This window comes from Mycobacterium sp. E735 (genome assembly GCF_001666955.1).
Taxonomy (GTDB): Bacteria; Actinomycetota; Actinomycetes; order Mycobacteriales; family Mycobacteriaceae; genus Mycobacterium.
The window spans coordinates 1-48,656 of record NZ_LZIX01000270.1 but is presented as its reverse complement, the minus strand read 5'-3'; the positions used below and the strand labels follow the sequence as shown (position 1 = coordinate 48,656).

Below are 48,656 nucleotides of genomic sequence, written 5' to 3'. Positions count from 1 at the left end.
ACGCCCGCCACACCGGAACCGCGACGGCGGCGGGCGCGACCGGGGCGGCCGCCCGCGAGGTCAGCTCGGCGCCGTCGTCGTCCACCTCGCGGGTGCTGGTCGTCCCCGAAAGCATCAACCCCGGCTGGGTCGCGCGCACCAGCAGCGGGACCCGGCTGACCCCGGTCGCCGTCAACGGCTGGCAGCAGGGCTGGGTGGTGCCCCCGGGGGACCCCGGCACCATCACGCTGACCTTCCCGTCCAACGCGCCCTACCGCGCGGGGCTCGCGGTGGGTCTGGCCTTGCTGCCGCTGTTGGCCCTGCTCGCGCTGTGGCGCACCCGCAGCAGGCGCGGCGACGATGCGCCCGCCCGGCCGTGGAACCCGGGGGCGTGGGCGGCGGTCGCGGTGGTGGCCGCCGCGGCGGTGATCGCCGGGGCGGCGGGCGTCGTCGTGGTGGGTGCGGCGTTGGGGCTGCGATACGCGCTGCGCCGCCGCTTCGACGGCGCCGCGATGGCGCTGAGCGCGGGCGGTCTGATCCTGGCCGGGGCCGTGCTTTCGCGCCATCCCTGGCGATCGGTGGACGGCTACGCCGGCCATTCCGCGAATGTGCAGCTGCTGGCGCTGATTTCGCTCGCGGCGCTCGCCGCGTCCGCGGTGGCGCTGCCCGATCGGGCCCGTGGGCCAGGTGACGAATAGCCGTCGAGGGTATTGGCTGGCCGTTTGCCGGCTGATTGACTGGATACGCGGGTCTGTGTGACCTACACCGTCCGAGGAGTTACGGCCATGGGCTGGTTTTCCGCACCCGAATATTGGCTGGGCAGAGAGGTGCTCGAGCGGGGCGCCGCGGTGGTCTACCTGCTTGCGTTCGTCGCGGCCGCGGCGCAGTTCCGGGCGCTCATCGGCGAGCACGGAATGCAGCCCATCCCGCGGTTTTTGGCCGGGCAGTCGTTCTGGCGGACCCCCAGCCTGTTTCACCTGCGGTACTCCGATCGCCTGTTCTCGGCGGTGTCCTGGTTCGGGGCGGCGCTGTCGGCGGCGGTCGTCGCCGGCGCGGCCGATGCCGTGCCGCTGTGGGCCGCGATGTTGATGTGGCTGACGCTATGGGTGCTCTACCTGTCGATCGTCAACGTCGGGCAGACCTGGTACGCGTTCGGCTGGGAGTCGCTGCTGCTGGAGACCGGCTTTTTGATGATCTTTCTCGGCAATTCCCAAGTGGCGCCGCCGGTGTTGACGCTGTGGATGGTCCGGTTGCTGCTGTTCCGGGTCGAGTTCGGCGCCGGGTTGATCAAGATGCGCGGCGACCCGTGCTGGCGCGACCTGACGTGTCTGTACTACCACCACGAGACGCAGCCGCTGCCCGGGCCGTTGAGCTGGTTCTTCCACCACCTGCCGAAGCCGCTGCATCGAATTGAGGTGGCGGGCAACCACTTCTCGCAGCTGATCGTGCCGTTCGGGCTGTTCGCGCCGCAACCGGTGGCCGGCGTCGCGGCGGCGATCATCGTCGTCACCCAACTGTGGCTGGTCGCGTCGGGCAACTTCGCCTGGCTCAACTGGGTGACGATCCTGTTGGCGTGCAGCGCCATCGACGACTCGTGGTTCAGGGCGCGCCTTCATCCGGCGTTCTCGGCGACGCCGGTGTGGTTCGCCGCGCTGGTGATCGCGTTCACCGCGGCGGTGTTGTTCATGAGCTACTGGCCGGTGCGCAATATGTTGTCCAAACGGCAGCGAATGAACATGTCGTTCAACTCTTTTCATTTGGTCAATACCTACGGCGCGTTCGGCAGCATCGGTCGCGTTCGCCGCGAGGTGGTGATCGAAGGCACCGACGAAGCTCACCCCACCGAGCAGACCGTCTGGAAGGAATACGAATTCAAGGGCAAGCCCGGCGCGGTGCGCCGGCTCCCCCGCCAGTGGGCGCCGTATCACCTGCGGCTGGACTGGCTGATGTGGTTCGCCGCCATCTCGCCCGCCTACGCGCAGCCGTGGCTGACGCCGTTGCTGCAGCGACTGCTGCGCAACGACCGGCCCACACTGCGCTTGTTGCGGCGCAACCCATTTCCGGATGCGCCGCCGCGTTACGTGCGCGCGCTGCTGTACGAATATCGCTTCACGACGCCCGCCGAGCTGCGCCGTGAGCGAGCCTGGTGGCATCGAACGCTGATCGGCGGGTACGTCCGGCCGATGGCGCTGGCGGCGGCGGATTCCGTAACAGGACGGGGCTAACGGGCCGCGGGCTCGTCGAGCAGTTGCAGACGCGCGTCGAGCAGACGCGGGTAGTACCAGTAGTAGCCGGCGAGATATGCGAACGCCACCGCCAGCAACAGGCTTCGCAACGTGAAATGCTTTGCGTCACCGATGAAGCCGAAAACCTGCACCGAAACGAGAATCCAGCAAGCGGTGATCATCAGTTTGGCGGAACCCGCGATCGAGTCGCGGGCCCGCTCGATCAGTTGCCTCGCCGCGTCACGCGTTGCCGGATCCTCGGGAAGGGCGCCCGAACGCATCGCCTCGGACACGTGGCGACATTCGGCGAATGACAGCGTTCCGAGTGTGGGCCGCAGCCCCGCCATGCGGCGCACCGAGCCGAGCGCGGTGGCCAAGCCGATCACCAGTGCGACAATCGCGACGGTGATCCACCACGGTGCGCTGGTCCAGTGCGACCGGGACGGCCCGCTGGGGTAGTCGCCGATCATCACGAGCGGTGCCAGGCCCAGCATCACCGCCAGGGCGTACAACGGCCACTGCAGCCACCAGGGTCTCAGCGACAGCCACAACGACACAGACGAAACCTTAGCGAAGCGCGGCCCAGGCTATGCCGCGTCGGGATGACCAGGTGGACTCAAACCACCAAACCAGCCACCCCACGGACAGAAAGACCTGCACACTCGCGCAAAGATCTGCGTATTTGGGGCGATGCCCTCAACTCAGGTCCTCGACCAGAATGTCGTTGACCGTCTTGAGATCCTCAATCGCCTGGTGCGCATACGAGTCCGCCAGATTTAGATCGACCGGGGTGGAGTTCGGCCCCAACGACATGCACATGTGCATCGCAGTGTGAAAGTCGTTGATCTGCTTTTGCAAGGCGGTGGTCAGGGCGGGGTCCGGCGTGGGCAGGTGGGCCTGCAGGCCGATGGCTTGTTCGTCGTGGACCGCCGAGCAGGCCGCCCGTAGAGCGTTGATGTCGTTGGCTTCGATCGCGTCGACTGCCGCCTGCATGAACTTCGTCGTGTGCGCCAGGTGCTCTTCGGCCTGCGAATACCACTCCGGAACGCCGGGGTAGACGGCGCCCGCCGTCCCCGCAGGCGCCACCGCGAACAGGGCCACCGCGAACAGGGTCTCCGCAGCAGCGGCGCCACCCAACCGCTTGTGGAGGTGCCGGGTCGGCCTCATGTCTTAAGGCTCCGCGCCCGGCGACCCGATCGATAGGGCCTTCGGGCCCGTCCTGTGATGTGAGGACTTAAGCCCCTCGCCACATCGGCGGCGCGCGGCGAAGGATCCGACCATGAGACCAGCGATCGCGGGGTTGGCAACCCTGCTGGCGCTCTCCGGCTCGCTGTGGACAGCGGACCTCATGCTCGGTCCGGGTACCGCCCACGCCGTGTGCTCCACGAACAACGGCGGTAATCAGCCGCCCGAGTGCGCGCCGCCCGAGGGACCGCCGGCTTGCTACACCTCACACATCTGCAGCCAGATGTGGTGCCCGAACCTGGGCGAGATGCGCCGGATGCCGGACTGGGACCGCAACGTCTGCCACACCTATTACTTCGCGCCCGACTCCGGCCTGCCCGCGCTCATTGTGCAAGGGCAGCCGCCGGGATTGCGGCTGCCGCCGAACACGGGCGTCTGTCCGCCGTTGGCCTGGATGTGCCCGTGAATCACAGCGTCTCGTCCAGCTCGCCCAGCCGATCGGTCAGCCGCAAATTCTCCGAGTAATCGACCGGGCAGGCGATCACCGAGACGCCGTCATCCGCTAAGGCGGCCCGCAGCGTCGGCAGCAGTTCCTCGGCATGAGAGATCCGATAACCCTTGGCGCCAAAACTTTCCGCGTACTTCACCACGTCGGGGTTGCCGAACTTCACGTAGTAGTGGGCCCCGAGTTCGAGGTCCATCTTCCACTCGATCAGGCCGTAACCGCCGTCCTCCCAGATCAGCACCACCAGCGGTATCCGCTCGCGGACGGCGGTCTCGATCTCCTGCGAGTTCATCAGGAACGCGCCGTCACCGACGACGGCCAACACCTTCGACTCTGGTCGGGCCAGCTTGACGCCGAGTGCACCCGGCAGCGCAAACCCCATGGTGGACAAGCCGTTTGACACCAGACAGGTATTGCACTCGTACGTCGGGTAGAGCCGCGCCATCCACATCTTGGTGGCGCCGGTGTCCACCAGGACCACGTCGCTGCGGCCCAGCGCCGCCCGCGTGTCGGCCACCACCCGAGCCGGGGCCAGCGGATAGCGTGAATCCTCTTGCCCCCGAGCGAATTCCTCGGCGAGCAGGCCGTGCCCCGGAACCTCCGGATCGGCCTCGTAGGCGTGGCCGTCCAGCCCGTCCGTCAGCGCATCCAGGGAAGCGCTGATGTCGCCGATGATCCCGACGTCCACCGAATAGTGGGCGTCGACCTCGGCCGGGAACCGGTGGATGTGGATGATCTTCTTGTCGGCCTGCGGGTTGATCCGGACGGGGTCGAACTCTTGCAGCTCGTAGCCCACGGCGATCACCACGTCAGCGTTGTCGAAGCCGAAGTTCACGTAGTCATGCCGCATGAACCCGAGGGTTCCGATGCTGTTGGGGTGGTCATCGGGCATGACACCCTTGCCGTGGAAGGTGTTGGCGACGGGGATGCCGAATTCCTCGGAGAACCGCACCAGGGCCGCGGTGGCGTTGCCGCGCGCGGCGCCGTGCCCGGCCAGCACCACCGGCCGCTTGGCCTGGCGCAGGATGTCGACCGCGCGCTCCACCTGGCCGGGTGCGGGCGCGTCGGCGCGAACGACGTTGCGCGGCAACGGCGTCAAGTCATAGTCGGTTTCGTCGGCGTCGATGTGCTCGGGGACGGCCACGTACACCGCCGACGGGCGTTCGGTCTCGGCGACCTTGAACGCCTTGCGGAACATCTCGGGGATGGCGCGCGCGGTCGGGACTCCGGCGGCCCACCGGGTGATGGGCGCGAACATCGACACCAGGTCGACGTACTGGTGCGACTCCTTGAACTCCCGGTCGTGGCCCACTTGCGCGGAGATCGCGACCAGCGGGGTGCTGTTGGTGGTGGCGTCGGCCACCCCGAGTTGCATGTTGATCGCGCCGGGGCCCAGAGTGCTCGAGACCACCGCCGCCCGCCCGGTGACGCGCCCGTACATCTCGGCCATGAAGGCCGCGCCCTGCTCGTGCCGGGTGAGCACGTAGCGGATGCTGGACGCGGCCAGCGCCTGCACGAAGCGGATGTTCTCCTCCCCCGGCAGTCCGAACACCACGGAAACACCCTCGTTTTCCAGGCACTTGACCATCAGTTCGGCGGCTTTACTCATCCGGCACCTCCCTTGGGGGAACGATAGTGGCAGGCTGGGTGTTGGACCTCTTACCAACCCCGAAGCGAAGGATTGCAGCGTGCCCATCGCCACGATCAACCCGGCCACCGGCGAGACGGTGAAGACCTTCACCCCGGCAACCGACGAGGAAGTCGACGCGGCCATCGCCCGCGCGTACGCCCGGTTCCAGGACTACCGCCATAACACCACCTTTGCCCAGCGCGCGCAGTGGGCAAACGCGACCGCCGACCTCTTGGAGAAGGAGGCCGACGACGTCGCCGCGATGATGACCCTGGAGATGGGCAAGACGCTCAAGTCGGCCAAGGCCGAGGCGCTCAAGTGCGCCAAGGGCTTTCGTTACTACGCGGAGAACGCCGAACAGCTTCTGGCCGACGAGCCGGCCGACGCGCAGGCGGTCGGCGCCAAGCGGGCCTACACCCGCTACCAACCGCTCGGGGTGGTGCTGGCCATCATGCCGTGGAACTTCCCGCTGTGGCAGGCCGTCCGGTTCGCCGCGCCGGCCCTGATGGCCGGCAACGTCGGCATCCTCAAGCACGCCTCGAACGTGCCGCAGTCCGCGCTCTACCTGGCCGACGTCATCGCCCGCGGCGGCTTCCCCGACGGCTGCTTCCAGACGCTGCTGGTCTCGTCCAGTGCCGTCGAGCGCATCCTGCGCGACCCGCGGGTCGCGGCCGCCACCCTGACCGGCAGCGAGCCGGCCGGGCAGTCGGTCGCGGCCATCGCCGGTGACGAGATCAAACCCACCGTGCTCGAGCTCGGCGGCAGCGACCCGTTCATCGTCATGCCGTCGGCGAACCTGGACGAGGCCGCCAAGACCGCGGTCACCGCGCGCGTCCAGAACAACGGCCAGTCCTGCATCGCGGCGAAGCGGTTCATCGTTCACACCGACATCTACGACGCGTTCGTCGACAAGTTCACCGAGCGGATGCAGGCGCTCAAGGTGGGCGACCCGACCGACCCGGACACCGACGTGGGCCCGCTGGCCACCGAGTCCGGCCGCGACGACATCGTCAAGCAGGTGGACGAAGCGGCCGCGGCGGGCGCCACGATCCGGCTCGGGGGCAAGCCCATCGACGGGCCGGGCTGGTTCTACCCGCCGACGGTGGTCACCGACATCACCAAGGACATGGCGCTCTACACCGAAGAGGTGTTCGGACCGGTGGCCTCGATGTACCGGGCCAAGGACATCGACGAAGCGATCGAGATCGCCAACGCCACGACGTTCGGGTTGGGCTCCAATGCCTGGACCAACGACGAGGCCGAGCAGCAGCGCTTCATCGACGACATCGAGGCCGGCCAGGTCTTCATCAACGGCATGACGGTGTCCTACCCCGAGCTGGGGTTCGGCGGCGTCAAGCGTTCCGGGTACGGCCGCGAGCTCGCCGGCCTCGGCATCCGCGCGTTCGTCAACGCCAAGACGGTGTGGGTCGGTTAGTGGCGATCGCAAGCGCGGCGTAGCCGGGCGCTGGGGGCACCTCCCGCTTGCGGGGGACGGGTCGCCACCATCGGCGACGTCGACGCCGGTGACGCCGCCGGCGGCAGCAAGGTCGAATAGCCGCCTCAGGCGGACGCGGCGGCCAGGGCCTTCTCGTCCTCGTCGGCGAAGGTGTCCTCGAGCTGCAGCGGCGAGTAGTCCAGGTCGATCTCTTCCAGCGGCCGCCCGCGGGCGCTGGAGATGGTGCCGAAGCGGCGCATGCCCTTGTCGGCCGCGTACTGCATGAACTCGTCCACCGACAGGCCGAACGGCATCGGGTCGTACAGGGAGAAGCCCTCCTCGATGAGGCGCAACCCCAATGGCATCAGCTCGTTCATGCGCGTCTCGAAGACGCCCCAGTTGGCGTCGTCGGCGGCGACGTGGCGGCGGCAGGTGAAGGTCCCCCACGCCATGTGGCGCCGTTCGTCGTCGCCGATCCGGCGGACCAACTCCTGCATGCCGGGCAGGATGCCGCGCTCCACGCAGATCTTGTGCCAGCCGAAGTAGCCCGTGAGCGCCAGCATCCCTTCGACCATGTGGTTGTAGGTCACCGAGGCCCGCACCTGCGCCGCCGGTGAGGGGTCGACCGACAAGGCGTTGAGGCAGTCGGGCAGCTCCTCGTAGAAGATCGTCCGATAGGTGGGGATGTCGTCGAGGTACTGATGCAAGTCGTCGGTGACGCCGACGGCGTCGAGCCACATGCGGAACACCTGGACGTGCTTGGCTTCCTCGAAAGCGAACTGCGTCAAGTACATTTCGTCGCCGAGGCGGCCCTCGACCCGCATCGCCGACATGAACGGCTGGATGTCCTCGGTCACCGCTTCCTCACCGGCGATGAACTCGGCGCACAGCCGGATGGCGTAGTGGCGTTCGTCGTCGGTCAGCCGCTCCCAGTCGGCGCGGTCGCGGGAGAAGTCGATGTCGGCCGGGTTCCAGAACTTCGCGTTGCCGCCGGCGAACAGCCGCAACGGCAGACTGTCCCAGTTGAGGCCCCCCTTGACCATCGAGCCCGAATGCGTGCGTGTCATGTCATCTCCTCGGATTGTTGTGGGGCTGAGCGGACGGGCGGGCGCGGCGCCGCAGCGAAGGCGGCCGCCAGCACCCCGACAAGCCGGCGCACGGCCAGCGCGGGCTGTTCGGGGGTGGGTTCGTCGAGCCCGAGAATCGGGTCCAGGCCGCGCATGTAGGGCGCCAGCGCCAGGTGCGGAAATATCAACAGCAGCAACGACAACAGCGCGTCGGTGTCCGAGTCGGCACGCAGATCCCCGCGCGCCTTCGCGTCGCGAACGAGCGGCCGCATCACCTCCAGGTAGTGCCGGTGGATGACGTTCTGCACGCTGACCCGGGCCTCGGTGTCGACTTCCAGGGTCGCCGCGGCGTGCAGCGCCCGTTCGTGCGGGTGGTCGGCGAAGTAGGCCACCCACGCGTCGAGCCAGTCGGTCAGGAAGTCGAAGAACGGCCGGCTCGGGTCCAGCTCGCGGATGCGGTCTTCCATGTACGCCCGCACCCGCTGGCTGGCGATGTCGGCGATGAACGCGAACAGGTCGCGCTTGTCCGCGAAGTACTGGAAGAGGCTGCCTTTCGCGACGCCGGCCCGCCGGGCGATGACGTTGAGGCTGCCTCGGGAAAACCCGTGCGCTCCGAATTCCTGTTCCGCGGCGTCGATGATGGCGGCGCGGCGGGCGGGGTCCACCCGTGCCCAAGTCACCGTTGGCAATGCGGCCTCCTAGCGTCGATGACCACTGGTCATATTACGGTGAGCTGCGTCACAGTCAAGGGTAGGCCGGTTGTCATCCTGCCGAACGTCACGCTGGCGTGACGCCGCCTCCCGAGCGTCACGCCAGCGTGACGCTCGCGCCTAGGGCCGCATCTGGTAGGCGCCGTTGATCGGCTGGATGTGTTCCTTCCAGACCTGGTCGTAGCGCGTGTGGTCGAACACCGGGCGCCGGATCATCCGCATCGCGAAGCGGGCCTGCGCGTCGGTCGTGGCGGACTTGTCGGCCAGCTCGACGGCATAGCCGTTGAAGTCGCGCACCAGCACGGCGAAGATCTCGTCGATCAGCGCCTCGTCCACTCCGGACAACGGGGCCTCCTCCAAGATCAGCTGGGCGTAGGGCACCGTGGCGAACAGCTGCCCAACCCCGAACGCAAAATCGATGTCCCTCTGCTGAGCGGCGTCGGGGGTGGCGCTGGCCAGCATCTCGGCCAGCACGTCGATCTGCTCGCGCAGCAGCGCGACATTAGGTAGATGCGCGTAGCTTTCGAACGGCGCCCGCCAATCGTGGAAACGCACCTTGCCCAAGCCCCCGGTCGGCCCCTGGTTGAACAGGAACGAGTCGTCGACCGCGTCGTCGCGGCGGCCGATCAACGGCAAATCGCCGTTCGGCGCGAACAGGTAATTGGGCATGAACTTGGCCAGCAACCCGATGTTGATGTGCACCGTGCCTTCGAGCCTTGGCAGCAAACCGATTTCGCGGGTCATGGCCTCGAAGATGGTGTCCTTCTCGACGCCCTTGGCGGCGATCACGTCCCATAGGGCGGTGATCACCCGCTCGCCTTCGCTGGTGATCTTGGCTTTGGTCAGCGGGCTGTAGAGCAGGTACCGGCGGTCGTCGGCCGACGCACTGCGCATGTAGTCGCAGGCGCGGGTGGCGACCAGCTTCATCGCGATCAGCCGAACGTAGGCGTCGGTGAGCAGCCGCCGCACATGGCTGAAGTCGGTGACGACGGTGCCGTACAAGACGCGGTTGGAGGCGTGGGTGACCGCCTCGTACATGGCGTGCGTGCACATGCCGACCGCGCCCCAGCCCAGGTTGTACTTGCAGACATTGACGGTGTTCAGGGCCGCGTGGAACGCCCCTTGGCCTCGGTGCAGGATGTCGGCCTCGGTGACCGGGTAGTCGCGCAGCGCGTAGTTGGCGACGTAGTTCTGCGAGTTCACCACGTTCTTGATCAGGTCGTACCGATCGTGCTGGGAGTCGGCGGTGAAGAACACGTACTCGTCGGAGCCCGCGATCTTGCCGAAGGTCGAGACCATCCGCGCCACGTTCGCGTTGCCGATGTAGTACTTCTCGCCGCTCGCGGTCCAGCCGTGTTCTGACGGCGTCAGGATCATGTCGGTCTGGTAGACATCGGCGCCGTGGGTCTGCTCCGACAAGCCGAACGCGAACACCTCGCCGGCCTCGAGTTGCGCGGCGGCCTTGCGCTTGGCGTCGGTGTTGTCGCTCATCCAGATCGGGCCCAGACCCAGCGCCGTCACCTGGAAGGGGTACCAGTAGTTGAGTCCGTAGAAGCCCACGATCTCGGCGAACTCGCTGATCCGGTAGGTGTCCCATCGGCAGTCGTCGGCGCCGTACTCGGACGGCGTCAGCAGTGAGGCGAAGATGCGCTCGCGGCCGATGTGGTCCAAAAACTCGGAATACCACACGCGTTCGTGGTCGTCATGCTTCAGCCGCGCCTTGCCCCGCGACTCGAAGAAGTCGACCGTGGCGGCCATGATCTCTCCGGAACGACGATCCGGGTACTGGCGTTGCAGGTTGTTGGGATTGAGCAACATGGCAGGACTCCCTGGGTTCGGCCAAAGACGAGGGTGACGGTACTGCACCGCGGGGGCCGTCGGGGCGGACCGGAACAAATCGGCACTGTTGTCCGACCACCGAGTCGACCTAGCATCAGTGGAGTGTCAGCACTCAATACCGCCCGCGGCGCCATCGATACCTCCGATCTCGGCGTGACGCTCATGCACGAGCACGTGTTCATCATGACCACCGAGATCGCGCTGAATTACCCCGATGCGTGGGGCGACGAAGAAAAGCGCGTGGCCGACGCCATCGATCGGCTCAACGAGCTGAAGTCCCGCGGGGTCGACACGATCGTCGACCTGACCGTGATCGGCCTGGGCCGCTACATTCCACGCATCGCGCGCGTCGCGGCGGCCACCGAGCTGAATATCGTTGTGGCGACGGGTCTTTACACCTACAACGACATCCCGTTCCGGTTCCACTACGAGGGCCCCGGCGGCTTGCTGGGCGGCCCGGAAGTCATGACCGACATGTTCGTCCGCGACATCGAGCACGGCATCGCCGACACCGGCGTCAAGGCCGGGATCCTCAAGTGCGCCACCGACGAGCCGGGCATCACCCCAGGCGTCGAGCGGGTGCTGCGCGCCGTCGCCCAGGCGCACAAGCGCACCGGGGTGCCGATCTCCACGCACACCCACGCCGGGTTGCGCCGCGGTCTCGAACAGCAACGCATCTTCGAGGAGGAGGGTGTCGACCTGAGCCGAGTGATCATCGGGCACTCCGGTGACAGCACCGACATCGGGTACCTCGAAGAGCTCATCGCCCCGGGTTCCTATCTCGGCATGGACCGGTTCGGACTCGACGTGATCTCGCCGTTCGAAGAACGGGTCAAGATCGTGGCGCAGATGTGCGAGCGCGGGCATGCCGACAAGATGGTGCTCTCCCATGACGCCAACTGCTACTTCGACGCGCTACCCGAAGAGTTGGTGCCGCAGATGGCACCGAACTGGCACTACCTGCACATCCACAACGACGTCATCCCCGCGCTCAAAGAGCGCGGAGTCACCGACGAGCAACTGAAGACCATGCTGGTCGACAACCCCCGCCGCATCTTCGAGCGGCAGGGCGCATATGAGTGAGCCGGTCCCGCCGATCGGCACCCAGATCGCGGCCCTGGCCGAACTCGCGCCCGACGAGCCCGCCGTCACCTGCGGCGGTCTGACGCTCACCCGCGCCGAACTTGACGCCTCGACGAACCGGTTGGCCCGCGCCTACGCCGACCGCGGCGTTGGCGTCGGCGACTACGTGACCATGGTGTTGCCCAACTCCGTGGAGTGGATCCAGGCGGCGGTGGCGTGCTGGAAGCTGGGCGCCGTACCGCAGCCGCTGTCGGCGCGGTTGCCCGACACGGAGCTGCAGGGGCTGCTGGACCTGCGGCAGCCGGCATTGCTGGTAGGGCGCGAGCATCCCGAAATACCGAGCGTGCCAACCGGTTTCACGCCAGGCCCGGAATTCTCCGACGCACCGTTGCCGGAAGCGGTGTCGCCGGTGTGGAAGGCGATGGGCTCCGGCGGCAGCACCGGCCGGCCCAAGCTCATCGAGTCCGCCGGCGACACCCGGATACCCGCGGCCATCGGCTACCCGCTGGGCGCGCAGCCCGGCGACACGACGCTGGTGCCGATCCCGCTGTCCCACAACACCGGGTTCACCACCGCGACCATCGCGCTGCTGATGCGCCATCACCTGGTGGTGATGAGCCGGTTCGACCCGCACGAATTCCTGCGGCTGATCACCGACCACCGCGTCACGTTCCTGACCACGGTGCCCACGATCATGCAGCGGACGCTGCCGGTCTATCACGCCGATCCCAAGTCCTACGATCTGTCGTCGCTGCGCCGGTTCTGGCACATGGGGGCGCCGTGCCCGCCGGCCATCAAGCAGGCCTGGATCGACCTGCTGGGCCCCGAGGTCGTCTGGGAACTCTACGGCGGCACCGAATTACAGGCGCTCACCTTCATCTCCGGGGACCAGTGGCTGACCCACCGCGGGTCGGTCGGCGTGGTGGTCGCCGGGGAAATGCAGGTGCTCGACGACGACGGCAACCCGTGCCCGCCCGGCGTGGTCGGCGAGATCTACATGCGGCCCGGGCCCGGCAGCGCGCCCACCTACCGCTACGTCGGAGCCACCGCCAAGTCCCGCGACGGCTGGGATTCCCTTGGGGATCTTGGCCATTTCGATGCCGACGGCTTCCTCTACCTGTCGGACCGCCGGGTGGACATGTTCACCGTGGGTGGCCGCAACGTCTACCCGGCCGAGATCGAGAACACCTTGTCGGCGCACCCCGACGTGCTGTCCTGCCTCGTCGTCGGCGTGCCCGACCCGAATTCGGGCGACCTGGGCCAGGTGCCCTACGCGCTGGTGCATGCGGCGGACGGTTCCACGCTGGACGCCGCGGGCGTCCAGGAGTTCCTGCGCGACCGCATCGCGGGATACAAGGTGCCGGCGTTCGTCGAATTCGTCGATGCGCCGCTGCGCGACGACGCCGGCAAGGCCCGGCGATCGGCGGTGCGCGCCGAGATCATCGAGCGGCTGGGGGCGGCAGCGCCCGGCTGACCGGCACCAAGAATCCTCCAAGCCCGCGGCCGCACCATCGGGGCATGCAGATCGAACCCTTGAGCACCGAGCTGATCGAACGCTATCTGCGATCGCGCGAGCTGCGGTTCTTCCGCAGCGACGACGGCGAGGAGTTCATGATGCTGCCCAGCTACGAGCGCGGCAGGCTGCACGTGAACCTTCGGATCAACGGGTTGCGGCGGGACATCTTCGAGATCTCGATCAGCCCCGCCGGTCACTACGACGCGACCGAGCGGCCCCGGCTGATGGAACTGGTCAACGACTGGAATCGCGAAACGCATTGGCCCAAGGCGTTTGTGCGCGAGACCGCCGTGCCGACCCAGGTGAGCGTGGTCGGTGAGAACGCCTACCTGCTGACCGACGGCATCCACGTCGAGGCCCTGGGCACCCTGGTCCGGTCCACCGTCGAGCACGGGGCCGACCTGTTCAAGAAGATCGAGCGGGCCATCTGCCTGCCGTCCGCGGACACGCTCGAGGAGTGGATGGACCGCACCGGTTAGGGCGCGATCGCGTCCGCCTCGGCGTCGGCGGCTTCGTCGGTTTCGGCGTGCCGCTCTCGTTTCTCCCAGCGCCGCAACGCTTCTCGGCAGGGCGATTCGACCAGCCCGTAGCTGACCGCGGCGATCGCCCACCCGAAGAGCAACGTCAGCGCCAGCACCTCGGGCATCCGGCCGGTGAACGCGAACGTCCCGAGCACCGGGAACACCATGGCCAGCGCTGCCAGGTGCCACACGAACAGGCCGTAGGACCACCGCCCGAGCGTCACCATGACGGTGCTGCCGAGCAGCCGGTGCGGCGTGTCGATCCGGTCGAGTACCAGGGGGGCGACCAAGGCGAACGCCACCAGCGAGCCCGCCGCCGTCTTCACCGCGAACTGCATTGCGGTGCCGGGAATCAGGCCCTCGGGCCCGGCAAGCGGGGACGCCGCCAGCAGATAAGCCAACACGGCGACGACGGCCATCACGACACGGTGCCGCGCCAACCGCGCCGGCAGGTCGATCGGGCTGTGCACCCATTCCGCCAGCAGCATGCCCGCGGCGAACCAGGAGAAGAACGCCGGCGGCCAGTTGAGCGGGTTGGTGCCGGACCCGGAATGGATGGGCACCCAGCCCCACGCCCAGCTCAGCGCCGCCAGGGCGGCGATCGCCGGGACCCGCGCGCCCACCGGCAGGCGCCGGGCCAGCAGCGCCAGGATCGGCAGGGCCAGATAGAAGCTGACCTCGACCGAAAGGCTCCACATCTGCGTCAGCCCCCCGGTCAGCGTGAGGGGCACATAGATCTGGGTGAGGGTCAGGTTGGCCAGCCACACCGTCGGGCTGGCGTGATCGGCGTCGGGCAGCAGCGACAGGATCACGACGACCGCCACCAGGTAGGCGGGCATGATGCGCACCACCCGGGACCGCAGGTAGTGGCCCGTGCGGGGCCGCGGCTGCAGGCCGCGCGCCGCCGCGGCGTGCCCGCGCCACAGCAGAAAACCGGACAGCGCGAAGAACACCGCGACCGCCAGGTCGAAGCGGCCGAACAGCCGGCCGGTGATCCCGCTGGAGTGCCCGGTCTGGAACGCGACGTGGGTGACCACCACGCCCATGGCCGCGCACGCGCGCATCCCCTCCACCGCGGGCAGGAAGCTGCGGACTCCGCCCACCCGTTGGCCATCGGTCACCCCCACAGTTTGCATCTGCGGCGTTGGGGAACGAATGGGTAGACCCGAAGGACCGGGCAGCAGGTTCGTAAGCCGAGGCCTTACGTTCGGCTGTTAGGGTCAAACGGGTTTGCGGCTGACGGCGCATTAAGACAGCACTAGGAGGGCACAGCAACGTGAACCGAGCAGTCATGTTGCGGTTCGCCGCATGCGGGATCATCGGACTGGGCGCCGCCCTGCTGATCGCCGCGCTGCTGTTGTCGACCTACACCACCAGCCGGATCACCAAGGTTCCGCTCGACATCGACGCCACGCTGATCAGCGACGGCACCGGAACCGCGCTCGACGCCGCGTCACTGTCGACGGACCACGTCGTCGTCAACCAGAACGTGCCGCTGGTGTCCCAACAGCAGATCAGCGTCGAGTCACCCGCGAACGCCGACGTGGTCACGCTGCAGGTCGGTAGCTCGGTGCGGCGCACCGACAAGCAGAAGGACAGCGGCCTGCTGCTGGCGATCGTCGACACCGTCACCCTCAACCGCAAGACGGCGATGGCCGTGTCCGACGACACCCACACCGGCGGCTCGGTCCAGAAGCCGCGCGCCTTCAACGACGAGAACCCGCCCACCGCGATGCCGCTGCGGCACGACGGCCTGGCCTACCGGTTCCCGTTCCACACCGAGAAGAAGACGTACCCCTATTTCGATCCGATCGCGCAGAAGCCGTTCGACGTCAACTACGACAGCCAAGAGGACGTCAACGGCCTGACCACCTACAAGTTCACCCAGAACATCGGCTACAACGCCGACGGCAAGCTGGTGGCCCCCGTGGCGTACCCGTCGCTGATGGCCGGCAACGAGGACGCCAAGCAGACCACGTCGGCGTCGATGTGGGGCATCCAGGGCGGCGACCCGAACGAGCAGATCACCATGACCCGCTACTACGCCGCGCAGCGGACCTTCTGGGTGGACCCGGTGTCGGGCACCATCGTCAAGGAGACCGAGCACGCCAACCACTACTTCGCCCGCGATCCGCTCAAACCGGAGCTGACGCTGGCCGACTACAAGGTCACCTCCAACCAGGACACCGTCGAATCGCAGGTCAACGCCGCCCGCGACGAACGGGACCGGCTCTCGCTGTGGTCGCGGGTGCTACCGATCACGTTCACCGCGGTCGGCCTGATCGCGCTGGTCGCCGGCGGCCTGCTCGCCTCGTTCAGCCTGCGGACCGAGAGCGCGTTGACCGATCCAGGCCTGGACCGGGGCGACCAGGACTTCTTCGGCCGCAGCGGGCTCGAGGAGCCGGTGCCCGGCGCCGAGGCCGAAACCGAGAAGCTGCCCACGCAGCGCCCCACGGCGCGCGATGATCCCGACGCGGAAGCGCCCACCCTGGGCTCCGACGAGCCGCCCGAATCCGGGCCGCCCGAGCCCACCAGCCCGCCCGAACGGGAATAGCCCGCCGCGTGCGCTGGACCCGGCCCGGGTACGCGCTGGTCTTGGCGCTTCTGGTGGTCGGGCCGCTGCTCAAACCCGGTTACCTGCTGCTGCGCGACGCGGTGTCCACGCCGCGGTCGTTTGTGTCGGATACCGCGCTGGGGCTGACGGCGGCGCCGCGGGCGACGCCGCAAGACTTCGCGGTGGCGCTGGCCTCACACGTGCTGGACGGCGGCGTCGTGGTCAAAGCCCTGCTGGCGCTTGGGCTCTGGCTCGCCGGATGGGGTGCGGCCCGGCTGGTCGCGACGGCGTTGCCCGACGCGGGCATGGCCGGCCAGTTCGTCGCCACCACCCTGGCGATCTGGAACCCCTACGTCGCCGAGCGGCTGCTCCAGGGCCACTGGAGCCTGCTCGTCGGTTACGGCTGCCTGCCCTGGGTCGCGACGACCATGCTGGCGCTGCGGGCGGGCGCCGGCTCGTTGCTCGGCCTGGCCTTCTGGATCGCGCTGGCCGGGCTGACGCCGACCGGCCTGCTGCTCGCCGCGACGGTCGGGCTGGTGTGCGTCGCCGCCCCCGGGGCGGCCCGGCCCCGCTGGCTGTGCGCCGCGGTGGCGCTGGGCGCCGCGGTGGTGGCGGCGCTGCCCTGGCTGACCGCGGCGGTTCTGGGCGCGTCGCTGTCCTCTCACTCGGTGGCGAACACGCTGGGCGTGGCCGCGTTCGCGCCGCGCGCCGAGCCGGGTCTGGGGACGCTCGGCAGCCTGGCCGGCCTCGGCGGGATCTGGAACGGCGAGGCGGTGCCGATTTCGCGGACCACCCTGTTCGCGGCCGCGTCGGCCGTCGTGCTGCTTGGGGTGGTGGCGGCCGGGGTGCCGACGGTGTTGCGCCGCCCGGCGGCGCGTCCGCTGCTGGCGCTGGCGGCGGCGGCCGTGCTGGTGCCGGCCGCGCTGGCCACCGGCCCGGGCCTGCACCTGCTGGGCGCGGTGGTCGACGCCGTCCCCGGCTTCGGGGTGCTGCGGGACGGACAGAAGTGGGTGGCGCTGGCCGTGCCGGGATACGCGCTGGCGGGCGCGGGAGCGGTGGTGACGCTGCAGAGGTGGCTGTGGCCGGCGATCATGGCGCCGGTCTGCTGCCTCGCGCTGATCTTCGCGCTGCCCGACCTCGCCTGGGGCGTGTGGGGCCAGGTGTCCCCCGTGCAGTATCCGCGCGGATGGGCCGCGGTGGCCGCAACGATCAACGAGCGGCCCGCGACGGTGGCGGTGTTGCCGGCCGGCACGATGCGGCTCTACAGCTGGTCGGGCCGCGCGCCGGTGCTGGATCCGCTGCCCCGCTGGGTGCGCGCCGACGTGCTGAGCACGGGCGACCTGGCCATCTCGGGGACCGTCATCCCCGGCGAGGGCAACCGCGCCCGCGCGGTGCAGCAGTTGCTGCTGGCCGGTCCCGATCCGGCCGCCCTGGCCCCGGCCGGGGTGGGCTGGCTGGTCGTCGAGTCGGACACCGCGGGCGACATGGGGGCGTCCGCCCGCACCCTCGATGCGTTGACCGCGGCCTACCGCGACGACGACATCGCGCTCTACCGAATCGGCGGCGACACCGCCGGGGTGTCCGCCGGCGCGCGCACGGCGACGCTGATCGCGCATCTGGCGTGGCTGGCGGTGCTGATCGTGGGCGGCGCCGGCGCGCTGGTCGGCGCGTGGCGCTCGCGCACCGCAGCGGTTCGGCGACACTTTAACGACGGCGGCGACACGCCGATAAAGGACGCTCAGGATTGAGTCTCGCGGGCCGGCGCTTGGGGGTCGACTCTCGCGGCCCGGCTCTTGGCGCTACACCACACCGCTGACCGGGTGGCCGGTCCGCACGGCGTCGAGGACCGTCCGCATGGCGTCGGCGCTTTGCCGCCAAGAGAATTCGCCGCTTCGGGTGTGGGCCTTGGCGCCGAGCTGGTCACGCAGCACCGGATCGGAAAGCAGCTCCTCGAGGCGGTCCACCAGCTCGGCGTGGGTGTCCACCAGGATCCCGGTCACCTCGTCGACGATCGAATCCGACAGCCCGCCCGATGACCGGTAGCCGATGGTCGGCACCCGGTGCTGGGCCGCCTCGACGACCGCCAGCCCCCAACCCTCCTTGCGCGAGGGCAGCAGCTGCACCCAAGCGCTTTGCAGCACATGGTGTTTGGTGACGTCGTCGACGTGACCATGAAAGGTCACCGCGCCCGAGATGCCCAGCCGGCCGACGTTGTCGACGAGCCGCTGTCGCCACCAGCCGTCGCCCACGATGTCGAGGTGCAGACCCGGCAGGCGCGGCCGCAGCCGCGCGACCGCCTCCAGCGCGTCCTCGATCTGCTTGTGCGGCACCAGCCGCGACAGCACCACCACCCGTGGCGCGGCGGCACGCGGGCCGGACAGCGTTCGCGCCGGGGCCTCGTCGAGGCCGTTGCGGACCACCGCGATGTGCGCGTTGTCGACCCCGAGCGTCACCAGGTCGCGCGCCGACGGCAGCGAGACCGTCACGTATTGGTTGCGGCGGTTCAGCCACGGCGACAGCCTCGACTCGACGAACCAGCCGAGCCGGCCGAGCACCGGGCCGGCCACCGGCCACTGTTCGCGGTGGCAGTGGTGCACCAGCACCACCACCCGGCGGCCGTACACCAGCCGGGCGAGGAACGGCAGGCCGTTCTGGGTGTCGACGACCACGTCGGGCCGCACCCGCCGCAGCGGCCCGAGCCCCAGTCGCGCCGCGGCCATCGCGAGCAGGGCCCAGACGTAGACGGAGTAGCGGCCGCCCGCGCGGTCGATGCGCACACCGTCGACCACTTCCCGGCGCGGCGCGCCGGGGTAGCGGGCGGTGCGCAGCGTGACGGCGATGCCGGACGCGGCCAGCTGCGCGCCGATGCGCTGCAAGTAGGCCTCGCTGCCGCCGCCCTGCGGGTGACCGGTATCGCGCCAGCACAGCAGGAGCACGGAGCGCAGACCAGACATCACTGGTCAGCCTAGCCCGGCGGCGCCCCCTCGGGGGCCGGCGACCCCGCCGGCCACTTCCGCCACACGGGTCGCCGCCAGGAGGGAGCGTGCGGTTGCCCGCCTCGCAGCGACAATTCGGGCGACCGGGCGCCGCGCCGCGCGTTGTCGCTGTGAGGTGGGCACTTCGGATGCCGTCCGGGCCAGGGACGAAAGTGACTGATGTGACGAACCGCGGCGACCGCGCGCCGGCGCTGCGTAGGGTTGGCCGGTGGCCGTGACCCCGGATCCCACCCGAGTGTTCTCGCGGCGGGCGACCCTGGGCCGCGCGCTGCGGCTGCTGTCCGAGTTCCGCTTCGAGCAGTCGGACCCCGCCCGGTTCTACGGCGCGCTCGCGGCGGACACCGCCGCGATGGTGGGTGATCTCTGGCTGGCCACGCACGGCGAATCCCCGGCCGGGCGCACCCTGCTCGACGTCGGCGGCGGGCCCGGTTACTTCTCGGCCGCGTTCGCCGACGCCGGGATCCGCTACCTGGGCGTCGAACCCGACCCGAGCGAGATGCACGCGGCCGGGCCCGTCCCCGCCGGGCGCGCCGGGAACTTCGTGCGCGCCTCCGGCATGGCCCTGCCGTTCGCCGACGGCTCGGTGGACATCTGCCTGTCGTCCAACGTCGCCGAACACGTGCCGCGGCCGTGGCGGCTTGGCGCGGAGATGCTGCGGGTGACCAAGCCCGGCGGGCTGGCCGTGCTCTCCTACACCGTCTGGCTGGGCCCCTTCGGCGGGCACGAAATGGGCCTGAGCCACTATCTCGGCGGGGCGCGCGCCGCCAGGCGCTACGCCCGCAAACACGGGCATCCGGCCAAAAACGACTACGGGTCGTCGTTGTTCGCCGTGTCCGCGGCCGACGGCCTGGCGTGGGCCGCGGACACCGGCGCGGCCGTGGCCGCATTTCCCCGCTACCACCCCCGATGGGCGTGGTGGCTGACCTCGGTCCCCGTGCTGCGGGAGTTCCTGGTGAGCAATCTGGTGCTGGTCCTGCAACCCCAATAGTGAAACGTGTTCTCGTTTCGCGTCGGCTTGGGTAGGGTGGCGCCCATGCGCGCCGGCGACGATAAGCACGGCAGCGCAATCTAAAAGGGTAGGAGGAGCGGCGCAGATGGCCGACAGCAAGACCGAATACGACAAGCTTTTCATCGGCGGCAAGTGGGCTGAGCCGTCGACCGACGAGGTGATCGAGGTGCGCTGCCCGGCCACCGGCGAGTACGTCGGAAAGGTGCCGCTGGCGGCCGCCGCCGACGTCGACGCCGCGGTCGCCGCGGCGCGCGCGGCCTTCGACAACGGGCCCTGGCCGACCACCCCGCCAAAGGAGCGCGCGGCCGTGATCGCCAACGCGCTCAAGCTGATGGAGGAGCGCAAGGACACGTTCACCCAGCTGCTCGCGGCCGAGACGGGCCAGCCGCCGACCGGCGTCGAGACGATGCACTGGATGAGCTCGATCGGGGCGCTCAACTTCTTCGCCGGCCCGGCCGTCGACCAGGTCAAGTGGAAAGACATCCGCACCGGCGGCTACGGGCAGAGCATCGTCTATCGCGAGCCGATCGGCGTGGTGGGCGCGATCGTCGCGTGGAACGTGCCCCTGTTCCTGGCCGTCAACAAGCTGGGCCCGGCGCTGCTCGCCGGCTGTACCGTCGTGCTCAAGCCGGCCGCCGAAACCCCGTTGAGCGCAAACGCTTTGGCGGAGGCTTTTGCCGAGGCCGGACTGCCCGAGGGCGTGCTGTCGGTCGTGCCGGGCGGGATCGAGACCGGACAGGCGCTGACGTCCAACCCGAACGTCGACCTGTTCTCCTTCACCGGCAGCTCGGCGGTCGGCAAGGAGATCGGCCGGCGCGCCGCGGACATGCTCAAGCCGTGCACCCTGGAGCTCGGCGGCAAGTCGGCGGCCATCGTGCTCGACGACGTCGACCTGCCCTCCGCCATCCCGATGCTGGTGTTCTCCGGGATCATGAACACCGGCCAGGCCTGTGTGGCCCAGACCCGCATTCTGGCGCCACGCTCGCGGTACGACGAAATCGTGGACGCGGTAAGCACTTTCGTGCAGGCGCTGCCGGTGGGCCTGCCGACGGACCCGGCCGCCCAGATCGGCTCGCTGATCTCGGAGAAGCAGCGGGCCCGGGTCGAGGGCTACATCGCCAAGGGCATCGAGGAGGGCGCGCGGCTGGTCTGCGGCGGCGGCCGTCCCGAGGGCCTGGACAGCGGCTTCTTCGTGCAGCCGACCGTCTTCGCCGATGTCGACAACAAGATGACGATCGCCCAGGAGGAGATCTTCGGGCCGGTGCTCAGCATCATCGGATACGACACCGAGGAGGACGCGATCAAGATCGCCAACGACTCCGTGTACGGCCTGGCCGGCAGCGTGTGGACCTCCGACATCGACCGCGGCATCACGGTCTCGGAGAAGATTCGCACCGGGACCTACGGGATCAACTGGTACGCCTTCGACCCTTGTTGCCCGTTCGGCGGTTACAAGAACTCCGGCATCGGCCGCGAGAACGGCCCCGAAGGCGTGGAGCACTTCACCCAGCAGAAGAGCGTGCTCATGCCGATGGGCCACACGATCGAGGGCTGACGCTCCGACTACCGGGCGCGCACTCCCCGCGGGCGAAACCCGCGGGGAGTGCGCGTTCGACGTTGATGCCCGGCGCACTAGCGCCAAATTATGCAAAAAAGCATAGAAAAGCCCTTGTGACGGTCCTGTAAATCAGGAGCGGCATCCCGCCCGCTTCGGCATTTCCCGTGCTTCCGGGTTTACATAGGGGATAAAACTTGCTTACTGGACCGCTGTCTTATATGCTTCTCAGCATAATCATGGTCGGCGCTTAGGCCGGGAGAGAATCATGTGGATCATCGAGCTGAACATCGGCGGCTATCAATTCACCCGCGAGGTGCCCGACCTGAAGCGCCGGAATTTCCGCTTCAGCCCGCGCAGCATGCATTGGCCGGCACTGCGGCATTCCCACGCTGCATGACGTTGGCCCCGGGAGGCACGAGAGTGGCGACCACGAGCGAATCTGTGCAGGATCTCACCCCGACGAAGCGTGGCGGCACGCGCAGGAAGATGTTGGCCAGCGCCGCCGAGGTGATGCGTGAACGGGGCGCCGCGGGAGTGACGATCGACGCGGTGCTCGCCCGCAGCGGCGCGCCGCGCGGCTCCGTCTACTACCACTTCCCCGACGGCCGCAACCAGATCCTGATCGAGGCGCTGCGCTACTCCGGGGACTCGATCACCGCGATGATCGACGACGCCGCCGAGCAGGGCGCCCGGGTGCTCCTGGGCAAGTTCGTCGAATTCTGGGAGCGCCTGCTGACCGAGGGCGGCTTCAACGCCGGCTGCCCCGTGGTGGCCGCGGCGATCGGCTCGGACGACGACGACGCCACGCTTTCCGCCGAGGCCGCCGCGATCCTGGGCCGCTGGTGCGCCGCGCTGACCCGGGCCTTCACCCACGACGGCTTCGACGAGCCGTGCGCCGCCTCGCTGGCGGTGATGTCGATCGCCTCGCTGGAGGGCGCCATCGTGCTGTCCCGCTCGACCGGCAGCATCGACCCGCTGCGCCAAGTCGGCGAGCAACTCGAATTCCTCATCAAGGCAAGGGAATTCGTGCTGCGCAACAATATCGGCGAGTAACTCCTCAGTCGCTGGCCGGCAGCGGCTTGACTTCCTTGAGCTGCAGGGCGGTTTGGCCGACGCTCAGGCTCCCGGCGCCCGGCTTGGTCACCAGCACCTCGGCGCCGGTCTCGTCGACGTAGCGCTTGCCCATCACGGTGCCGCCTGCGAACGCCGGGTCCAGCTCGCCGGCACGCTCGGCGCCGATCGGCACCATCGGCGCACCGCCACAACGCAAGTCATCGAGGCTGTCGGCGCTCCTGACGACGATCACCTGCGTGTCACATACCTGGCTGGCCAGGCGGGTCCCGTTCTTGATCATGTTTCTTCCCTAACTTCCCTACTGGTCGGCCGGCGCGGCACGCAGTGCACCTAAGTCTTTGACGATCTCGCGGCGCAGCACCTTGCCGGTCGCCGTGGTGGGCAACTCGTCGCGAAACACCACGTGGTCCGGGGTGCGCGAGCCGCGCAGGCTCTTGCGGACGTGCTCGCGCAGCTCCTCGGGGTCGGGATCGATCCCGACGGCCGGGACCACGACGGCGACGATCGCCTGTCCCCATTGCGGGTCCTCCACGCCGACCACGGCGACGTCGCGCACGTGGGAGTGCTCGATGAGCACCTCCTCCAGCTCCGCCGGCGCGATGTTCTCGCCCCCGCGGATGATGGTGTCGTCGCTGCGACCGCTGACGAAAAGGTAGCCGTCCTGGTCGAGCAGGGCGACGTCGCGAGTCGGGAACCAGCCCTCGTCGTCGAGCACCGAGCCGATCCCGGTGTAGCGCCCCGACACCTGCTCGCCCCGCACGAACAGCTCACCGGGTTCGCCGGGTCCCAGCACCTTGCCGTCCTCGTCGCGGATCTGCAGTTCGATGCCGGGAACGGGGCGTCCGACCGACCCCAGCCTCTTGGCGACGTGCGCCTCCGCGGCCGAGTGCGCCTCCCGGTGGTCGTCGGGCCCCAACACCGCGATCGTCGAGCTGGTCTCGGTCAGGCCGTAGGCGTTGACGAAGCCCACGTGCGGCAGCAGCTCCAGCGCCCGGCGCACCAGCGGCAGGCCCACCTTGGAGCCGCCGTAGGCCAGGTTGCGCAGCGACGTCAGCTCGTGACCGCCGCTCTCCAGCACCGTGACGATCCGATCCAGCATGGTGGGCACAACCGTCGCGGTGGTCACTCGCTCGGCGTCGACCAACCGCACCCATTCCTGGGCGTCGAAGGTGGGCAGGTAGACCATCTTGCGCCCGGCGTACAGGTTGGACAGCGCGGCGCTGACCCCGGCGATGTGATACGGCGGAACGCAGATCAGTGCCGCCTCGCCCGCGTCGGCCGATTCGAACTCCACTGTCCCGGTGACATAACTGGTCAGGTTGTTGTGCGAGAGTTCGACGGCCTTGGGCTGCGACGTGGTGCCGGACGTGAACAGGACGATCGCGACGGACTCCGGGTCGGGGAACTCGGCGGCCGGCTCGGCACCGCGCGCCGCGGTCAGAAATTCCTCGGTGGTCATCAGCCGCGGCGACGCCCCGCCCAGCATGTCGCTGTACCGGCTGTCGACGACCACCAGCGGCTCGGGCAGGCGGTCGATCAGCGCCTGGATGCCGTCGGCGGACAGCCGGTAGTTGATCGGCGTGAAGGCGACCCCGGCGCGCGCGGCCGCGAAGATGAGGACCGGGAGCATGGCGCCGCCGGTGCCCACGTACGCGACGTGCCTGGCGCCGGATCCGGCGATCACGCCGGCGCCACCGTCGGCCAGGTCGCTGAGCTGCTGCGTCGTCAGCCGCACGTCGCCGGAGACGACCGCCGTGCGATCGGGGTTGCTCGACGCGGCCATCTCGAGCAGCAGCGAAATGCTCATCCTCGATCTTTCCGATTCCCCAACGGTTTACAAATCTAAGCCATAGTGTAACCCGGCCGCTCAGCTGCCCGTCCAGCGCGGTGGGCGCTTCTCGGCGAAGGCGATCGCGCCCTCCTTCGCGTCGTTGGACGCGAACACCGGCGCCAGCAGCTTGTTCTGCTCGGCGAACATCTCCTCGGGGCTCCAGCCGCGGGACTCGACGATGATCCGCTTGGTGGCGGCCACCGCCAGCGGGCCGTTGGCGGCGATCTTCTCGGCCAGCGCGATCGCCTCGTCGAGCGCCTTACCCGGCTCGGCCAACACGTTGACCAGCCCGAGCGCGTGGGCGCGCTCGGCGGGCAGGTTTTCCCCGGTGAGCGCCAGCTCCATCGCGATGGCCGACGGGATGCGCTGCGGCAGCCGCAGCAGGCCGCCGCCCCCGGCGACCAGCCCGCGCTTGACCTCGGGGATGCCGAAGGCCGAGTCCTTGGACGCGACGATCAGGTCGGTGGCCAAGGCGAGCTCGGTGCCGCCGGCCAGCGCGTAGCCCTCGACCGCCGCGATCAGCGGCTTGGCGGGTGGGCGCTCGGTGAAGCCCATGCCCCGGCCCGCCACGATCGGCAGCTCGCCGCGCGCGAAGGCCTTGAGGTCCATGCCCGCGCAGAAGGATCCGCCCGCGCCGGTCAGGATGCCCACCGAGAGACCGGCGTCGCCGTCGAGCCGATCGACGGCCGCGGCCAGGCCGTTGGCCACCGCGGCGTTGACCGCGTTCTTCGCCTTGGGCCGGTTGATCGTGATGATTAGAATCCGATCCCGCTGTTCGACCAGGACTTCGGGTTCGTTGGCGTCTTCGCTCACGGCCGCACAGCTCCTTCGGGTAGGGGTGGCTGCTTATCCGAGAAGATCGTAGCGGTCGACGGAAATGGCATTGGCACCAGTCGAGAGTCCCGTTTCCGGGATAGCCCTCAGGCTGGCGCCATCGCGGCCTCGACGACCGTCAGCTCTTCGGGAAGCCCTGCGGCCCTGCGTATTTCGATGAAGTCGGCGACCATGGCCTCGGTCACCTCGTGCGGGTCCTTGAGCGTGGCGCCGTCGGACAGCACCGAGATGTTGAGCTGGTCCACGTAGCTCCACACGGTGATGTTGAGGCCGCTGCCTGCGGTCAACGGGCCCACCGAGTAGATCTCGGTGACCAGCGCGCCGCCCACCCGGCCGCGCTCGCGCGGACCCGGCACGTTGGAGATGTTCAGGTTCAGGATCTTGTTGTGCCCGTCGCGGCCGGACGCCCACCGGAAGAAGGCCTGGGTCGGCGCGGGCGGCATGTAGGCCGCCCAGCGGCTGACCAGCTCAGGCCCCATCAGCTGGTTGCTCTCCTTTGCGGCGATCGCGTTCTCGTGGCTGCACTGCACCCGCTCCAGCGGATCGTCGGAATCGGTCGGGAGGCCCACCAGCACGCCGGTGAAGCGGTTGCCGGAGATCCGCTCCGGCGAGAAGTCGAAGCTCATCGGCACCGACGCCAGCAGCGGAACGGCCTCGCCGTCGTAGCGCAGCTGCAGAGTGCGCAGCGCGCCGGTCGCCATGGCGAGCACCATGTCGTTGATCGTCGCTCCCAGCCGCTTCCCCGTCTCCTTCACATCGGCCAGCGCCAGGGTGGCGGTGGCGAACCGGCGCTCCGGGGTGATCTTGTGGTTCATGAAGGTGGGCGGAGGTTCGAACGGCCGGCTCAACTCCGGTGACAGCTTGCGTGAGCTGCGGCGCACCCGGCCCAGCCCCTGCGCGGTGTAGCGGATCGTCGACGGGATCCGCCCCACGTGGCGCAGGTGGTCGGCGAACGCCGAACCCATCAGCTGCCCGGTGGTGGGCGGCGGGTCGGACACGTACGGCCCGCCCTCGGGTCCGGGCTGCAGGTCCATGCCGCGGGCCATCAGGTTGGCCGAGGCGACCCCGTCGGCGAGCGCGTGGTGGATCTTGCCCACCACCGCGATCCGGTTGTTCGCCAGGCCTTCGACGAAGTACATCTCCCACAGCGGCCGGCTGCGGTCCAGCGGCGTGCTGGCGATGCGCCCGATGGCCTCGTCCAGTTCGCGCCGGCCACCCGGAGCGGGCAGCCGCCATGGCCGGATGTGGTAGTCCAGGTCGAGGTCGCAGTGCTCCCGCCACATCGGGTGGTGGAGCTTGAAGGGGATCTCGACCAGCTGATAGCAGAACGGTTCCAGCTTGCCCAGGCGGCCGCGAATGACTTCGCGGAACGCGTCGATGCCGAAGTCGAGACGATCGGAATCGAGTTCGATCACAGCGGCTTTGATGGTGTGCATGTGCACGTTCGGCGTCTCGCTGTAGAGCAAGACCGCATCCCACCCGCTCAGCCGTTTCACCGCTGCCCCTTACCCATAAAGGGACCATACTCAGCGGCGGCGGTTCAGATAACCTCTTTGGCCGCGTTTGTCTTGGTGCGGTAAACCTGGTTGAGGAACAGCGAAGTCGCGTGCGCCGCGGCGCCCGCCCGTTCCCCGTCGACGAGGTCGTACCCGTGGCCCGCGCCGGGCAACTCCAGGTAGCCCACCATCGAATGCGACACCGTCCGCATCCGGTCCACGAAGCTGCGCGCCTGCTCGACGGGAATGACGCTGTCCCTGCTGCCGTGAATCACCAAGAACGGCGGGGCATTTCGATGCACACGCGCCATCGGGGACGCGTCGCGGAACACCTGGGGGTGGCGGTCCATCCTGCGCCTGACGACGACCCGCTCCAGGAAGTCGACGAACCGGTCCCGCTCCGGGGTCGACCGATCCTCCCAGTCGTAGCGACCGTAGATGCCGACCACGGCGTCGACCGAGGTGTTGGCGCCTTCGGGCAGCTTCGCGTGGTACTGCGGGTCGTCGGGGGTGAGCCCGGCCAGTGCGGACAGATGGCCGCCGGCCGAACACCCGGCCACGGCGACGAAATCGCGGTCGCCGCCGAACTTGTCGACGTTGGCACGCGCCCACGCGATCGCCGTCTTGACGTCGACGATGTGCCGCGGCCAGCGGTGGTGCGGGGCGACGCGGTAATCGATCGCCAGGCAGACCCAACCCTGCTCCGCCAACCGGGACATCAGGGCCGAGCCCTGACCCATGGCCTTGCCGTGCACCCAGGCGCCGCCCGGCACGAAGATGAGCACCGGCGCGGGCTGCGCGGGCAGGTCCTTGCGGCGCCACACGTCGAGCACCTGCGCGGGGTGGTCCCCGTAGTGGACCGCGCGGCGGTGGAGGTAGCGGCGCTGGCGCATCGCGTCCCAGATCGGCGGCGTCCGTACCGCCGCGGGCCATTCCAGCTCCAGGTCGGCGGCCGACACGATGCCCCGCAGCGCCGCGACGGACACGTCCTGAATGCTGACGTCATCGCCGCGCAGCGACTCGGCGGCTTCCTTCGCCTGACGCGGCTTGGTCATGCCGGAGAGGAAGTCGGGTGCGTGCCGGGCGCCCCAGATGCCCATCGCCGTGAGGCCGCCCAGGGGCTCGAGGTGCTTGCCGACCACCGGCAGCGACGCACCCGCGACGCTCAAGGCCAGCGCGTAGTCGCCGGGACGTGCCCGCAGCAACCATTTCGCGCACGAAGTCATACTCGGCCTCCTTGCCGTCGTGTGAGGGCAGCGTACCCCCGGGGCCAGGTCCGAAACTGACGTTTGCGTCGACCCATCATCCGGCGTCGGAAACACGCTGGGGCTGCGGTTGCCGTGTGCCGATTTGCCGTGCTCGCGGAGACGGCGGCGTTTGCCATTCGACCAAGAGACGGCCGGCCGCGACACGCTCACATGGACGCCAGACACGCGATTACGCGATCGCCGATCAGACGGAGACCGGTCAGCGTCAGACCGACCTGCGCCGCGAGCGCCGCGGCGCTGTCCACGCCGACCGACGCCCACCGAAACCAGGGTCCGACCTCGCCCGCGGACTCCAGCCGGACCCAGCGCGCACGGATGCCGATGTTCTCGGCGTCGAATTCGGCGACGCACCGCCCGCCCCGGGCCAGCAGCTCTGCCGCCCGTCCCAGGATGCGGCACGGGTCTCCGCCGAGGCCGACGTTGCCGTCGACCAGCAATACCGTCTGCCAAAGACCCATGCCGGGCAGCGGGTCGAACACATCGCCCAGCAGGGCCGGCGCGCCGCCGCGTCCCGCCAGCCGAATCGCGGCGACGGAGCGGTCGATGCCCAGGGCCGGTATCCCCCGCTGGATCAGCCGGGCCACCAGTCTGCCCGGGCCGCAACCCAATTCGATCGTCGGCCCGGTGCACATCTGGGTGACGGCTTCGTCGAAGACTTCGTCGAAGGCGTCCTCAGATCCATCACCGGGACATACGTCGTCGGGACATCGCACCCCCAACCAGCGGTGCGCCGGGAGCGGCCGCAGCTCCCCGTCGTCGTGGCGAATCCAACATCGCTCGCCGCCGAGTGCCTGATCGTAGAGATGACCCAGCATTCACGTCCCTCGCGTCCTGCCCGCCCGGGCGGTCCACGCTCGGTCCCGGTGAGGGACGTTGCGACGACGAAACGCTGACGCGTGCCGCGCTCGCCAGCATTCCACCGATACCCCGATCTTCGTGCGGCTAATCCACCGCCTTTGGGCTACGCGCCAGGGCGCGGAATGGTTCAGTCCCGCCGGGGATTCGGCAGAACTCCCTTGCCACACGCGTTCTCGCGGATCAAGCGGGGGCGCCGAACAGGAAGGCCTCAAGTACGTCGTTGACCCGGGCGGGGTCTTCCAGCGCCGCCAGGTGCGCGATGCCGTCGAGCACGCGAAACGACGCACCGGGGATCGACTCCGCCATGGCCCGAGTCTCCGCGACGGGAAAAGTGGCGTCCTCCGCGCCGGCGACCACCAGGACCGGGGCCGCGATGGTTCCCAGCAGCGCGTGCTGGTCGGGCCGGGCGGGGACCACGCTGCGGACCGCCCAGCGGGCCGAATCGATGTCGACCGCCCGCAGGCCGGCGCGCACGGTCTCGACCACGTCCGGCCGGGCGCGCAGCGTCGTCGGGCCGAGGAAGGCGCGCAGGGCCGACCGCGTCAGGGGCGGCCGGATGCCGCCCAGCAGCGCCGCCGCGCGCAACATGGCCGCGTATTTCGCCTTCTGAACGGCGCCCGCCTTCGACGCCGTGCAGTTCATCAGGACGGCGCGGTCGAGGCGATCGGGGTGCAGCGCCGCGAACGTGGCGCCGATCATGCCGCCCCAGGAATTGCCGACGAAGTGGGCCTTCTCGATGCCGAGCCCGTCCAGCAGGTCGACGACGCAGCTCGCGCAGTCGGTGAACGTGAAGGCCGACCGGAGCGGCTCGCTGCCGCCGTGGCCGGGCGGGTCGATCAGCACCAGGCGGTGGCTCGCCCCGAACCGGGCGGCCTGGCCGGACCACAGGTCCCCGGTCATCAACAGGCTGGGCCACAGCAGCACCGCGGCGCCGGTGCCCGGGCTGACCTGCACGCGTATCTTGCCGAGCGCGGTGTCGACGAACCGCGCAGCGAGCCTCGGGACGTTCCCGGTCACGTTTGCCTCCCATGTCCGACCCCCGCATATCACTGATAGCAGGCCGCGCGGTTTTCCGCGTCGGTGATACTGATGCGGTGCCGAACGCCGATGTTCACCCTGACCTGCAGCGGATCGCCCGATTCGCCCCGCGCCGACTCGTCGGTCCCCGCACGCTGCCGCTGATGCGGGCCGGGATCGCGTTGCGCAGCCGCCTCAGTAAGCCCGTCCGCGATGTCGAGGTCATCACGCTGGGTTCGGGGGCCGGCGTCCGGCTGTTCCGGCCGGCCGGCGTCGCGGGACCGGCCCCGGCGCTGCTGTGGATCCACGGCGGCGGATACGTGATCGGCACCGCCGAACAGGACGACCGGCTCTGCAGTGGGTTCAGCCGCCGGCTGGGCATCACCGTCGCATCGGTGGAATACCGCCTGGCGCCCGAACATCCGTACCCGGTGCCGCTGGAGGACTGCTATTCGGCGTTGACCTGGCTGGCGAATCTGCCGTCCGTGGACCGGTACCGGGTGGCCATCGGCGGGGCCAGCGCCGGCGGCGGCCTGGCCGCGGCCCTGGCGCTGCTCGCCCGCGACCGCGCCGAGGTGAGCCCCGCGTTCCAGCTGCTGACGTATCCGATGCTCGACGACCGGAGTTCGGCCACCGCCCCCAGCTCGAACTATCGGCTGTGGGACAACCGCAGCAACCAGTTTGGCTGGTCGGCGTATCTCGGCGACGCCGACCCGCAGGCCGCGGTGCCGGGGCGGCGCGACGACCTGAGCGGGCTGCCGCCGGCCTGGATCGGAGTCGGCACGCATGACCTGTTCCACGACGAGGACCTGGCGTACGCGGACCGGCTGACGGCCGCCGGGGTGCCGTGCCAGGTCGAGACGATCCCGGGCGCCTTCCACGGCTTCGACCTGATCGTGCCCAAAGCGCAAGTGTCGCAGCGATTTTTCGACAGCCAGTGTGCAATGCTGCGCGCCGCCCTGGCCACCGCGCCGTGATCGCCGGTCACATCGAGAAGTAGACGAGTTCACCGCCGATGATGGTGGCCGCCACCATGCCTGCGTCCAGCTCGGCCAGCGCCGTCGCCGGCGGCTCGCTCAGCACACAGAGGTCCGCCGGCTCTCCGACCGCCACGGTGCGCGGCTGGCCCGGCCGGTCCGGCCGGCCGAGGAACATCGTCAAAGCCTCTCGGGCGGAGACACATTCGTTGGGGTTCAGCACGGCGCCGCTGACAGTGGTGCGGTGGACGGCGGCGCGCATCGCCGTCCAGGGGTCGCCGTGGCCGAACGGCATGTCGGTGGACAGGGCCACCGGCACCGTCGCCTCCAGCAGGGAGGCCACCCGCCACAGCTCGGGTTGCTCGGCGGTGGGGACGTCGGCGAGGTAGTGGTCGCCGCGCTCGGCAACGAGGTTGGGTTGCGTCACCACGGTGACACCCAGCTCGGCGAGGTCGGCCACGTTGTCCTGCGGCACCACGGCGGCGTGCTCGATCCGATCTCGTGGATGGCTGCCGGCCGACCGCAGCGCGGCGATGGTGACCACCAGCTGGGCCGCGGTCACGCAGTGCACGGCGACGGGCCTGCCCGTGTCGTGGTGGTCTCCGATCCAGTCGGTCAGGGCGTCGAGGTCGAGGCGGTCGTCGTGCAGGATGATCTTGCCCGGGGACAGGAAACTCGGTCGTGGCCGGAACTCGCCGTGCCGGTGCGCCACCACGAGTGACACCATGTCGTCGGCGTCGAGGTCGGGGGTGGCGTCGGTGACGCCGGTGACGCCGGTGGCGGTGATTCGCCGGCTCAGCTCCGCCAGGTCGCTCTCGCGCCGCTGCAGCAGGTCCGACCAGCCGTGGTCCGCGCTGCGCAGGCGCCCGTCGGGATGTTCGGAAAGCCCAATCCGGCCCAGCGCCTCGGAGTTGAGGATCCACAGCACCCCGCTGCGGTGCTGAATGCGCACCGGGGCGGTGCGCACCATCGCGTCGAGCGCGTCCCGGTCCAGATCGCCCGCGACCGACTCGTGATAGCCGATGGCGCGAATCCAGCCGTCGGGGCCCGGCGTCGCGTTCGACAGCAGTTGTGCCAGTTCGTATTTGGTGCTGACACCCGGTGGCCCGACGAAGAACGAATCCAGGGCCGAGGCGGCCGAACGCACGTGCACGTGGTGGTCGTGCAGGCCGGGCAGGACGGTGCCCCCACCGGCGTAGAGCACGCCCTCGCCGGTCTCGGCGGCCAGCCCGTCGCCCATTTCGTCGATGCGGGTGCCGAACCGGATGTCGGTGGTCGTCCCGTCCAGCAGAGTCGCGCGACGAATCAGCATCGCCGGCAACTCCTTTCGGCCACGATCCGGCGCACGGCCTCGTGGTCGGCGCCCAGCCGTGCCGACCGGCGGGCAGCCTGCGGAACACGCGGGGGCGGCGCGGGCCGGTTCGACACCGACGCCTGCGTCGGCAGCGCCGCGTAACCGGCGGCGACCGCGGCCATCGCGACCTCGATCAGTTCGCCGCCGCCGCGGCCCAGCGAATCGGCCACCAACCGCGTCGCCTCCAGCCCCGTCAGCGGATCGGCGATGGCGTCGGCGCAGAACACCGGTCCGTCGGCGGCGACGCCGACCAGGCCGCCGGCCACCGCGGCGTCGTCACCGAACCCTGGCCTGGCGCCGTCATAGCCGGTGATGCGCAACCAGATTCGCCCCTGCCTTGGCTCGATGTCGTGCGGCCCGAGGCGGCGCCGCGTCAGCGCCGCGGGCCGCGAGCCTTCGATCACGATGTCGGCGACGGCAAGCAGCTCGTGCAATTCGTCGGCGTTGGTGTCGAAATCGACGCAATAGGAGAGCTTTTCACCGTTCATCCAATGGAAGAAGGCCTGGTTCCCGGCCCGGGTGCCGTCGGGTCGGCGTGGGCTTTCGACTTTGACGACTGTCGCCCCGGCGCGCGCCAGCAGCTGTCCGCAGAGCGGACCGGCCCACATCGAGGACAGGTCGGCGACCAGCAGACCGCCGACGTCGCGCGCCGGCCCGCGGGCGCCCCACGGTCGGATCCGCGGGGCCGCGGCCGCGGCCTCGCTCAGGGCGGCCGCCGGGATGTCGAGCAGGGCCGCTCGCTCAACGACCGCGGAGCGGTGATGCGTTGCCGCCCAGTGCCGCACCGCCGGCCACGGGTCCGCCCCCACGTCGTCGCTCTGCACGAGGGCGGGGACGGCAGCGACGTCGTCGGGCCGCGACAGCGTGATCGCGCACCAGCCGTCGGCGGCCGTCAGCAATCGGGTGGCGCCCCCGGCGGAGACCCGGCCGCCGCGGGTCAGGCCCAGCAGCGCGGCCCGCCCGGCCAGCAGGTCGGCGGCGTCGACCGCGACGTCCAGCCGCTCGCCGACGGCCGTTGCCACCCGCCGGGCGTGCCAGAGCACGTTCGCGCGGGAGAAGTCGGGCGGCCCGCCCGGCAGGCCGGTCAGGTAGGCCAGCCCGCTGCTCCCCCACGTCGACGTAGCCGAGCTCACGCCTCCCATTGTGCGCGTGGCGGTCCTAGAACTGGAGCGCGCTGAATCGCCAGTCCAGCACCGCACGGTCCGGCTCGCCCGCCGCGTAGACCAGCGACCGCAGCCGCAGCACGCCACCGTGCCGGGTCGGCTCGGCCGACTCGACGTGCAACTCGCTGTAGACGGTGTCGCCCTCGTGGACGGGACCGGTGTGATCGCAGGATTCCCAGCCCAGCACCGTAACCAGGTTGGGCAGCAGCCGGCTCGCCTGCGCGAGCGCCAGCCCGATGGTGTGGCCGCCGTACACCAGCCGTCGCCCGCCGACCCGCGAATCATGATGGGTGGCGGCGATATTCAGCGTGAGCCGGGCGAGCTCCGGGGCGCTGCTTACGACGTCGCCGGTGCTGTGCAGCACCGCACCGGCCAGGCCCGGCTCGAAGTGGGGACCTGGCACCTTGTTCCGGAAGACCTCGCCGTCCCAGTGCGCGGTCGGGTCGACTTCGGGGCCGGGCGCGTCGGCGCCGATGGTGGACAGGTCGTCGTGCGGCGCCTCGTCGGGCCGCCAGTCGGGGCCGGCGGGCAACATGCCGCAGCGGTAGAAGTCGAGCACCAGCCGGTCGTCCTGGTCGACGGTGGTCATCCGCAGCGCCGCCATCCCGGTCGGAGCGCGACCCGGCTTGGGTGAGTTCGCCCGCAGCCCAACCACTTCCGTGCGGGTGTACAGGGAGTCGCCGATGACCGGGAACCGGTGAAACGCCAGGCCGCGGTAGAACAGGTTGGCCTTGACACGCTGGGTGGCCAGCGTCGACTGCCCGATCGCCACATCGCAGACCAGCGCCGGATGCGCCAGCGGGGCGGGCAGGCCGGTCACGGCGGCGCACAGCCCGGCGTCCAGGGCGAGCCGCAGCCGATCCCCCACGATCGCCTGGTGCGCCGCGGCCAATCCCGAGGACAGCGTGATCACCGGCGCCCAGTCGAAGACCTGACCGACGGAGAGGTCGTCGAAGTAGGGCCCGCCCTCCCGTACATACGCAAAAGTCACGGGGCCAATATGGCACACGTGAGAAGTGAGCTGAACGACGAAGAAGAGATGCTCGTCGCCACGGTGCGGGCGTTCATCGACCGGGACGTCAAACCGACGGTCCGTGAGATCGAGCACGCCAACACCTATCCCGAGGCGTGGATCGAGCAGATGAAGCGGATCGGCATCTACGGCCTGGCGATTCCCGAGGAGTACGGCGGTTCGCCGGTCTCCATGCCGTGCTACGTGCGGGTCACCGAGGAATTGGCCCGCGGGTGGATGAGCCTGGCCGGGGCGATGGGCGGGCACACAGTGGTGGCAAAGCTGCTGACGCTGTTCGGGACCGAGGAGCAGAAGCGGGCCTACCTGCCGTCGATGGCGACCGGCGAGCTGCGGGCCACCATGGCGTTGACGGAGCCGGGCGGCGGCTCGGACCTGCAGAACATGACGACGACGGCCCTACCCGACGGTACGGGCGGCCTGCGCATCAACGGCGCCAAGACGTGGATCAGCAACGCGCGGAGGTCCGATCTGATCGCGCTGCTGTGCAAGACCGATCCGAACGCCGCGCCGCGACATCGGGGCATCTCGATCGTGCTCGTCCAGCACGGCCCGGGCCTGACGGTGTCGCGAGACCTGCCCAAGCTGGGCTACAAGGGCGTCGAATCCTGCGAGTTGTCGTTCGACGACTTCTCCGCGCCGGAGTCGGCGGTGCTGGGCGGCCGGATGGGCGAGGGCTTTTCGCAAATGATGAAGGGCCTGGAAACGGGGCGCATCCAGGTCGCCGCCCGCGCGCTGGGCGTGGGCACCGCGGCGCTCGAGGACGCGCTGGCCTATGCGCAGCAGCGGGAGAGCTTCGGCCGGCCGATCTGGAAGCACCAGTCGGTGGGCAACTACCTGGCCGACATGGCGACCAAGTTGACCGCCGCCCGTCAGCTCACCCGCTACGCCGCCGAGCGGTACGACAGCGGCGAGCGCTGCGACATGGAGGCGGGCATGGCCAAGCTGTTCGCCTCCGAAGTGGCGATGGAGATCGCGCTGAACGCCGTGCGGATTCACGGCGGCTACGGCTACTCATGCGAATACGACGTGGAGCGTTACTTCCGCGACGCGCCCCTGATGATCGTCGGCGAGGGCACCAACGAGATTCAGCGCAACGTGATCGCCGGGCAGCTCGTCGCGCGCGGTGGCATCTGAGTCCGAATGTGCGGGCTTGACGCCCTGGTGTGCTGTATATTTGCCTGACTTCTGGCACCAGCAAAGCGGCGCGGGAGTAAAAGTCACTGCGACGAAGGAAAGTCGGCTGCCATGAGTTATCCCCCAGGGCCGTACGAAGGCTCGCCGGAATGGCAGGGTCAGCAGCCGGAATGGCAGGGTCAGCCGCCCGGTGGGCAGGGGCAGCCGCCGGGTTGGCAGGGCCAGCAACCGGGTTGGCCGGGCCAGCAGCCGGGTTGGCAGGCGCCGCAACCGGGCTGGCCGGGCCAGCAGGAGCCGGACAACTACCTCGTCTGGGCCATCCTGTGCACCGTGCTGTGCTGTCTGCCGTTCGGAATCGTGTCGATCGTCTACTCCACCAAGGTGTCCGGACTCTGGTCCCAGGGGCGCTACGCCGAGGCGCAGGCCGCCGCCGACAACGCCAAGAAATGGGCCATCATCGGCGCCATCGCGGGCGCGGTGTTCGCGGTGATCATGGTGATCCTGTATGTGGCGATCGGCGTGATCGCCGTCTCGAACCTGCCGTCGACCACGACCACGACGTATTCCGGCTTCTGACAACGCTTTAGGCGAGTTCTAGTCGCGGATCGCGTCGACCAGACCCCAGGCCAGCGCCGTTTCGGCGTCGATGGTGCGCCCGGACAGCACGAGATAGGCGGTGCGCCACCGGCCGATTCGGCGGGTGACGCTGAGCGTCCCGCCGGCGCCGGGGATCAGCCCCAGCTCGAGTTCGGGAAGGCCGAACACCGAATCCTCCCGCGCGGCCACCCATCCGCAGAACGCCGCCATCTCCAGCCCGCTGCCCAGCACGCGGCCGTGCACCTCGGCCCGGCAGGCGTCACCGAGCCGGGCGGTCAGCGCGACGAGCGCCAGCGCGGGGCTGTGCCGGGTGCGGGCCAGGTGCGCGCTCGCGGGGTCGGCGAAGGTGCCGAACTCGGCGAGGTCGCCCCCGCTGCAGAACGACGGCCCGTTGCCGCGCAACACGATCCCGGACACGGACGGGTCCAGTAGCGCGACGGTCAGCGCCTCCAGAAGCGCGGCGCGGGCGTCGGTGGAAAACGCGTTGTGGCGCTGCGGCCGGTTGAACGCGATGCACACGGTGTCGCCGTCGCGGTGGGCCAGCACCGGGTCGGCGATGTCGGGCATCTCGGCCGGACCGCGTTCGCCCAGCCAGCGCGCGAATTCGGGTCCGGCCTGCAGGGTCGAGTACGCCAGCGATTCGATCACCACCCCAGCCAGCGCCGGGCCGCCCGGGTCCACCCCGCGCAGCACATCGTCACAGAGGCTGCTGGCGTGCGGCCAACGACGACACCGCGCGGTCAGCCGCGCGAGCGCGTCGGGAACCGACTCGACCGTGATCGCCCGCCGATCGTGACAGCGGTCCTCGGTGACGGTGAAAGTCGCTGCCTCCAGCCAGGATTCACAGCGCTCGAGGTCGGAAGCGGCGCCGTGCGCCAGGATCACCCCCGGCGGGGATGCGGGACCGGCATCCGGCGGGCTCGCCAGGTCCACCACCTGGAGCATGGGTCACACCGAGTATTTCTCGATCAGCCCGTTCTTGTAGAGCTTGCCGGTGTCGGTGCGCGGCAATTGCGTCTCGAACGCGATCGATTTCGGACATTTGTAGTGCGCCAGTCGGTCTCGCAGCCAGGCCAGCAGCTCGTCGCCGAATTCGTCGGTGGCGTCACCCGGGTCGACGGTCTGCACGGCGGCGAGCACGCGTTGCCCCATCTCGTCGTCGGGAACCCCGAACACGGCCGCGTCCAACACCTTCGGGTGGGTGACCAAGAGGTTTTCGGCCTCCTGCGGGTAGATGTTCACCCCGCCCGAGATGATCATGTGGTGGCGCCGGTCGGTCAGGTACAGGTAGCCCTCCTCGTCGAGGTAGCCGATGTCGCCGACGGTGGCCCAGCCGTGCTTGCTGCGGGAGGCCGCGGTTTTCGTGGGGTCGTTGAGGTATTCGAACGAATATCCGCCCTCGAAGTAGATCTCTCCGGCCTGCCCGGGCGGCAGCTCGTTGCCGTTCTCGTCGAGGATGTGCAGGGCGCCCCCCATCGGTTTGCCGACCGAGCCGGGGTGCGCCAGCCACTCTTCGGCGGTGATCAGCGTCGACCCGTGCGCCTCGGAGGAGGCGTAGTACTCGTCGATGATCGGCCCCCACCAGTCCATCATCTGCTTCTTGATCTCCACCGGGCAGGGCGCCGCCGCGTGCATGACCCGCTGCAGGCTGGACAGGTCGTACGAATTACGCACCGCCTCAGGCAGTTTCAGCATGCGGGTGAACATCGCCGGGACGAACTGGCCGTGCGTGACGCGGTGACGCTGGATGGCGTCGAGGCAGCCCTCGGCATCGAATTTCTCCAGCACCACCGTCGTGACCCCGCCGGCCTGCGCGCTCATCGACCACACCGAGGGCGCCGTGTGATACAGCGGCGCCGGGCTCAGGTAGATCGAGTCCGGGTTCATCCAGAAGCTCACCAGCGCCGACATCATGCCGGGCGCCTCGGACGGCGGAACGTGCGGCAGTTCGCGTTTGATGCCCTTGGGCCGGCCGGTGGTGCCCGACGAATACTGCAGCAGGTCGCCCTCGAGTTCGTCGTCGATCGGGGTGTCGGGCTCGCCCGCAACGCATTCGGGGTAGCGCTGCCAGCCCTGGAGTTCGTCGTCGGCGATCAGCAGCAGCCCGGGCAGGCCGCCGGGCAGGTGCTCGGCCAGGTTCTCGCACGTCTTGCGCAGCGCCGCCGACCCGATGATCGCCTTGGCGGCGCTGTTGTCGATGATGTAGGCGGCCTCGGCCGCTGTCAGGTGCGTGTTGATCGGCACGTAGTACAGGCCGCTGCGCCGCGCCGCCCACATCACCGCGTGGATGTGTTCGTTGTTCTCCATCAGGATCGCGACGGCGTCGCCCTCGACGAGGCCGGCCCGCCGGAAGTAATGGGCCAGCCGGTTGGCCCGCGCCTCGAGCTCGTCGAAGGTGATGACCGTGCCGGAGGGGTGGAGGATGACGGCGGCCTTGCCGGCGCCGAGGTACTCGCGAATCTGCATGGGCAGACTGTACCGCCGAAAAACTTGACGGGTGTCAAGTGGTCGGGCGCCGGGGCCGCGGGCCCCGGATCGGTACTCGTGCAGCGCCGATCGGGTTGAGGTACCGTCCCTTGCACGACGCGGTTTCGGAGCGGCCGGTCGGTCTTGGTACGGAGGTGCCCATGGAGGCGGCTGAGCGCCTGTCCGCCCCCGCCGCGTGCTGCTCGCCGACCGGCCGACTCGGCGTTTACGACTATGTCGACGGCATGGAGCGCCTGCTGCAGGCGGTCCAGGAATTGTCGCTGGCGCGCAGCCTGCCGGAAATTCAGCGCATCGTCCGGACCTCGGCGCGTGAGCTCACCGGCTGCGACGGCGCCACTTTCGTCCTGCGCGACGACGACGCCTGCTACTACGCCGACGAGGATGCCATCGCACCGCTGTGGAAGGGCAGCCGCTTCCCGATCGAGATCTGCGTCAGCGGGTGGGCGATGCGCAACCGCGAGGCCGCGATCATCCCGGACATCTACCGGGATTCCCGTATCCCGCAAGGCCTTTACCGCGCGACCTTCGTCAAGAGCCTGGTGATGGTCCCGATCCGCAAGCTCGACCCGATCGGGGCGATCGGCAACTACTGGGCGCACCGGCATCCGCCGTCCGAGCAGGAGGTGCGCCTGCTGCAGGCCCTCGCCGATTCGACGTCGATCGCCATGGAGAACGTCGCGGTCTACTCCGAACTGGAACAGCGGGTGCGCGACCGCACCGCCGAGCTGGAAAGGGCCAACGAGGAGATCAGCCGGCTGTCGGTCACCGACGAGCTGACCGGGCTCAGCAATCGCCGCGGCTTCTACCTGCTGGCCGAGCAGAAGCTTCGCGGGGCGCACCACCTCGGGCACAACTGCGTGCTCGCCTTCCTCGACGTCGACGGGCTCAAGCGGGTCAACGACGAACAGGGACACGACGTCGGCGACGCGCTGATCAAGGACGTCGCCGAGGTGCTGCGCCAGGTGCGGCGCGAGTCCGACATTGTCGCCCGCCTCGGCGGCGACGAATTCTGCGTCATGATCACCGAACGCGACGCCGGCACGGCGGAGGTCAAGGAACGGCTCGCCGAGGCGTTCCACACTTTCAACGAGACCAGCGACCGCACCTACCGGCTGTCCGCCAGCATCGGCCTGGTGCAGGCGCCCGTCGCCGAGCACGCGACCCTGGACGAATTGCTGGCCCGGGCAGACGAATTGATGTACGCGGAGAAGAGGACCAGCCCCACCCGGCGCGCGGGTGGGGACCGCAGGCGCTAGCTAGCCGGCGTCGGCCAGCCGCTGCTTGAGCGCCTCGAACTCGTCCTTGACGCCGGTGGGCAGCTTCTCGCCGACGAACTCGAACCACTCCTCGATCAGGGGCAGCTCTTCGCGCCACTCGGCGGCGTTGACCGCGAGCGCCTTCGTGACGTCTTCGGCCTCGACGTCCAGGCCGTCGAGATCCAGGTCGGCCGCGGTCGGCACGATGCCGATCGGGGTGTCCTGACCGCCGGCCCGGTGCTCGATGCGGTCGACGATCCACTTCAGCACGCGGCTGTTCTCGCCGAAGCCCGGCCAGAGGAACTCGCCCTGTTCGCCGCGGCGGAACCAGTTGACGAAGAACACCTTCGGCAGCTTGGACTCGTCGGAGTTCTTGCCCAGGTCGAGCCAGTGCTGGAAGTAGTCACCGACGTGGTAGCCCAGGAACGGCAGCATGGCCATCGGGTCGCGGCGCACCGTGCCGACCTTGCCCTCGGCGGCGGCGGTCTGCTCGCTGCCCATGGTGGCGCCCATGAACACGCCGTGCTGCCAGTCGCGGGCCTGCGTCACCAGCGGCACCGTGGTCTTGCGGCGGGCGCCGAACAGTATCCCCGAGATCGGCACGCCCTGCGGGTCGTCCCACTCCGGCGCCAGGATGGGGCACTGCGACATCGGGGTGCAGTACCGCGAGTTCGGGTGGGCGGCTTTGGTTTCCGTCTCGCGGATGTACCAGTCCTGGCCCTTCCAGTCGATCAGGTGGTCCGGCTCGCCCTCCAGGCCTTCCCACCACACCTCGTCGTCGTCGGTCAGTGCGACGTTGGTGAACACGGTGTTGCCCGCCGCGATGGTGCGCATCGCGTTGGGGTTGGACTTCCAGTTGGTGCCCGGCGCCACCCCGAAGAAGCCGAACTCCGGGTTGACCGCGTACAGCCGGCCGTCCTTGCCGAACCGCATCCAGGCGATGTCATCGCCCAGGGTCTCGGCGCGCCAGCCCGGGATGGTCGGCTGCAGCATCGCGAGGTTGGTCTTGCCGCAGGCCGACGGGAACGCGGCGGCGAAGTAGTACGCCTTGTTCTCCGGGGAAATCAGCTTGAGGATCAGCATGTGCTCGGCCAGCCAGCCCTCGTCGTGGGCCATCGCCGAGGCGATGCGCAGCGAATAGCACTTCTTGCCCAGCAGGGCGTTCCCGCCGTAGCCGGAGCCGTAGCTCCAGATTTCGCGGGTCTCCGGGAAGTGGGTGATGTACTTGGTGTCGTTGCACGGCCACGGCACGTCCTTCTGGCCGGGCTCGAGCGGGGCGCCCACCGAGTGCAGCGCCTTGACGAAGAACCCGTCGTCGCCGATCTTCTCCAGGGCGGCCTTGCCCATCCGGGTCATCGTGCGCATGGAGACGACGACGTACTCCGAGTCGGTGATCTCGACGCCCAGCTTGGGGTCGTCGGCGCCGAGCGGGCCCATGCAGAACGGGACCACGTACATGGTGCGGCCGCGCATGCAGCCGCGGTACAGGTCGGTCATCAGCGCCCGCATCTCGCCCGGGTCCATCCAGTTGTTGGTGGGGCCGGCGTCGATCTCGCGCTCGGAGCAGATGAAGGTCCGCGACTCGACACGCGCAACGTCCGACGGGTCCGACAACGCCAGGTAGGAATTGGGGTGCTTCTTCTCGTTCAGCTTCGTGAACGTGCCGGCCTCGACCAGCTCGCCGGCCAGCCGGTCGAACTCTTCGGCGGAGCCGTCGGTGAACACCACGCGCTCAGGCTGAGTGAGCTCGGCGACCTCCCGTACCCACGACAGCAGCCCCTGATGGTTGGTGGGCGCGGTGTCCAAACCGGGAATGGTCGCTGAGGTCATCGAAATCTCCTGAATCCTTCTGCGTACTCGTACATCTCTTCAATTGCGTATGTGCTCGACCACACAGCTGCTTGAATGGTGGCGTTAACTACAGGTTATCGTGAGCACCTTGTCGGGGAAGCCTCGGGCAGGTATAAGCCTTCTCACAGCAACGATTCAGAAGCTTCCCCGGCATCCGCATCACCGCTGAAAGAAGCGGGTTTTTCGGTTGCCTCGTCCGCCGCGGCTTTTTCCACGTCCGAAACGGAATCGTCGGACGTAGATATACCCGCTTCACCGAGTTCCGCACGCACCGCCTCGAGGGCCGCCAGCACCGTCGGCAGCTCGCGGTCCCGGGCGGCGGCGTCCCGCGACGCGGCCGTGGCGTGCGCGCGCAGCTCGCGGTCGATGGCGTCGACCTGGTCGCTCACCTGGGCGTTTTCGACCTCGTCCTGGGCCAACACGGCCTTGCTGAGCACCGACTCGGCGACCAGGACGCGGGTGGCGACCAGCTCCTCGGCCACCGACCGCAGCGAGGAGGTGACGTCCCCCGCCCAGCGGTCGAGCAGCGCCCGGTCCCGCAGCAGGCTGCGGATGTGGATGACCAGCAGGGTGACCGCCAGGCCGATCGCCACGCATGTGACCGCCGCGGCCACCGACAGGGCGGGGCTGAGCCGAGCGGCCAGCCCGCCCATCAGCCGGCTCAGGGTCAGCGCCACGCCCAGGCCGAACCCGGCGCCCAGCAGCAACATCAGCCAGGTCTCGTGCCGCCGCGCTTTCAGCGGGGGCGGCGGGACGTCGACCGTCGGCAGCTGCTCGAGGGGCGGCAGGGCCGTCGCGACGCCCACCACCTGCGCGACGTCCGCGAGATGGGTGGCGGTGCCCTCGTTCACCTCGGCCACCACCTCGTCCAGCCGGCCGCGGGTGTGGGCCTCGAAGCCGGCCATGCTGCGCCGGGACAGACCGGCGGCGTCTTCCTGCAGCTCGCTGCGCACCGACGAACACCGGTTGCGCGCGAAGTGCGACAGCTGAACGCGCGCCTGCTGGATCTGACCGCGCAGCGTGACGGTGCGCTCGGTCCTCGCCTCGCGCCGCTGCCGCAGCGCGGTGCTGCGCTCGTCGCGCAACGCTTCCACCCGCGCCCGGCGCCCCGCGCCGTCGGCCTGGCGGTCGAACCGTTCCGCGACGGTGGCCAGCCGAGACTCCCAGGCCCGCAGCCTGTTTCGGCGATCGAGCTCCGGGTCTGCCAGCCGCGCCGAGACGGCCTCCGCCAGGTCGTCGACGATCGGCTCGCCCAGGTCGGGTTGCGCGGCCGCGCCCACCCAAGGCACCCCGGCGTAGCGCGGCGCATGCGCGGCCAGCGTCTCGCGGTCGGCGGCCAGGACGTCGCGCCAGCCCCGATGCACGTCGATCTTCGACACCGCCGCCACCACCGCATCGGTGTGCGCGGCGGCGGCGTCCAGCAGCGCGCAGTCGGACGGCGTGAGGTGCGCCGCCGCGGAAACCACGAACACCACGGCCAGCGGCACGTCGCCGGGCCCCAACTCCGACGACTCGACGAACTTGTGCCCCGGCAGCCGTTCCCGCAGCGCCGCGGCCACCGCGCTCACCCCCGCCAGCCACGGTCCCGTCACCAGCACCACGTCGCGGCGGTGCACGGCGGGAGGGTCCAGCTCCGGCCCGATGCTCGCAACCAGGGCGTCCACTCGGGCAATCGGATCATCGGGCGTGTCGGCGCTCACCGCCAGTCCCCCGGCAGCGACCCGCAGGCCCGCGACCACAGGCGCATCGATCCCCGCGCGATGTCGTCGCCGCAGGCGCGGTGCAGCTCGCTCGAGGTTGTGCGGCTGTAACGCTGCCACCGCACCGCCCGCGGCAGGTGCGCGGACGGGTCGCGGTCCCAGTCGGCGGGCCCCGCCACGCCCGGGTTCAGCCCGGCCGCCTCGGCAAGGTCGACGGCCGCCGCCATCCGTGCGACCACGGTGTCGTCGTGGGACAGGAACGCGCCGATCGTCTCGTCACCGACCGCCAGGGCCTCGAGCTCCGCGGCGGCGTCCAGCACCCGCCGGTAGCGCGCCTCGGCGCCGGCGACCGAGATCTTGGACAGGACGGCGTCGATCCCGCTCGTCCGGCGCAGCAGGGCCCGTAGCTGCGCGGTGGTCCTGCCCTGCCGCGCCGCCGCGACCCCGAGCGCGATGCCGAACAGGTCCAGGCTGTTCAGCAACCGCATCCGCACGCTGGTCGACAGGGGGTTGTCGGCCGCCAAGAACCCGGTGAAAGAGCCGTCGAGGCACTCGGCGGCGCCCGGATGCGCGGCCAGCGTCCGCAGCGCCGACCACAACGAGTCGTCCAGGCCGTCGAGCGCGGCGACCGCGAGCAGGCCGCTCACCGGCAGCATGGGCACACCGATCCGGGCGGTCAGCTCCGCACAGCGGCTGCGCGCCGCCGCGATCGGCCCGTCCCCGCCCGACAGCGACCCGACCAGGTCCGCCTTGTTCAGCACCGCAAGCACCGGGCGCCCGGCGCCGGCGATCGCGTCGGCGTCTTCGGGCTTGGCCACCTCGGCGAGCACCTGGACGACGACGTCGGCAGCACGGCCATCCGCCGTGCTCACCGCGATGCCCGCGGCGGCGCCGGCGCGGGCCAGCGCCCGGGCGACGGTGCCGCGCCCGACGCCGGGGCGGCCACGAACGAGCACGGCCAGCGGCGCGGCCGTCCGCTCCGCGATCGCCGTCACGCGCGGGTCGGGGTGGCCGGCGGCGAATCCCGCCAGTTCGTCGACGAAATCCTGGTGTCCTTGTCCCCTCATCGTCCCCTCATGCTTCACGTTCGGTTCGATGGATCCGACCCGGGGGCCGGTCGGGTCCCACCGAATGGTGGCACTTGCGTCACTTTGATGCGAGCCACCGTCTGACTGTTACCAGCTGAAGGCAACTGTTGGGTATCAATCCGGACCAGGGGCGGCTACATCACACGTTTATGCGCCACCATGGACAAATGCATGCGCAACCCGGGGTGGGAGTATGGCGCGCCGTGCCCCAGGAGGAATCGGACGACCGTCGCGACCAGCGCCTTCTTCCGGCATCGACCTTTCGCTCCCGGCGATCCGCCCTTTCCGACGCCCAGCGGCAGACCTGGGAACGGCTGTGGCCGCAGCTGGGCCTCTCCGTCGGCACCCAGTCCGCGACGGACGAAGGCGGCATGGAGCCGGCACTGGACACCCGCGCATGGTTTGGCCGCGAGGCGCCCCTGGTGCTCGAGATCGGTTGCGGCAGCGGCACCTCGACCGTGGCGATGGCCAAGGCCGAACCCGATATAGATGTGATCGCGGTGGAGATCTACAAGCGCGGGCTGGCGCAACTGCTGTGCGCGATCGACCGCGAAGGGGTCGGCAACATCCGCTTGATCCGCGGCAACGGCGTTGACGTGCTGCAGCGGCTGATCCCGCCGCGCTCGCTGACCGGAGTCCGCGTCTTCTTCCCCGACCCCTGGCCGAAGGCCCGCCACCACAAGCGCCGGTTTTTGCAGCCGGGCACGGTTGGCCTGATCGCCGACCGGTTACTCCCTGGTGGTGTCCTGCATGCGGCGACGGACCACCCCGGCTACGCCGAGCACATCGGTGCCGTCGGCGATGCCGAGCCGCGGCTGCGCCGCGTCGACCCCGCGAGCAGGCTCCCGATCTCGGTGGTGCGGCCGACCACCAAGTACGAGACGAAGGCCCACGAGGCGGGCAGCGCCGTCACCGAATTCATCTGGCTGCGACATGAGTAGGCGATGACCATGAGCCTGGCGGAAGAACAGACCGCGGCAGCAGAACCCCTGGCGGTGTTGTCCGACGACGCGTCGCTGGGCAGCTTCTCACCGCCGGGTGGCCGTGTCTTGCTGGTCTGGGACGCGCCCAACCTCGACATGGGGCTCGGCTCGATCCTGGGCAGACGACCCACCGCCCTGGAGCGCCCGCGGTTCGACGCCCTGGGCCGCTGGCTGCTGGCGCGTACGGCCGAGGTCAGCGCGAGCCGGCCCGGTGTCGTGGTCGAGCCCGAGGCCACCGTGTTCACCAACATCGCGCCGGGCAGCGCCGACGTCGTCCGCCCCTGGGTGGACGCGCTGCGCAACGTGGGGTTCGCCGTATTCGCCAAGCCGAAGATCGACGAGGACAGCGACGTCGACCGCGACATGCTCGCCCACATCGAGCTGCGGCGCAGCCAGGGGCTGGCGGCGCTGGTGGTGGCGTCGGCCGACGGGCAGGCATTTCGCCTGCCGCTGGAGGAGATAGCCCGCACCGGAGTCGCCGTCCAAGTCATCGGATTTCGCGAACATGCGAGTTGGGCGCTAGCGTCGGATACCTTGGACTTTGTCGACCTGGAAGACATCAGCGGTGTGTTCCGGGAGCCGTTGCCGCGAATCGGCCTAGATTCGCTGCCTGACCAGGGAGCATGGCTGCAGCCGTTCCGGCCGCTGTCCGCTCTGTTGACCGCGCGTGTGTGACACTGGCTTGGAAACCGAGACACCACGCGGGTCGTTGACGATCCAGTAAGGAGCTTGCGTGTTCGCCTGGTGGGGTCGAACTGTGTACCGGTATCGGTACATCGTGATCGGGGTCACGGTAGCTCTGTGCCTGCTGGGTGGCGTCTTCGGGATGAGCCTGGGCAAGCATGTCACACAGAGCGGCTTCTACGACGAGGGCAGCCAATCCGTGAAGGCCTCGGTGCTGGGCGACCAGACCTACGGCCGCGACCGCACCAGCCACATCGTCGCCACTTTCACCGCCCCGGAGGGCAAGACGGTGGACGACCCGGCATGGCGGGACAAGATCGTCGCCCAGCTCAACAAGTTCAAGACCGACCACGCCGACCAGGTGGTGGGCTGGGCCGGCTGGCTGGCCGCGCCGGACAGCACCAATCCCCTGATCAAGGGCATGGTCAGCGAGGATCGCAAGCACACGTTCGTTTCCATCCCGCTCAAGGGCGACGATGACGACACGATCCTCAACAACTACAAGGCGATCGCGCCCGATCTGCAGAAGCTCGACGGCGGGACGGTGGCGCTGGCCGGCCTCGAGCCGATCGCCAACGCCCTGACCGGCACCATCGCCACCGACCAGCGGCGCATGGAGGTGCTGGCACTGCCGTTGGTGACGGTTGTGCTGTTCCTGGTCTTCGGCGGCGCGATCGCCGCCGGCCTGCCCGCCATCGTCGGCGGGCTCAGCATCGCCGGCTCGCTCGGCATCCTCCGCCTCGTCGCCATGTTCGGGCCGGTGCACTTCTTCGCCCAGCCCGTGGTCTCGCTGATCGGCCTCGGTATCGCCATCGACTACGGACTTTTCGTCGTGAGCCGGTTCCGGGAGGAAATCGCCGAGGGCTACGACACCGAGGCGGCCGTGCGCCGAACGGTGATGACCGCCGGGCGCACCGTCACGTTCTCGGCGGTGCTGATCATCGCCTCGAGCGCCAGCCTGCTGGTGCTGCCGCAGGGCTTCGTGCACTCGCTGACCTACGCCATCTTCGCCGCGGTGGGGCTGGCCGCGCTGCTGTCGATCACGTTCCTGCCGGCCTGCCTGGGCATCCTCGGCCGCCACGTGGACGCGCTGGGCGTCCGGACCGCGTTCCGGGTGCCGTTCCTGCGGAACTGGAAGTGGTCGCGCGCCTACCTCAACTGGCTCGCCGACCGGCTGCAGAAGACCAAGACCCGCGAAGAGGTCGAGGCCGGCTTCTGGGGCAAGCTGGTCAACTGGGTGATGAAGCGGCCGCTCGCGTTCGCCATCCCGATCGCCGTCGGCATGATCCTGCTCGTCATCCCCCTGGGCAACCTGTCGTTCGGTGGCATGAGCGAAAAGTATTTGCCGCCGAACAATTCGGTGCGCCAGGCCCAGGAGCACTTCGACAAGCTCTTCCCCGGATACCGCACCGAGCAACTCACGGTCGTCATTCAGAGCACCAACAACAGCAAGGTCACCGACCAACAGGTCGCCGACATCCGCAACCGGATCTCCTCGATCGGTGGCTTCACCGACAAGACCTGGGAGGAGCGGCCCTGCCCGACGATCGCGGGCAACCCCTGCGTCGCCGGCCCGAACGGGACGACGGTGCCCAAGGACGGCTCGGTGCGGGTGATCCAGAACGGCCTCGTCAATAAGAACGATGCCGCCAAGAAGATCAGCGAGCTGCGGGCGATAAACCCGCCGAAGGGCCTCAACCTCTATGTCGGCGGCACCCCCGCGCTGGAGCAGGACAGCATCCACAGCCTGTTCGACAAGGCTCCGCTGATGCTGGTCCTGTTGCTCACCGCGACCATGCTGTTGATGTTCCTGGCGTTCGGATCGGTGGTGTTGCCGATCAAGGCCGCGGTGATGAGCGCGCTGACGCTCGGGTCCACGATGGGCATCCTGACGTGGATCTTCGTCGACGGGCACCTGTCGCATTGGCTGAATTTCACCCCGACCCCGCTGATGGTGGTGCTGATCGCGCTGGTCGTCGCGGTGCCGATGCGGATGGCCTCGGCGGTCGACATGCCACGTTCGCGCGCCTCGACCATGCGGGACACCAGGAACACCTCGTAGTCGGTGGCCAGACCGAAGCCCACCGCGACGACCAGCGCGATCAGCACCACCATCAGCGGGGTCGGGGTGAAATTCAGCCAATGCGACAGGTGCCCGT

General features: G+C 69.4%; 41 protein-coding genes and 3 pseudogenes. 20 read left to right on the top strand and 24 right to left on the bottom strand.

Going from position 1 to position 48,656, the window contains the following annotated elements; all coding sequences use genetic code 11:
- Both A5704_RS22420 and A5704_RS22415 read left to right on the top strand, forming a co-directional pair.
- Positions 1-677 (top strand): annotated as a pseudogene (locus A5704_RS22420) (hypothetical protein); the annotation flags it as partial.
- An 87-nt stretch (positions 678-764) separates the two neighbouring features.
- The gene (locus A5704_RS22415) at positions 765-2,204 is read left to right on the top strand and encodes a lipase maturation factor family protein (protein ID WP_067779120.1); all 1,440 of its coding nucleotides are present in this window, start codon (positions 765-767) and stop codon (positions 2,202-2,204) included.
- Here A5704_RS22415 and A5704_RS22410 read toward each other — a convergent pair.
- Positions 2,201-2,761: a hypothetical protein gene (locus A5704_RS22410; RefSeq protein ID WP_067779123.1), complete on the bottom strand. Its 561-nt coding sequence runs from the start codon at positions 2,759-2,761 to the stop codon at positions 2,201-2,203. The genes A5704_RS22415 and A5704_RS22410 overlap by 4 nt on opposite strands.
- 139 nt (positions 2,762-2,900) lie before the next feature.
- Positions 2,901-3,371 (bottom strand): hypothetical protein, encoded by a 471-nt coding sequence (locus A5704_RS22405; protein ID WP_067779127.1) that lies wholly within the window; start codon positions 3,369-3,371, stop codon positions 2,901-2,903.
- A gap of 112 nt (positions 3,372-3,483) precedes the next feature.
- Here A5704_RS22405 and A5704_RS22400 point away from each other — a divergent pair, with 112 nt between their 5' ends.
- A complete protein-coding gene (locus A5704_RS22400; RefSeq protein ID WP_067779131.1) occupies positions 3,484-3,855 on the top strand; it encodes a hypothetical protein in 372 nt (123 codons plus the stop codon).
- Between the two features lies 1 nt (position 3,856).
- Here A5704_RS22400 and A5704_RS22395 read toward each other — a convergent pair whose 3' ends face one another.
- The gene (locus tag A5704_RS22395) at positions 3,857-5,503 is read right to left on the bottom strand and encodes an acetolactate synthase large subunit (RefSeq protein WP_067779134.1); all 1,647 of its coding nucleotides are present in this window, start codon (positions 5,501-5,503) and stop codon (positions 3,857-3,859) included.
- A gap of 79 nt (positions 5,504-5,582) precedes the next feature.
- On the opposite strand from A5704_RS22395, the gene A5704_RS22390 reads away from it, so the two are divergent.
- Positions 5,583-6,959 (top strand): NADP-dependent succinic semialdehyde dehydrogenase, encoded by a 1,377-nt coding sequence (locus tag A5704_RS22390; protein WP_067748230.1) that lies wholly within the window; start codon positions 5,583-5,585, stop codon positions 6,957-6,959.
- Positions 6,960-7,084: 125 nt separating this feature from the next.
- On the opposite strand, the gene A5704_RS22385 is transcribed toward A5704_RS22390, so the two are convergent.
- The 3 genes from A5704_RS22385 to A5704_RS22375 all read right to left on the bottom strand — a co-directional run bounded on the left by A5704_RS22385 (position 7,085) and on the right by A5704_RS22375 (position 10,554).
- The gene (locus A5704_RS22385; protein ID WP_067748233.1) at positions 7,085-8,026 is read right to left on the bottom strand and encodes a R2-like ligand-binding oxidase; all 942 of its coding nucleotides are present in this window, start codon (positions 8,024-8,026) and stop codon (positions 7,085-7,087) included.
- Positions 8,023-8,715 (bottom strand): TetR/AcrR family transcriptional regulator, encoded by a 693-nt coding sequence (locus A5704_RS22380; RefSeq protein WP_067891128.1) that lies wholly within the window; start codon positions 8,713-8,715, stop codon positions 8,023-8,025. Before A5704_RS22380 ends, A5704_RS22385 begins: the two co-directional genes overlap by 4 nt.
- Before the next feature lie 141 nt (positions 8,716-8,856).
- Positions 8,857-10,554 (bottom strand): acyl-CoA dehydrogenase family protein, encoded by a 1,698-nt coding sequence (locus A5704_RS22375; protein ID WP_067748238.1) that lies wholly within the window; start codon positions 10,552-10,554, stop codon positions 8,857-8,859.
- Positions 10,555-10,677: 123 nt separating this feature from the next.
- On the opposite strand from A5704_RS22375, the gene A5704_RS22370 reads away from it, so the two are divergent.
- The 3 genes from A5704_RS22370 to A5704_RS22360 are packed head-to-tail and all read left to right on the top strand — an operon-like array spanning position 10,678 to position 13,653.
- Complete coding sequence (locus A5704_RS22370; RefSeq protein ID WP_067891125.1) at positions 10,678-11,658, top strand: phosphotriesterase; 981 nt, start codon at positions 10,678-10,680, stop codon at positions 11,656-11,658.
- Positions 11,651-13,132: an AMP-binding protein gene (locus tag A5704_RS22365; protein ID WP_067891122.1), complete on the top strand. Its 1,482-nt coding sequence runs from the start codon at positions 11,651-11,653 to the stop codon at positions 13,130-13,132. Before A5704_RS22370 ends, A5704_RS22365 begins: the two co-directional genes overlap by 8 nt.
- Before the next feature lie 44 nt (positions 13,133-13,176).
- Positions 13,177-13,653 (top strand): YbjN domain-containing protein, encoded by a 477-nt coding sequence (locus tag A5704_RS22360; RefSeq protein WP_067891120.1) that lies wholly within the window; start codon positions 13,177-13,179, stop codon positions 13,651-13,653.
- Here A5704_RS22360 and A5704_RS22355 read toward each other — a convergent pair.
- Positions 13,650-14,831 (bottom strand): acyltransferase, encoded by a 1,182-nt coding sequence (locus A5704_RS22355; protein ID WP_156737732.1) that lies wholly within the window; start codon positions 14,829-14,831, stop codon positions 13,650-13,652. The genes A5704_RS22360 and A5704_RS22355 overlap by 4 nt on opposite strands.
- Positions 14,832-14,971: 140 nt before the next feature.
- Between A5704_RS22355 and A5704_RS22350 the strand changes: the two genes are divergently transcribed.
- Together A5704_RS22350 and A5704_RS22345 are read left to right on the top strand one after the other, a co-directional pair.
- Positions 14,972-16,249, top strand: a complete 1,278-nt coding sequence (locus A5704_RS22350) for a DUF3068 domain-containing protein (protein ID WP_156669885.1) — start codon at positions 14,972-14,974, stop codon at positions 16,247-16,249.
- Positions 16,250-16,257: 8 nt separating this feature from the next.
- On the top strand, positions 16,258-17,997 hold the full coding sequence (locus A5704_RS22345; protein ID WP_067891115.1) for a hypothetical protein: 1,740 nt from the start codon (positions 16,258-16,260) through the stop codon (positions 17,995-17,997).
- Positions 17,998-18,048: 51 nt separating this feature from the next.
- On the opposite strand, the gene A5704_RS22340 is transcribed toward A5704_RS22345, so the two are convergent.
- Positions 18,049-19,203, bottom strand: a complete 1,155-nt coding sequence (locus A5704_RS22340) for a glycosyltransferase family 4 protein (RefSeq protein WP_067891113.1) — start codon at positions 19,201-19,203, stop codon at positions 18,049-18,051.
- A 256-nt stretch (positions 19,204-19,459) separates the two neighbouring features.
- Between A5704_RS22340 and A5704_RS22335 the strand changes: the two genes are divergently transcribed.
- The 4 genes from A5704_RS22335 to A5704_RS22325 all read left to right on the top strand — a co-directional run bounded on the left by A5704_RS22335 (position 19,460) and on the right by A5704_RS22325 (position 22,865).
- Complete coding sequence (locus A5704_RS22335; protein WP_156675688.1) at positions 19,460-20,233, top strand: class I SAM-dependent methyltransferase; 774 nt, start codon at positions 19,460-19,462, stop codon at positions 20,231-20,233.
- Positions 20,234-20,339: 106 nt separating this feature from the next.
- A complete protein-coding gene (locus A5704_RS22330; protein ID WP_067891107.1) occupies positions 20,340-21,809 on the top strand; it encodes an aldehyde dehydrogenase in 1,470 nt (489 codons plus the stop codon).
- Positions 21,810-22,077: 268 nt separating this feature from the next.
- Positions 22,078-22,209 (top strand): hypothetical protein, encoded by a 132-nt coding sequence (locus A5704_RS29580; protein ID WP_255369104.1) that lies wholly within the window; start codon positions 22,078-22,080, stop codon positions 22,207-22,209.
- Between the two features lie 89 nt (positions 22,210-22,298).
- Entirely contained in the window at positions 22,299-22,865 is a 567-nt protein-coding gene (locus tag A5704_RS22325) for a TetR/AcrR family transcriptional regulator (RefSeq protein ID WP_067755600.1), read from the top strand.
- A 4-nt stretch (positions 22,866-22,869) separates the two neighbouring features.
- Here the strand turns inward: A5704_RS22325 and A5704_RS22320 are convergent, their stop codons facing one another.
- The 7 genes from A5704_RS22320 to A5704_RS22290 all read right to left on the bottom strand — a co-directional run bounded on the left by A5704_RS22320 (position 22,870) and on the right by A5704_RS22290 (position 30,190).
- Complete coding sequence (locus A5704_RS22320; RefSeq protein WP_067891104.1) at positions 22,870-23,166, bottom strand: hypothetical protein; 297 nt, start codon at positions 23,164-23,166, stop codon at positions 22,870-22,872.
- A gap of 18 nt (positions 23,167-23,184) precedes the next feature.
- A complete protein-coding gene (locus A5704_RS22315; RefSeq protein WP_067891101.1) occupies positions 23,185-24,693 on the bottom strand; it encodes a class I adenylate-forming enzyme family protein in 1,509 nt (502 codons plus the stop codon).
- Between the two features lie 60 nt (positions 24,694-24,753).
- On the bottom strand, positions 24,754-25,530 hold the full coding sequence (locus A5704_RS22310; protein ID WP_067756766.1) for a crotonase/enoyl-CoA hydratase family protein: 777 nt from the start codon (positions 25,528-25,530) through the stop codon (positions 24,754-24,756).
- Positions 25,531-25,637: 107 nt separating this feature from the next.
- Positions 25,638-27,047, bottom strand: a complete 1,410-nt coding sequence (locus tag A5704_RS22305) for a wax ester/triacylglycerol synthase family O-acyltransferase (RefSeq protein WP_067756769.1) — start codon at positions 27,045-27,047, stop codon at positions 25,638-25,640.
- Between the two features lie 44 nt (positions 27,048-27,091).
- On the bottom strand, positions 27,092-28,273 hold the full coding sequence (locus A5704_RS22300; RefSeq protein ID WP_067756772.1) for an alpha/beta hydrolase: 1,182 nt from the start codon (positions 28,271-28,273) through the stop codon (positions 27,092-27,094).
- A gap of 188 nt (positions 28,274-28,461) precedes the next feature.
- On the bottom strand, positions 28,462-29,130 hold the full coding sequence (locus tag A5704_RS22295) for an SAM-dependent methyltransferase (protein WP_067756775.1): 669 nt from the start codon (positions 29,128-29,130) through the stop codon (positions 28,462-28,464).
- 223 nt (positions 29,131-29,353) lie between these two features.
- The gene (locus A5704_RS22290; RefSeq protein ID WP_197498954.1) at positions 29,354-30,190 is read right to left on the bottom strand and encodes an alpha/beta fold hydrolase; all 837 of its coding nucleotides are present in this window, start codon (positions 30,188-30,190) and stop codon (positions 29,354-29,356) included.
- Positions 30,191-30,267: 77 nt separating this feature from the next.
- Between A5704_RS22290 and A5704_RS22285 the strand changes: the two genes are divergently transcribed.
- Complete coding sequence (locus A5704_RS22285) at positions 30,268-31,167, top strand: alpha/beta hydrolase (protein WP_067891099.1); 900 nt, start codon at positions 30,268-30,270, stop codon at positions 31,165-31,167.
- Between the two features lie 7 nt (positions 31,168-31,174).
- On the opposite strand, the gene A5704_RS22280 is transcribed toward A5704_RS22285, so the two are convergent.
- From A5704_RS22280 to A5704_RS22270, 3 genes are read right to left on the bottom strand one after another with little or no spacing between them, the layout of a single operon-like run.
- Positions 31,175-32,479: an amidohydrolase family protein gene (locus A5704_RS22280; protein ID WP_067756781.1), complete on the bottom strand. Its 1,305-nt coding sequence runs from the start codon at positions 32,477-32,479 to the stop codon at positions 31,175-31,177.
- Positions 32,473-33,663, bottom strand: a complete 1,191-nt coding sequence (locus A5704_RS22275; RefSeq protein WP_067891096.1) for a CoA transferase — start codon at positions 33,661-33,663, stop codon at positions 32,473-32,475. Before A5704_RS22275 ends, A5704_RS22280 begins: the two co-directional genes overlap by 7 nt.
- A 16-nt stretch (positions 33,664-33,679) precedes the next feature.
- Positions 33,680-34,675 (bottom strand): MaoC family dehydratase, encoded by a 996-nt coding sequence (locus A5704_RS22270; RefSeq protein WP_067891093.1) that lies wholly within the window; start codon positions 34,673-34,675, stop codon positions 33,680-33,682.
- Positions 34,676-34,705: 30 nt separating this feature from the next.
- Between A5704_RS22270 and A5704_RS22265 the strand changes: the two genes are divergently transcribed.
- Both A5704_RS22265 and A5704_RS22260 read left to right on the top strand, forming a co-directional pair.
- Positions 34,706-35,851 carry an acyl-CoA dehydrogenase family protein gene (locus A5704_RS22265; protein ID WP_067891134.1) on the top strand — a complete coding sequence of 382 codons (1,146 nt, stop codon included), beginning with the start codon at positions 34,706-34,708 and terminating at the stop codon, positions 35,849-35,851.
- A 111-nt stretch (positions 35,852-35,962) separates the two neighbouring features.
- A complete protein-coding gene (locus A5704_RS22260) occupies positions 35,963-36,427 on the top strand; it encodes a CD225/dispanin family protein (protein ID WP_067756791.1) in 465 nt (154 codons plus the stop codon).
- A gap of 18 nt (positions 36,428-36,445) precedes the next feature.
- Here the strand turns inward: A5704_RS22260 and A5704_RS22255 are convergent, their stop codons facing one another.
- Together A5704_RS22255 and fadD4 are read right to left on the bottom strand one after the other, a co-directional pair.
- The gene (locus A5704_RS22255) at positions 36,446-37,393 is read right to left on the bottom strand and encodes an enoyl-CoA hydratase/isomerase family protein (protein WP_067891091.1); all 948 of its coding nucleotides are present in this window, start codon (positions 37,391-37,393) and stop codon (positions 36,446-36,448) included.
- A gap of 3 nt (positions 37,394-37,396) precedes the next feature.
- Positions 37,397-38,914 carry a fatty-acid--CoA ligase FadD4 gene (gene fadD4, locus A5704_RS22250; RefSeq protein WP_067756797.1) on the bottom strand — a complete coding sequence of 506 codons (1,518 nt, stop codon included), beginning with the start codon at positions 38,912-38,914 and terminating at the stop codon, positions 37,397-37,399.
- A 161-nt stretch (positions 38,915-39,075) separates the two neighbouring features.
- On the opposite strand from fadD4, the gene A5704_RS22245 reads away from it, so the two are divergent.
- A complete protein-coding gene (locus A5704_RS22245; protein ID WP_082950470.1) occupies positions 39,076-40,191 on the top strand; it encodes a sensor domain-containing diguanylate cyclase in 1,116 nt (371 codons plus the stop codon).
- On the opposite strand, the gene A5704_RS22240 is transcribed toward A5704_RS22245, so the two are convergent.
- From A5704_RS22240 to A5704_RS22230, 3 genes are all read right to left on the bottom strand, one after another.
- On the bottom strand, positions 40,192-42,021 hold the full coding sequence (locus A5704_RS22240) for a phosphoenolpyruvate carboxykinase (GTP) (protein ID WP_067756800.1): 1,830 nt from the start codon (positions 42,019-42,021) through the stop codon (positions 40,192-40,194).
- A 143-nt stretch (positions 42,022-42,164) separates the two neighbouring features.
- Positions 42,165-43,742, bottom strand: coding sequence for a hypothetical protein (locus A5704_RS22235; protein WP_197505012.1), 1,578 nt, complete (start codon positions 43,740-43,742; stop codon positions 42,165-42,167).
- Positions 43,739-44,809, bottom strand: coding sequence for a hypothetical protein (locus A5704_RS22230; protein WP_067756807.1), 1,071 nt, complete (start codon positions 44,807-44,809; stop codon positions 43,739-43,741). The genes A5704_RS22235 and A5704_RS22230 overlap by 4 nt, the downstream gene beginning before the upstream one ends.
- A gap of 170 nt (positions 44,810-44,979) precedes the next feature.
- Between A5704_RS22230 and trmB the strand changes: the two genes are divergently transcribed.
- From trmB to A5704_RS22215, 3 genes and pseudogenes are all read left to right on the top strand, one after another.
- Positions 44,980-45,771: a tRNA (guanosine(46)-N7)-methyltransferase TrmB gene (gene trmB / locus A5704_RS22225; RefSeq protein ID WP_197499087.1), complete on the top strand. Its 792-nt coding sequence runs from the start codon at positions 44,980-44,982 to the stop codon at positions 45,769-45,771.
- 9 nt (positions 45,772-45,780) lie between these two features.
- The gene (locus A5704_RS22220) at positions 45,781-46,488 is read left to right on the top strand and encodes an NYN domain-containing protein (protein WP_067756824.1); all 708 of its coding nucleotides are present in this window, start codon (positions 45,781-45,783) and stop codon (positions 46,486-46,488) included.
- A gap of 58 nt (positions 46,489-46,546) precedes the next feature.
- A pseudogene (locus A5704_RS22215) lies at positions 46,547-48,481 on the top strand (MMPL family transporter); the annotation flags it as partial.
- Positions 48,482-48,525: 44 nt separating this feature from the next.
- Here A5704_RS22215 and A5704_RS29870 read toward each other — a convergent pair.
- Positions 48,526-48,612: pseudogene (locus tag A5704_RS29870) on the bottom strand (MMPL family transporter); the annotation flags it as partial.
- Positions 48,613-48,656: the final 44 nt, after the last annotated feature.

Coding starts and splice junctions, on each gene's coding strand:
- A5704_RS29580 (WP_255369104.1), top strand. CDS start 22,078: ATGTGGATCATCGAGCTGAACATCGGCGGCTATCAATTCACCCGCGAG.
- A5704_RS22325 (WP_067755600.1), top strand. CDS start 22,299: ATGTTGGCCAGCGCCGCCGAGGTGATGCGTGAACGGGGCGCCGCGGGA.
- A5704_RS22240 (WP_067756800.1), bottom strand. CDS start 42,021: ATGACCTCAGCGACCATTCCCGGTTTGGACACCGCGCCCACCAACCAT.
- A5704_RS22375 (WP_067748238.1), bottom strand. CDS start 10,554: ATGTTGCTCAATCCCAACAACCTGCAACGCCAGTACCCGGATCGTCGT.
- trmB (WP_197499087.1), top strand. CDS start 44,980: ATGCGCCACCATGGACAAATGCATGCGCAACCCGGGGTGGGAGTATGG.
- fadD4 (WP_067756797.1), bottom strand. CDS start 38,914: ATGCAGATTCGCGAGTACCTCGGCGCCGGCAAGGCCGCCGTCATCCTC.
- A5704_RS22360 (WP_067891120.1), top strand. CDS start 13,177: ATGCAGATCGAACCCTTGAGCACCGAGCTGATCGAACGCTATCTGCGA.
- A5704_RS22260 (WP_067756791.1), top strand. CDS start 35,963: ATGAGTTATCCCCCAGGGCCGTACGAAGGCTCGCCGGAATGGCAGGGT.
- A5704_RS22320 (WP_067891104.1), bottom strand. CDS start 23,166: ATGATCAAGAACGGGACCCGCCTGGCCAGCCAGGTATGTGACACGCAG.
- A5704_RS22365 (WP_067891122.1), top strand. CDS start 11,651: ATGAGTGAGCCGGTCCCGCCGATCGGCACCCAGATCGCGGCCCTGGCC.
- A5704_RS22330 (WP_067891107.1), top strand. CDS start 20,340: ATGGCCGACAGCAAGACCGAATACGACAAGCTTTTCATCGGCGGCAAG.
- A5704_RS22315 (WP_067891101.1), bottom strand. CDS start 24,693: ATGAGCATTTCGCTGCTGCTCGAGATGGCCGCGTCGAGCAACCCCGAT.
- A5704_RS22385 (WP_067748233.1), bottom strand. CDS start 8,026: ATGACACGCACGCATTCGGGCTCGATGGTCAAGGGGGGCCTCAACTGG.
- A5704_RS22355 (WP_156737732.1), bottom strand. CDS start 14,831: ATGCAAACTGTGGGGGTGACCGATGGCCAACGGGTGGGCGGAGTCCGC.
- A5704_RS22340 (WP_067891113.1), bottom strand. CDS start 19,203: ATGTCTGGTCTGCGCTCCGTGCTCCTGCTGTGCTGGCGCGATACCGGT.
- A5704_RS22295 (WP_067756775.1), bottom strand. CDS start 29,130: ATGCTGGGTCATCTCTACGATCAGGCACTCGGCGGCGAGCGATGTTGG.
- A5704_RS22415 (WP_067779120.1), top strand. CDS start 765: ATGGGCTGGTTTTCCGCACCCGAATATTGGCTGGGCAGAGAGGTGCTC.
- A5704_RS22405 (WP_067779127.1), bottom strand. CDS start 3,371: ATGAGGCCGACCCGGCACCTCCACAAGCGGTTGGGTGGCGCCGCTGCT.
- A5704_RS22280 (WP_067756781.1), bottom strand. CDS start 32,479: ATGCTGATTCGTCGCGCGACTCTGCTGGACGGGACGACCACCGACATC.
- A5704_RS22275 (WP_067891096.1), bottom strand. CDS start 33,663: ATGGGAGGCGTGAGCTCGGCTACGTCGACGTGGGGGAGCAGCGGGCTG.
- A5704_RS22230 (WP_067756807.1), bottom strand. CDS start 44,809: ATGAGGGGACAAGGACACCAGGATTTCGTCGACGAACTGGCGGGATTC.
- A5704_RS22300 (WP_067756772.1), bottom strand. CDS start 28,273: ATGACTTCGTGCGCGAAATGGTTGCTGCGGGCACGTCCCGGCGACTAC.
- A5704_RS22255 (WP_067891091.1), bottom strand. CDS start 37,393: ATGCTCCAGGTGGTGGACCTGGCGAGCCCGCCGGATGCCGGTCCCGCA.
- A5704_RS22245 (WP_082950470.1), top strand. CDS start 39,076: ATGGAGGCGGCTGAGCGCCTGTCCGCCCCCGCCGCGTGCTGCTCGCCG.
- A5704_RS22220 (WP_067756824.1), top strand. CDS start 45,781: ATGAGCCTGGCGGAAGAACAGACCGCGGCAGCAGAACCCCTGGCGGTG.
- A5704_RS22395 (WP_067779134.1), bottom strand. CDS start 5,503: ATGAGTAAAGCCGCCGAACTGATGGTCAAGTGCCTGGAAAACGAGGGT.
- A5704_RS22400 (WP_067779131.1), top strand. CDS start 3,484: ATGAGACCAGCGATCGCGGGGTTGGCAACCCTGCTGGCGCTCTCCGGC.